The sequence below is a fragment of the Colwellia sp. BRX10-1 genome, assembly GCF_014077545.1.
Taxonomy (GTDB): Bacteria; Pseudomonadota; Gammaproteobacteria; order Enterobacterales; family Alteromonadaceae; genus Colwellia_A.
The window spans coordinates 288,357-337,920 of record NZ_JACGWC010000002.1 but is presented as its reverse complement, the minus strand read 5'-3'; the positions used below and the strand labels follow the sequence as shown (position 1 = coordinate 337,920).

Genomic DNA, 49,564 nt, shown 5'->3' with positions numbered 1-49,564 from the left:
CAGAGCCAGAGCCAGCAGCTAAGGCTGGTTTCTTTGCTCGATTAAAGCAAGGACTGACTAAAACACGCCAAAATATTGGTGGTGGAATATTTACTTTATTCAGTGGCAAAAAAATTGATGACGAGTTATTTGAAGAACTTGAAACACATTTACTGTTAGCTGATGTGGGTATTGAAACGACCACAAAAATTATTAAATCACTTACAGAGAGTGCATCACGTAAACAGCTTAAAAATGCTGAAGCTTTGTATGATTTACTCAAAGAAGAGTTAAAGAAAATTATTGAGCCAGCAAGTGTGCCCTTAGAGATTAACAATGATTCAGGTCCTTTTGTTATCTTAATGGTCGGTGTTAATGGGGTTGGAAAAACCACCACTATTGGTAAATTAGCGAAAAAATTTCAAGCTGAAGGTAAATCGGTCATGCTAGCGGCCGGTGATACGTTTAGAGCAGCGGCGGTTGAGCAATTACAAGTGTGGGGCGAGCGCAACGATATTCCTGTTATTGCCCAGCATACTGGCGCAGACAGTGCATCTGTTATTTTTGATGCGATTAGTGCCGCAAAAGCCCGTGGTGTTGATGTACTCATTGCTGATACTGCTGGCCGGCTGCAGAACAAAAGTCACTTAATGGATGAATTGAAAAAAGTTGTCCGTGTTATGAAAAAGATTGATGATAAAGCACCTCATGAGGTGATGTTAACTTTAGATGCAGGTACTGGACAGAATGCGTTAAGCCAAACAAAATTATTTAATGAAGCGGTTGGTTTGACGGGACTAACATTAACCAAGCTTGATGGTACGGCTAAAGGTGGTGTTGTGTTTGCTATTGCTGATAAAAATGCGATTCCTATCCGCTATTTAGGCGTCGGTGAAGGCATTGATGATTTACGTCCGTTTAACGGTGATGATTTTATTGATGCATTATTCACCCAAGATAGCTAAGATTTACGGTATAGTTTTGATGCCCGACTACACTATGTGAAGAATAATAAAAATAAGAGTATGGCCATTTTATGATCCACTTTAACAATGTCAGTAAAACCTATCCCGGTGGCTTTCTAGCACTTAAAAATGTTAGTTTTGAATTGGCTGCGGGGGAAATGGCATTTTTAACCGGACATTCAGGAGCGGGGAAAAGTACACTCTTAAAGCTAATGAGCTTAATGGAAAAGCCGACCAGTGGTAAAATCCAAATTAACGGTAATGAAATATCAAATATAAAGTATAAAGATATTCCTTATGCTCGCCGAAAAATAGGAATGATTTTTCAAAACCATAATCTATTAATGGACAGAACTATTTTCGATAATGTTGCATTACCTTTAGTCATTGAAGGGTATAGCCACAAGGAAACCCGAAAACGCGTGGAAGCAGCGCTAGATAAAGTCCATTTGAGCGATAAGTTACGTTGTTTTCCTAATATGTTGTCAGGTGGAGAGCAGCAGCGAGTTGGCATTGCTAGAGCATTAGTGAATAAACCATTAATCTTGCTTGCTGATGAGCCAACCGGAAACTTAGATCCTAAGCTTTCCTTAGATATTATTCGCTTGTTTGAAGAATTTAATGATTTTGGCGTTACCGTACTCATAGCTACGCATGATCTGGGGCTAATTGCTAGAATGAAATATAGAACGCTGACGCTTAAGCAAGGTTCAATGATCACCGATGGTATCGTTGAAGGTTTACAAGTTAGGCATGAAAACAATGAATAAACCTACCCGTTTTGGCCAACCTTCGCAGAAATTAAATTTTGCAGCAAAAATAACAGATAGATTAATTCGACATGTTCAACAAGCCGTAGGTAGTTTAGGCGATTTATGGCGTACTCCTTTCACCTCAATAATGACGGTTTTGGTTTTAGGTATCAGTTTAACCTTACCGGCTACGTTACATCTATTTGTTAAAAATGCTAAAGCCATCAGTGAACAGTGGGATACCGCCTCAGAAATCAGTTTGTTTTTGAAATTGTCAGTGACTGACAAAGCGGCACAAAACTTAGTTCATCGAATTGAACTTTATCCTGAGGTTGCCAAAGTTACTTACATCTCGGCAGAGCAGGCTTTACAAGAGTTTAAAACCTTATCTGGTTTTGGACAGGCGTTAGAATATTTAGATAAAAATCCCTTGCCAGCAACACTGTTAGTGACCCCAACAACGCGTGCTAGTCAAACACAGGCGGCTGGAGAGTTACTATTGAAGCTAGAAAAAGAACGAGAGGTTCAGCAAGGGAAATTAGACCTCGAATGGCTTTCTCGATTAGAAGCTATTGCTAAACTTATTGAAGATATCGTGGTAGGTATCGGTGCATTACTGTGTTTGTCTGTGGTGCTCATTATTGGCAACACTATACGCTTGGCTATTTTAAATCAAAAAGATGCGATTGCTGTGATGAAACTTGTCGGCGCGACGGATAGCTTTATTCAGCGTCCTTTTTTATATGCGGGCCTTTGGTATGGTATTTTGGGGGGTGTGGTCTCTTGGTTATGTGTGGCTCTGCTCGCTAAATATTTATCGGGAGCTCTCTCTGAATTAACCCATTTATATCAGAGTAACTTTATTATTAGTGGTTTAAGCTTTTCAGAAGCGATGACACTGATATTATTTGCCGTTATACTCGGTTTATCAGGAAGTTATATTTCAGTGCGTAAGCATATTCGTGCCATAGAGCCTACCGCTGATTAATAAAGCCTACTAAATGTCGATTTAAGTTCCACAGGCGATCATTTCGTCTGCCCATGACAGTGAGTCTTTATAAGCTTGAAAACAAAGTTCACTCTCTAAGGTAATTCTCTTAGCAATTTCTTCACCCTCTGCCCATAAGCCTTGTTCAATGTTTTTTACTAATGACAAGTAATCTCCAAGGTCACACTGCTCGCTTCTTAATGCCGATTTTATGCCTTGATGAATAGGTAATACACCTAATACATATTCTAATTCATGGTCTAAAATACCATCGATTAACGATAATATACCGGTGAGAAAAGCTTTAGGCGGATTTTCACTTTCAAAGCGGCAAAGGGCTATTTTTTCACAAAACTTAGCTCGTGCTAAAGAAAGACGCATAATTTCTGGATTTTTATCTGAGCTTAAATCTGACAGCGCAAGCAACGCGATAAATTTTTTCAGTTCAACTTGCCCTATATAAGCAAGAGCATGTTTTAACGAGGTTATTTCCTGGCTACTACCATAGGTAGGACTATTGATAAAACGCAGTAATTTATAGGTTAAGCCGGGGTCAACGGCAAAAATTTCACTGATTTTGTTAATGTTTAACTCTACTTGGCTTGCTTGGCTGATTAGTTTGAGGATGTTTTGTTTTGCCGTGGTAATTTTTCGCTGTTTTAGCATTTCTGGTTTTGCAAAAAAATAACCTTGAAAAAGTGTAAATCCCAGCATTTTTAATCGTTCAAATTGTTGTGAAGTTTCTACTTTTTCAGCTAATAGTGTTACGTTTAGTCCGGCAAGTTTTCTGACCAGCTTGCTAATTTCTAGAATAGAAAATTGTAGGACATCAATTTTGATAATGTCTATGATGGGGTAAAATGGAGCCCACTTTTCATCAAAGTCAAAATCGTCTAAGGCTAATTTATAACCCTTCTCATGAAGTGACTGGCAAGCAGCTAATAGCTCAGGGGTTACCGGAACGTCTTCTAAAATTTCTAATACCACGTTTTTGGGATCAAGGAAGCTTGGGAAGTGAAAAATCAAGGTATCAGCATGAAAGTTAATATATGCGGGTAGATCACCAGTGACTTGCTCTATGCCTAAGCTTAAATGGTTATTAGTTAGTATGTTAGATGTTGCTTGGTTAGGATCAATATCAGGAAAACTGTTACTTTTACCATCGCGAAAAAGCAATTCATAGGCAACAACATTTTGTTTAATATCTAAGATGGGTTGACGAGCAACATATGAGTACAAATTATGACCCTCTAAAATTCATTTATAAGTTACTTAAATACAATTTATAAGTTACTTAAATACATAAAGTAATAGCCACATCCTTGTTAAATTACATCTTGACACAAAAGCTAAGTTATTGTTTTGTAGGCTTTAAGTGTTTTCTGATGCTTTTATGTTAACAAATGTACACAAAAAAAGCAGATAAATTTACTAGACTGAGTTGTTTCGTCTTGTGTTGTAAGGTAATGTGTGATGCGTTGCTCGCCTACACGGTCGATGTATGCTATTATAGCGAGCTAGAAAGTTAAAAATTATTTAAGAGTTATTAAAGAGCAATAAAGAGGGGTTTTTAAAATGAGTAAACCGATACAATCAATGGCGCTAACAGTTCCACGTAGCGGTAGTATTGAATCTTACATGCAGTCTGCTTATGGCATTCCTATGCTTACTGCACAGCGTGAGAATGAACTCGCCACTCGTTTATATTCAGAAAATGATTTACAAGCGGCACAAGAGCTTATTATGTCGCATTTACGTTTTGTTATTCATGTAGCAAAAGGTTATGCAGGTTATGGTTTACCTCAAGCCGATTTAATTCAAGAAGGTAACGTTGGTTTAATGAAAGCTGTTAAGCGTTTTAACCCGGAAGTGGGTGTACGTTTAGTGTCGTTTGCTGTTCATTGGATAAAAGCTGAAATTCATGAGTTTGTGTTACGTAATTGGCGTATTGTTAAAGTGGCAACGACCAAGGCACAACGTAAATTGTTTTTTAACCTTCGTAAAAACAAAAAACGTTTAGGTTGGTTCAGTAACGACGAAATTAATAATGTTGCAGAGACTCTAGGTGTTACACCTAAAGATGTTTTAGAGATGGAATCTAGAATGAGTAATCAAGATCAGGCTTTTGAGCTGTCATCTGACGATGTTGATAATTCTGCTGGTGGAGGTTACTCTCCAGCCTTATATCTTGAAGATCATCAGTCAGATCTCGCTGTTCAGGTTGAAGATGAAGATCACTCTTCTCATGCTAATAAGCGTTTATCTAATGCCTTAGTCATTCTTGATGAACGCAGCCAAGATATTATAAGAACCCGTTGGTTAACTGAAGATAAAACGACGTTACAAGATTTAGCTAACAAGTATCATATTTCTGCCGAGCGTGTCAGACAGTTAGAAAAAAATGCCCTTAATAAACTTAAAGGCTCAATGGCTGCTTAGTTATTGGCTCATGTCTGTACCAACAAAAAAACCGATTTACGTCGGTTTTTTTATGTCTGCTTTTTGTAGACTTTCTCTTGTGAGCACTGATACTAGCTTGCTTATGTTAATCATTAACGGTCTTTTGTCCCTTTTCGGTAAACGTTGCGCAACTCGTCAATTATAGTGTACAAAAAATAGACATATACTGTATTGATCTTATCAATTCAAATAAGGTACTAGCCAAGTGATATTAATTTGGTAGACTAACCGCTTAAAAATAATACTAATAACTAACTATGGAATCGCCTTGACGGAATTAAAGGCAAAGGAAGACATTCTGGCATTACGTCAGCTTCCCAAATTAAAGTCTCTACTTAAAAAGTATCGGCAGGTTAAAACCATGCAGTCGGGTTTGTTGCAGTTGTCTGAATTGGCAAGCACAGTTACCGATATGGCAGCCTTTTATGCTGAGCTTAAATCGGTGATTAAAACATTATTAATTACCGATAGTTTTCACATCACCCTGATCAATTCAAAAGATAATCTTGAGCTTGCTCATTGTCACAACCCTGAAGAAATTCGTTTACATGATCATTTAAAAGTTGCTGATTGGCGAAAATGCTTAACAGGTATGGTTTTTGAAAATGAAAAACCGATGCATTGCTCTGCTAAAGAGCGTTTAGCATTAGCAAAATCAGGCGATATTTTTCTTTATGGTTCATCCTGTGTTGATTGGCTTGGTGTTCCGCTTAGACGTGGCAATCAGGTTATTGGTGTTCTGGCATTACAAAGTTACGATGATAAACTTTACTTTGATGAATATGATTGTCAGTTGCTTGAATTTATTGCCTTGCATTTAGTGACCGCTATTGATCGTGTACGTAGTCGTGAATTATTAGAAGAAAGTATTTTACTGCGTACTGAAACGCTAACCGAAATGAATAAGCAGTTACAAGTTGAAATTGCTGAGCGTAAGAAAGCGGTAAAAATGCATAAAGCCTTATTATCAATTTCAGAAATTACGGCTAATTCACAAGATATTGATTGCTTCTATCGAGCAATCCATCAAGAAATTAATACTCTATTACCCGCAAAGAACTTATATATTGCTCTGTTAGATACGGGTGATAACAAAGATAACTCTATCGTGACTTTCCCCTATTATGACGATGAAAAAGTGCATACACCTCTGCCTCGAATGTTAGGTTTTGGGCTGACAGAATTAGCGATAAATGCTGTTGCACCGACATTGATCACCGAAGGTGAAGTCTTTTATTTATCTGAGCAAGGTGAAATAACGAGTGAACCGCTGACGATAGATTATCCTAAAAATAAAATGCCACAAGCATGGCTTGCTGCACCATTGATGGAAGATGGCAAGATATTCGGCATTTTAGCTATTCAGCATTACCAAGATTCGCAAGCCTATCAACAGAGTGACCTAACCTTAATACGCTTTATTAGCCAGCACGTTGATACCGCTATTTTACGTAAGCGTTCGCAAGCAGAAATAAAAAAACACCATGAAAAATTAGAAAATACGGTTAATCAACGTACCCAAGAGCTACAAGCGAGTAATTTAAATTTGCGTATGCAAATTGATGAGAGACGAAAAGCAGAAGCGCAACTTTACTATGAAGCACACCATGACGGCCTAACAAAACTGCCCAATAGAGCGATGTTTTCAGACCGATTGAGCTACTCATTACGACATTTAAAGCGTCATCCCGATCAACGCTTTGCCGTGTTATTTATCGATTTAGATCGCTTTAAAATGATTAACGATACATTGGGACACCATGCTGGAGATGAGTTTCTTATTGAGATAGCACTCAGATTACAAGACTGTGTCAGAGATAATGATATTTTAGCGCGTTTAGGGGGTGATGAATTTGTTATTTTGCTTGATTCACTACAATGTCAAGATGATATTGAAGAAGTGGCCTCACGCATTATTACCGCTGTTGCCAAACCCTTCAGTTTAGGTGGTCATACACTTTACTCGAATGCCAGTATAGGTATTGCGCAATGTAGCAGTCATTATAAGGATTCTCATGAAATTTTACGTGATGCTGATGCCGCTATGTACCAAGCGAAAAACTTAGGTCGTGGTCGTTATGTCTTTTTTGATGAAAGCATGCGAGAACAACTTATGGCAAGTATGACTTTAGAGCAAGAATTACGCGTTGCCATTACCAAGAGTCAATTTGAACTGCATTATCAGCAAATATCCAACTTAACGTTAACGAATACCATTGGTTTTGAAGCTTTATTACGTTGGCAGCATCCAACTAAAGGCTTACTAACGCCAAGTGAATTTTTATATATGGCCGAAGAAACCGGCATGATATTAGACATCGAAGCTTGGGTTATTAAAGAAGTTAGTCAACAATTAAAAAGCTGGCAACAAAATACCGAGTATTTTAATGCTTTTATTGGTATTAATTTATCGGGACGTCACTTAGTTCAAGCGAATCAGCTCAATAAGTTGATCAAGCAAATTAAAGACGCAGGTATAGAGCCTCATCGTTTAATTCTTGAATTTAATGAATCTGCATTTGCTCAACAAAGTGAATTAGCCCTGAAGAACTTACGTCGATTAAAAGAATTTGGGGTTAAACTCGCTCTAGATGATTACGGCGCGGGTTCATCGTCATTAAATTTCTTACACAACTACCCGTTTGAATTTATCAAATTAGACAGAAGTTTTGTTCGTACGCTAAATACTAATAATAAAAATTTATCGTTAGTTAAGGCTTTGCATGATTTGGGCAGTAACTTTGGCTACCATTTAGTCGCTGAAGGAATCGAGTCAGAGGAAATGTTGAAAAAGTTACAGAACGCCGGTTGTGAATTTGGTCAGGGCTTTCATATTAGTCGACCGATAAAAATGCCACGAATAATAACCAAAAGTGAGGTTGTAGTTAAAGTTAGCGCCTAATTTTTCGTTAACAATCAATTATATTTTACTAAAAAAACCTTCTATGCGTAGCGCAATTCCAGGTGTGGTGGTGTAGTTATCCTCTTTTGACCACTCTAAAAATGGTTCTACTTCAAAAAACAACCATTTTTCTAGTGCATTGAATCGATAACGATAACTCAGCGTATATTTGTCGGTAAAAAAACCATATTGACCATTACGCTCACCTTCAACTTGCAAACCAACAACGGAGGCCGTTGTTGAATCTAATTGATTTAATTGATAAAAGCCGTGTTTCCATCGAATGCCACTAAATGATTCAGAGCCGCGAATAGTATAATTGATCCTATATTGTGATTTTTCATTATATTGATAATTATATTCAAGAAATAACTTGGCTCCAAGACCGTCGCCTAAAAAGTAATAGGTTGAAGGTTCAACTTTAAAACCATGCTTTTCATTGAAGGTATACAACTTGCGCTTACGTATTTTTACAAAAATATCACCGCCTGAAATTCCTAATCGAGTATCGACTAAGCTATCGCTCTTCTTTTTAACCACATAACGTAAGGCAGCGGCAAAGCTTTCTTCATTTATTTCTGGGCGAGTACCAATACCATCGAGGGGTAACTGGCCGTCTTCAACGTCATCTTCATCGGAAAGAATCAAGCTCATCTTATCTTTAAAGTGCGGTAACTTTACTTTTAATCGAAAACGAGAGTCAAGCTCCGCCAAATGACGTGCTTTGGGTATCCAGCCAAAACGTATTTTGGCTGTTGCTTTGGGTTCAATTTGTTGGCTATCAATATCAGTAAAAAAACTATCGAACCAAGTCGCCGATTGATAAACGGAATTAGCGATGGTGTCGTGTACGTCTTGACCCCAGTCATCGGGCACAAGTGTGGGTACAACATGCCTTTGTGGATGTTTGATAGGTTTTGCTATTTGCTTTTCAGTGTCACTGTCCATGTTTTGATCTTGTCTAGCATTACTCTGAAAAGTAGTGAAGGTAATGCTGATCATCAACAAGCAACTCAGATAAATAAGGTGCTTTTTCTGCAAAGTTTGTCCTATCGCATTATTTTGTCTATCAAAGGATGATTTTTCATTTTAAAACTTTATAATGAATCCATTCTAAATAATAGGGGTTTATCATGGGAAATATGGGTATTTGGCAATTATTAATTGTTGCGGTTATTATAGTGTTGTTATTTGGCACAAAAAAATTACGTAATCTAGGTGGCGATTTAGGCTCTGCGGTTAAAGGTTTTAAAAATGCTATGACAGATAGTAACGCTAAAAAGGAAGAAGAAAGTGCAGAAAATATTGCTGATAAGTCTGTTACTACCGACACCGAAGATAAAGTAAAAACAAAAGAAAAAGATCAGGCGTAAGCGATGTTTGATATTGGCTTTTGGGAGCTGTCGCTGATTGCGATAATAGGTATGATCGTTTTAGGTCCAGAACGTTTACCTGTTGCTATTAGAACGGTGCGCGGTTGGATAAGTGGTGTTCGTAAATTTAGTGATAGTGTAAAAACCGAGCTTACCGAAGAATTACGCATACAAGAATTACATGCTAATTTGAAAAAAGCTGAACAAGCGGATATGAAAAATCTATCACCTGAGATTGCTGAATCATTAAAAACATTACAGGAAGCTGCTGAGATGGTCAATCGTCCTTATCAACTCGATAAAGAGCCTGAAAAAGTTGACTCACAAAGTATTGTCTCAGAAAATATTGAAAAAAATGATAAGGTGACTGAAGAAGCAGCAGTCACTGCTAACCTTTCATCTTCACAAGAAAATAAAAAGTAACACCATGAATCCATCTCCAGCAAGTAGTTATACTTTATTTGATCATTTACTCGAATTACGCAGCCGATTGTTGAACGTTGTGGTGGGCGTTTTGGTTGTCTTTTTAGGCTTATTCTATTTCGCTAATGAAATTTATGAATATGTTTCCAAACCCTTAATGGAAACCTTACCTGAAGGGGGACAAATGATCGCAACCGATGTTGCCTCTTCTTTCTTTGCTCCTTTTAAATTAACCATGGTACTTTCTATTTTTATTGCCATGCCCTTTATTCTTTATCAAATTTGGGCCTTTGTTGCGCCTGGCTTATACAAGAATGAAAAACGCTTAGTTATTCCACTGATGTTCGGCAGCACCTTGCTATTTTATGGTGGTATTGCTTTTGTCTATTATGTGGTTTTCCCAATAATTTTTGCTTTTTTTACTTCTGTAGCTCCTGAAGGGGTAAATATTGCCACCGACATTACCAGTTATTTAGATTTTGTTCTAAAATTATTCTTTGCCTTTGGGATTGTTTTTGAAATACCCATTGTTATTATTTTACTGTGTTGGACCGGTTTTACCGATCCCGACAGTTTGCGTGCAAAAAGACCCTATGTTGTTGTTGGTGCGTTTGTGGTTGGCATGTTGTTAACACCGCCTGATATTATTTCACAAACATTATTGGCCGTACCCATGCTGTTATTATTTGAATTAGGCGTTTTTATCGCGTCTATTTACCAGAAAAAAAACGAATCTGAAGAAGCTTAGTTTGATGAAACTGGATAGCTAATGATCGATATTGGCGTTAATTTAACAAATACTCGTTTTGATAAAGACCGTGATGAATTAATCGCGCGGGCTAAATCTGCTGGTATTAGGGCTATGTTGGTTACCGGAACTAATATCTCTGAAAGTCATAAAGCTTTACAATTATCTGCACAATATCCTGATTATCTTTATACCACAGCGGGTATACATCCCCATGATGCCGATAATGTCAGTGATAACTATTTAGATGACATTCGATTATTAGCTAAAAATAAAGCGGTAAAAGCGATTGGTGAATGTGGTTTAGATTTTAACCGTAATTTTTCTACGCCAAAGCAACAAGAAAAAGTGTTTGCTGAACAAATATCATTAGCTGCAGAACTTCAATTACCACTTTTTTTACATCAACGGGATGCTTTCCCTGTCTGGTTTCAATTACTATCTCCTTACTTAACCGCTGTGCCCGCTATGGTTTCTCATTGCTTTACCGGTAATGAAAATGAGTTAAATCAATGCTTATCAGCTGGTATGTATATTGGTATTACCGGATGGGTGTGTGACGAACGTCGTGGAGAACCATTACAAGCGCTTATTCCATCAATCCCATTAGATAGGTTAATGATTGAAACAGATGCGCCATATTTAACACCTAGAAGCATTAAGCCTAAACCCAAAAGCAGTCGCAATGAACCAAGCTATTTACCTTACGTCATAGAGAAGCTCGCCCAATTGTACCAATGCCATAGCGACGACATTATTAATGCTACCAGTGAAAATGCGCGAAAAGTTTTCAACTTAGGTGAGCGTTAATGATCTCACTCTTTAATCGGTCAACTTCTTACCTTTTTATTGTTGCAATATTAGTGGTTATTTTATCGATAATTCAGTTAGTTGTGCAATTTTCATCGCTGACCTTATTGTTATTAATTATGGCTCTCTTTATGGCGTTGTTAGTCTTTTCACAAGAAAAAAACACTAAAAACGCTCTTGCTAGCAATGCAACAGATCAGCACGTTGAAAATGAAGTTCAAGATAACGATGAGCTTGAAAGTAAAGTACAAGAGCGTACTTTAGAGCTCAATATTGCTTTGCAAGAACTCGAAGAAGTTAATAAAGAGTTAGAAGAAAAGAATACGTTAGACGACCTTACCGGTTTGTATAACCGGAGATTTTATGATCAAAAAATACTCGCTGAATATCGACGTAGTCGCCGTAACTTAACGCCCTTGAGCTTAGTGATTCTTGACATCGATCATTTTAAAAAAGTGAATGATACTTATGGTCACTTAGCCGGTGATGAATGTTTAATCGTAGTGGCTGCTTGCATTAAAAGTTGCTTGCGAAGAAGTGCAGACATCAGTTGTCGTTATGGCGGTGAAGAATTTTGTTTAATTTTGCCTGAAACCGATAGCCAAGGGGCATTAGCATTGGCTGAAGAATTAAGGGAAAGTATTGCTAGCTGTCAGGTTAGCTACAATAACACTATCATAAGTCTAACCATTAGCTGTGGTGTTAGCACTTATTTACAACAAAAAGATGTTCAAGCCGAGCATCTCTTTGCCGCAGCAGATCAAGCCTTATATCAAGCAAAACATAATGGCCGCAATCAAGTGAGACAACAAGACTTTGTCAAAGTTAGCGATAGTTAACCGCTAACTTATCAACTTTATTTATATAGGAAAATTTTATGAGTAACGCTTTTGGGCAATTTCCTGCCCGCAGAATGCGCCGCATGCGCCGTGATGATTTTTCGCGTCGTTTAATGTCAGAAAATCAATTAACCGTTAATGATTTAATTTACCCTGTCTTTGTTCTTGATGGTGAAAATCAGCGCGAAGCTATAGCGTCTATGCCTGGCGTCGAACGTAAAAGTATTGATTTATTATTAGAAGAAGCGCAAGAACTGGTTGATTTAGGTATTCCTGCCATTGCTATATTTCCTGTCACTCCAGCAAATAAAAAGTCATTAATGGCTGAAGAAGCCTTTAATCCTGAAGGGTTAGCTCAACGTACTGTTCGTGCACTAAAAGCAAAGTTTCCTGAATTAGGGGTAATAACCGATGTTGCTCTTGACCCTTTTACGACCCATGGACAAGATGGTATTCTTGGCATAAAGGGTAAAGATGAGGGTTACGTATTAAATGACATCACCAAAGAAATTTTAGTTAAGCAGGCGTTGTCTCATGCTCAAGCGGGTGCTGATGTGGTTGCCCCTTCAGATATGATGGATGGTCGTGTTGGAGCAATTCGTCAAGAATTAGAAAAACATGGTTTTGTAAACACGCGAATTTTAGCTTATTCAGCAAAATATGCTTCTAATTATTATGGTCCTTTTCGTGATGCTGTTGGTTCTGCAAGTAACATTAAAGGAGGTAATAAATTCTCATATCAAATGGACCCAGCAAACAGTGATGAAGCATTACATGAAGTTGCTCAAGACATTGCTGAAGGTGCAGATATGGTCATGGTAAAGCCGGGTATGCCTTATTTAGATATTGTGCGCCGAGTTAAAGATACCTTTCAAGTGCCAACATATGCTTATCAGGTGAGTGGCGAATATGCAATGCACATGGCAGCCATTCAAAATGGCTGGTTAGCTGAAAAACCCTGTGTTATGGAAGGTTTACTCGCTTTTAAACGTGCGGGCGCCGATGGTATTTTAACTTACTTTGCTAAAAAAGTGGCTTACTGGTTAAAAGAACAATAATGTGATCGCCCGATCTTAAGGGGCTTATTGTAAAAATCTTAATTTGCAATGCTATAAGTAGATAGTAAAAATATATAGGCAAACGACTTATTCTATTAGCTGAGCTATTTTAGCTGGTAGAATGGCTTGTTTAATTTTACTAATCGAGCATGAATGCCCAGTCACAAACAGTCATTATTTTCACTGCATAGTGCGGTGTTACTTTTCGCTATATCGGGTCTTTTTGCTAAGTGGCTAAATATGCCAGCCAGCCATATTGTTTTTGGTCGTGCTGCTTTTGCCGCGGCAACTATTGCGCTTTTTGTTTTACTGATAAGAAAGCAGTCTCTAAAAGTTGAAAAGTCACTACTATTGCCACTTGCTTTTACTGGTTTGGTTTTAGCTTTTCATTGGGGCAGTTTCTTTTATGCTATTCAGGTATCAAGTGTCGCAATTGGCTTGATCACTTTTGCAACTTTCCCTGTTTTTGTTAGTTTCCTCGAACCGATGTTGTTTAAAGAAAAATTCCATTATAAGGCGTTATTGCAGGCTTTACTGACGGTTGTTGGTATCTTATTTATTCTACCACTTGACCATTTAAGTGCGGGGGATATCGATGGTGTTATATGGGGAATGACATCGGCGATGAGTTTTGCTTTGTTAACACTGTTAAATCGAAAGTTTGTTGCCAAAACATCGGCTAAAAAAGTGGCCTTCTATCAAAACGCTTGTGCCACGGTATGTTTATTACCCTTAATGTTTTTATATCCGATCACCATATCTTACCAACAGTTGTCGGTATTAATTATTTTAGGTGTTCTTTTCACGGCAGTTGCTCATACATTATTTAATCATTCTCTAAAGGTGGTTAAAGCGCAAACAGCAAGTATCGCAGTAAGTTTAGAGCCTATCTACGGTTCTATAGCCGCGTATTTTCTTTTAGGTGAACAAATAACGTTCATGATGGTGATTGGTGGCAGTATTGTTATTTTTACCAATCTTTGGGCATCTAAAACCAATAGTTAATGATCACTAAATATTGATATTTAAGTGTGTTATTGAGTTTTCCAGAGCCGATATCAAACGATAAATGAATGGTTATTTAAGGGCTTCTTGAGTCTCACAAAAGATGTTAAGTGATAAATGAAGCGTTGTTAAATGGGCACTTTCTTGGAGCAGTTCGTCAGCGATGAGTGGGTGTGCAGCAAGCCAAGTCGTTGGTAAACATAAATTGATAATATCATCACCCGTACTTTTAATAATAGCGGTTTGATAATCGGGCAAAGCATCATCTTTGCGGCGTCGACATAAAATGATGGCTAAACGTAAAATAACTAACAGGTAGCTTGCTTGCTGAAAATTTACTGCCGTTTGATTTTCTAGTAAATCGACATCAATATTACCTTTGTGTAACCGGACTAAGGTGACGAGTAATTGTCGTTCAATTTGATTAAATCCTGGTAAATCAGCGTGTTGTAATATGTAGGCACCATGATGCTGATGCTGCTTAAACTCTAATAACAAACCAATTTCATGTAATTCACAGGCAGCAATCAATAATGCTAAGCTGTTTTCTTCATCTAATGACCAAGTTTCCTTATAGGTGTGAAATAAACTTGTCGCTTGTCTTTGAATTCGTGCAGAATGTTGATTATCAATATGAAATTTTTCAGTGAGAGAATTAATCGTACTCTGACGGATACTCATATCTACCCTTTTAGGCAGCATGCTGTAAAGTAAACCTTCACGTAAAGCACCACTTGATAACTGAATGCTCTCAATGTTGAAGCTTTCAATGACGGCAATTAAAATAGCGACGCCACTGGCTATAACGGGCGATCTTTCCTGGCTAAGCCCAGCAATCTTAATTTCACTGATGGTTTTACATTGTATTAACTGTTGTTGAATAGTCTGTAAGAAAAGCAGATTAACACCAGTACTCTTATGGTTAAATTGTTGCATTTCGGTCAGGGCTTGCATGGTGCCAGAGCCACTTAACACTAACTTCCAACCCGTTTCTTTAAAACGCTCAACCAAAGGAAATATTACTTTTTTTGCTGCAGCTATAGCAAGAGCAAAATTTTCAGCCGTTAATTTATTATCCGAGAAATAACGGCTATTAAAAGTGACACAGCCAATATCTAAGCTTTCGACTTGCTTAGTTACAAAACCATCACCTAAAATAAGCTCAGTACTTGCGCCGCCAATATCAATAACAAAGCGTTGTTTAGCACCACAACTGGTATGTGCCACCCCTAAATAAATATTTTTGGCTTCTTGTTTGCCACTGAGTAGCTTTATTTTTTGTCCCAAAATTTTATTAGCTTGTGTTAAAAACTCTTCACGATTTTTAGCAAGACGCAGGGTTGCTGTCGCGACAATACGGACGTTTTTCTGAGGAATATCTTGCAGCCGTTCAGCGAAAAAGCTTAAACATTCAAGCCCTCGAGCAATCGCGGCTTGGCTTAGTTGGTTGTCTGAGTTTAAACCGGAGGCTAAACGAACTTTACGTTTAACTTTATCAACCACCTGAACGCTATTAGCTAGCTGTCGGGTGATCAACATATGAAAGCTGTTTGAACCTAAATCGATCACCGCATAAAGAGGTGTGGAAATCTCAGTATGGGTGATCGTCATAGTCGTCTAGTGGCGACGCTGGTTGTTGCCACCCGTTCTGCCACGATTTTGTCCACCATTTTGAGGCTTATGGCGACGAGGACGAGGCTTAGGAGTAGGAAAATCAGTTAATAATGCATCTTGATTATATTTACTTACCGGTAAGGCATGTTCAATATAGGTTTCGATAGGAGGTAAGTTAAAAACATAGCCTTCACATGCGAAACTAATTGCATGACCTGTTGCACCAGCACGGCCAGTACGGCCTATACGATGTACATAATCTTCACAATCATCTGGTAAATCATAATTAAAGACATGACTTACGCTAGGAATATGCAAACCGCGTGCGGCTACATCAGTGGCAACTAAGATATCTAGTTCACCGGCACTAAATTGCTCAAGAATCTTTAAACGTTTCTTCTGAGGTACATCGCCAGTTAATAAACCAACGCGGATGTTATCAATTTCTAAATGTGAATAAACTTTTTCACAAACATGTTTGGTATTGGCAAAGATGATCGCTTTTTCAGGCCATTCTTCTTCAATTAATGTTTGTAACAAAGCCATTTTATCTTCGTTAGAAGGATAAAATAATTCTTCAGAAATTCGAGTGTTTGTTTTTTGTTCTGGCGCGATTTCAACACTTTCTGGCTCATTCATGTGTTCAAATGCAAGTTCTTTTACACGAAAAGATAAGGTTGCTGAAAATAACATGCTTAAACGTGCTGTGGCGGCAGGCATACGATTAAACATATATCTGATATCTTTAATGAAGCCTAGATCAAACATACGATCGGCTTCATCAAGCACAACAACTTCGATATTGTTTAGGTTATAAATACCTTGTTTCATATAATCGAGCAAACGACCACAGGTACCAATAAGAATATCTACACCAGCTTCAAGCTCTAAGCGTTGGCTTTCATAGCCTTCACCACCATAAACTACGCCTAAGCGTAAGCCAGTGCTTTTTGCCATTTCTTTAGCATCACGGTGAATTTGTACGGCTAATTCACGTGTTGGTGCCATGATTAAGGCACGAGGTTGATTATGCTTTGGATCTGGTTTTTGTAATAAGTGATGAAAGGTTGCAGCTAAAAAGGCGATTGTTTTACCTTCGCCTGTTTGTGCTTGGCCTGCAATATCAGTACCTTTCAATAAAATGGGTAAAGATTGCTCTTGAATTGAAGTGCAATACTCAAAGCCCATAGCGTCAAGACCTGCGACAACTTTAGTGTCGAGGTTAAGTTCTGAGAACTTAGTTTCAGTTAAGTGTGTTTTATTCATGCGCACAGCTTAACAGGTTATATAGTTAATAAAAAACGGTATCGAGTAAATGTATTCATAAATACTCAATTAATGTTAGAAATAGCCAACAGTTATAAGATCAAAGTTGGTAATTCATAATGATGGCGTTATAATCCCCACCAATTGGCAAAATGCCACCATTTAACGGAGATAGAAATGAGCGATAGAATTGTTCAGTTAACAGACGACAGTTTTGATACTGACGTAATTACCGCCTCAGGCCTTATATTAGTCGATTTTTGGGCTGAATGGTGTGGTCCTTGTAAAATGATCGCACCTTTATTAAATGACATTGCAGAAGAATATGCAGGTCAAGTAACTGTTGGTAAATTAAATATCGATCAAAACTCAATTACTCCACCTAAATACGGTATTCGTGGTATTCCTACGTTATTGTTATTTAAAGATGGCGCAGTCGCTGATACTAAGGTTGGCGCTTTATCTAAAACTCAATTAAAAGAGTTTATTGATAATAATTTATAAGTTTTCAAAAAAAGGTTCGTATTTACGAGCCTTTTTTGTATATATTAGCTTATTAATTAAAGAAGAAAGCCATAGATCAAATTTTGATCCTTTACCTGATTAAATTTTAGTGCTAAATTTAGCTTTCTAATGAACCACATTTCAAACCAAACTCCAATTTCAATGATGCCAACAGGCAAACTCACTTCAATATAAATAGTTAAAGAACCCCACTATGAACCTGATCGAACTTAAAGAAAAACCAATAAGCGAACTTGTCGAGCTTGCCGCATCTATGAAGCTTGATAATTTAGGCCGCAATCGTAAACAAGACATAATTTTTGCTATATTAAATGCCCATGCCGAAAACGATAATGATATTTTTGGTGGCGGTGTTCTAGAAATTTTACAAGACGGCTTTGGTTTTTTGCGTTCTTCAGATTCCTCATATTTAGCAGGACCTGATGATATTTATGTTTCACCGAGTCAAATTCGCCGTTTCAGTATGCGAACGGGTGATACTATTCACGGAAAAATTCGTCCACCTAAAAAAGGTGAACGTTATTTCGCGTTATTAAAAGTAGCAGAAGTTAATTTCGACAAGCCAGAAAATGTTCGCAACAAAATACTCTTTGAAAATTTAACTCCAATCCATCCTGATGAACGTTTAATCATGGAACGTGGTAATGGTTCAACTGAAGATATTACCGCACGTGTTTTAGATTTGGCTTCTCCAATTGGTAAAGGGCAACGTGGTTTAATTGTTGCTCCACCAAAAGCGGGTAAAACATTATTACTACAAAACATTGCGCAAAGTATTGCTCATAACCATCCTGATGCCGAGTTAATGGTATTGCTTATCGATGAACGTCCGGAAGAAGTGACAGAGATGCAGCGCTTGGTAAAAGGCGAAGTCATTGCATCAACGTTCGATGAACCAGCAAACCGCCATGTACAAGTAGCTGAAATGGTTATTGAAAAGGCTAAGCGTTTAGTTGAACATAAAAAAGATGTTGTTATTCTACTTGATTCAATTACACGTTTAGCTCGAGCTTATAATACGGTTATTCCATCATCAGGTAAAATTCTTACCGGTGGTGTTGACGCCAATGCTTTACACCGTCCAAAACGCTTTTTTGGTGCCGCGCGTAATATTGAGCACGGTGGTAGTTTAACGATTATCGCGACAGCTCTAGTAGAAACCGGCTCTAAAATGGACGAAGTTATTTACGAAGAGTTTAAAGGTACCGGTAACATGGAATTACACCTTTCTCGTAAAGTGTCTGAAAAGCGTGTTTTCCCAGCGATTAATATTAATCGTAGTGGTACTCGTCGTGAAGAATTGATCACTAAACCTGCAGAATTACAGAAAATGTGGATTTTACGTAAAATTGTTCATGAAATGGACGAAGTTGGTGCAATTGAATTCCTCATCGACAAACTAGCAATGACTAAAACGAATAACGAATTTTTTGATTCTATGAAACGTAAATAGTTTATTGGTCGCTTATTCACATCCGTGTGATTGCGACATACCGTACATCCTGTACATAAACGCCAGTGTTAGCAATAACAGCTGGCGTTTTTGCTTAAAACACTGTCAAACTATTAAGCGGATGAGTGATTTAAATTTATGAAATATAGTGACTTAAGAGACTTTATAAAACAGTTGGAAAAAATAGGCCAGCTCAAGCGTATTTCCCAGCCTATTTCTACAGATTTAACGATGACCGAAATCAGTGACCGTACGCTACGTGCTGAGGGGCCAGCGTTATTATTTGAAAACCCCGTCGACAAAAATGGTGTACCACATGGCATGCCAGTACTAACTAATTTGTTTGGTACGCCTGATCGTGTTGCCTTGGCTATGGGACAACCTGATGTGCGTGCTTTACGTGATGTTGGTAAATTACTTGCCATGTTAAAAGAGCCTGAACCTCCTAAAGGTTTTCGTGACGCGATAAGTAAAATCCCGGTTTATAAGCAAGTCTTAAATATGCCGGTAAAAATGATTAAAAAGCCGTTGTGTCAGCAAGTTATTATTGAGGGTGCCGATGTAGATTTAAATAAACTACCTATTCAAAAATGTTGGCCAGGTGATGTTGCTCCTTTAATTACTTGGGGGTTAACGGTTACACGAGGTCCTCATAAAGAACGTCAAAATTTAGGTATTTATCGACAGCAATTAATCAGTAAAAATAAAATTATTATGCGTTGGTTATCACATCGTGGTGGTGCATTAGATTTTCAAGAATTTAAGCAAACCAATCCAGGTGAAAAATACCCTATTTCTGTTGCTTTAGGAGCAGATCCTGCCACTATTTTAGGCGCGGTAACGCCTGTTCCTGATACTTTATCAGAGTACGCTTTTGCTGGCTTACTACGTGGTGCTAAAACAGAAGTGGCAAAATGTATTAGTAACGATTTAGAAGTACCGGCGACGGCTGAGATTATTTTAGAAGGTTATCTAGACCCAGCTGAAGTAGCTCCAGAAGGGCCATACGGCGATCACACCGGTTACTATAATGAAGTTGATAACTTCCCTGTGATGACGGTAACCCATATTACTCATCGTAAAGACCCCATTTATCACAGTACTTATACTGGCCGTCCACCGGATGAACCCGCCATTTTAGGTGTGGCATTAAATGAAGTGTTTGTGCCTATTTTACAGAAACAATTTCCTGAAATTCAGGATTTCTATTTACCACCCGAAGGTTGTTCATATCGTTTGGCGATTGTTACTATTAAAAAGCAATATGCTGGACATGCAAAACGCGTAATGATGGGGGTTTGGTCTTTCCTACGTCAATTTATGTATACTAAGTTTGTTATTGTTTGTGATGATGATATTAATGCTCGTGATTGGAAAGATGTAATTTGGGCAATGACCACGCGGATGGATCCAAGTCGAGATACAGTATTAATTGAAAACACACCGATTGATTATTTAGACTTTGCATCTCCTGTGTCTGGTTTAGGTTCAAAAATGGGTATGGATGCAACCAATAAATGGCCAGGTGAAACAAATCGCGAATGGGGTGAACCTATTGTGATGACCGAAGAAGTTAAAACAGATGTTGATAATATTTGGGATGAACTTAATATATTTCCAACAACTGATAAAAAGAATTAGTAACTGTTATCCTGAACATGTTTTAGGATCTGAATAATGAAAGGTTTAAATAAATGAATAAAATTAAGTGTCAGGTAGAATCATTAACATCTCTGACAGAGTTTGTTTATAAAGTGCTATTAAAGCCAAGTGAGCAAATCGATTTTCAAGCCGGCCAATACTTAAATTTTGTGATGAGTGAGGATGATAAACGTCCTTTCTCTATTGCCAGTGCACCCAATGCTGAATTAATTGAACTACAAATTGGTGCTTCAGGTGCTGACAGTTACCCAATGCAAGTTATTGAACATATTAAAGCCAATAATACCGTTACTGTTGAAATGCCACTAGGCAATGCGCAGCTGCGCAGTGAAAGCGAACGTCCGCTTTTACTTTTGGCGGGTGGTACAGGGTTTTCTTATATAAAATCTATGTATGAATTGTTAGCGTCACAAAGGTCATCGCGAAAGATTACTGTTTATTGGGGTTTGCGTGATCAAAGTGCTTGTTATGAACTAGAAAAAACAGCTAAAATTATTGCAGGTCTAGAAAATGGTACTTTTCACCCGGTGGTAGAGAACCCTGATGACAATTGGCAAGGTCAAGTTGGCATGGTTCACCACGTTGTGATGAAAGATATTAAAAATTTAGCCGATTATGATATTTATTTGGCCGGACGTTTTGATATGGTAGGCGCAGTTCGCACCGACTTTTTAGCGCAAGGAGCCTTAGTTGAACATATGTTTGCTGATGCTTTTGCCTATATTTAATATTAGATAAAGTTTTTAAATGAATAACCGATAAAGCCATCATACCGATGGCTTTTATTATTGAAGAGTAAAATTAATGAGTAAAAATAAACAGGGTCAAGTATTGCAAAATACTTTAGCAACAGACTTAGGACGAGGGAAAATCAAAGATAATTTTTTCGCGGCTCTTGTCACATCGAAAGTTTATAAACTGCAAGTTGTGCAGGCTAAAAAAGGTAAAGGTTCATTCAAACGTAGCAACAAACATCAAGGTAGAGAACCTTATTTAATGAATGCTTAGTACGTTAGTATTTATTAAATAGGGCTTTGTGAAGATAGTCATCATGGCGTAGGTGACGATGACTATTTTATTTTTTATAATGAATGGCTGACTAGATTAAGTGGCTATTTATTTGCGATTCGATTGATACTTAAACCATCAATTAAAAAGCCATGACTCGCTAACCAAGTTGATGCATCTTCAGCATTGGTAAACACTTGCCGTTCATAATACGCATCAGTATGGGGTATTAGCCTTTCTAATTGCATTTCTTTGGCTGCGCTCTTTGTGTAAATATGACAATCTTTGCTGCAACCATTGTCTTTGAACCACTGGCAATGTTCTTCAACATGTTTATCAATTGCAGGAACACCGAACTCCCAATCATCAAAAGAAGAAACAATAGCCCAAGGACTACCTTTAAGCGGGCTTGCTTTAGCACGAAACTCTTTAACATAAGCAATAATAGCCTCTTCGTTCCAAGTGCCAGAAAACCATTGCACAACAACATTGCCACAAACTTCAATTTTCCATTCTCCGTGAATGCTAAACATAGTGGGCCTCTTTTATTTGCTTTTGATATAAGGTGTTTAAGCTCTAAAAATTTTAGGTTGAGTCTTTTAATATACTTTGTGGGCTAGCAACAAATATTTGATAGGGTAAAGGCTCAGCCAGTAAACTTTCGTCAACAGTAAACTCAACGAAGCCACTTTTAGTAAAAAAGTGAGTGAGATCATCTATCGCCACTTTTTCAGTTTGCAAATCAGCCGCTTGATAATAAGCTTTAATACCTTCATCCTCACATTCATCGGCATCAACAAAGAGATGCATAGGCATGCTTAAGACCGTAATAGATTGAGCCTTTTGATGATGTTTAACAATTTCTTTAAGCAGGTATTGCCCAATCGCTTGTTTACGATATTGTGGCAGAACACTGATCGCTTCAAGTAAAATATGTGTTTTAGCTTTTTTGGTCTCAGCCGTAATGCTTAATTGTTCACATAAGCCTTGTTCAAGGTTTTGGCCTTTAAAATAAAGGTTAAGTGGAATTTCCCAGTCAGTATCTTCGTTGGCTAATAAAGTATAAGAGCCAACAGCATCACGGTGTTTATTGAGGGTGATTAGCTCAATTTCAGCTTTAGCAATAATATCGCCTTGCTCGTTTTTTACATTGATTTCTTGGCATAATTGCCAATCAAAAGCACCGGCAATTTCAGGTTTTCTAAAGTCGACTGTTAAATTCATTTTTGTTCGTTTCCGTTATTTATAACTAAGGTATTATTCTTAAAGCTGCCAATTTGACCTAAAGCTTTATTTAATACTTGATTGGCTTTTTTATATTCGCCTTGCTGCTCTAATACTTGAGAAAAATTCAGCAGATCAATAACATCATATTGTGTACCTGCTAAATTAATTAGGCTATTAAAGGCTTTTTCTGCCATCGGCAGTTGTTGAGATTTTGCGGCTAAATTAGCTAAACAACTTAACCATTTTCCGCTGTGAGGATCATTATGTAACTGTTTTTGAACGGCACTGATTAATTCATCAGTCGCCGAAATAGGTAGCTGGCGAATATTCTTTAAAAAAGTATCGTCTGCGCCTTTTTTAATCACGGGTAATAATATTTTATTGAGTGGCTCAGTGATTTTTTGCTCGGCTAATACTTGACAATAAGCCCAGAGAATAACTTCATTATGTTTTAATTTGCGAGTAAGTTTGTGCCACCGCTGTGCCAATGAATCGTTATTTTCTTTGCGTATTGTTTCATTAAAAGCACCGTAGAAAGCGCTTGCTTCCCATAGTGCTATTTTTTCATTCGTAATGGCTTTTTGTTTACGGGCTGAAACAAGTTGCTCTATCACATAATCAAAACGTTTTTCTTGCAAGCTTAAGATGATCTCTAAGCTTAATAACCTTGCATCATGACCAATTTGTTTGTGATGTTTATCAATAATACTCCGTGCCTGTGCAAAGTCTTCCTGAGAGATTAATAATTTAATCGTCACGAGTACTGATTCTAAACCAGAGCCTTTAACGCCATTGTCTTCTTGTGCTAATAAAGCTAAGTAGTGATTAGTGTTTGAGCGCAGCGATTGTTTCGACGATGCAGCAGCAGCCAATAGATAAGACGTATGAGTAAATCTTGAGGGTTCAGCCGCTTTAGCAAACAAATGCTCTGCTTGTTGGTTGTCTTCAAGAATAAAAGCAGCAATGCCGCGATTAAAGTCCCTTAAACCTCGACGGCGATTAGCAAAAGCAATTTTGTTCCAGCCGCCAAAACCCAAACGTAGACTGCCTCGCACAAGTGTCATCGATAACCCTAAGGCGATAAATAATAGCGTTAACATAATACATGCCATTACTACGGTTGATTCTATGGTTAAATCGCCCATCGCAATTAAGATATAACCTTTTTCATTTATTAGTAGTGGGCTAATAGCAACCGCAGCAAAAAATATTAATATCCACAGTATTAATTTTTTCATTATAAGGCCTCATTCGTGCTGTTAGGCTGCACTTTTGACTCTTGTGGTGCAACTTCTTCAGGTAGTGTTTGAGATGAGCCATTAAGTGCTTTTTCTTTGCCCTCGGGTAATTTATCAGGCATTACTTGAGGCGTTAATTGTTCAAGTGTTGGTTTTAAAGGCGTTTCTGCTAGCACTTTACTCATCGCTTTTAGCGATAAAAGCGTACTGGGGTAATCATAAGTGATTATCTTACCTTTTAGTTTTTGAATAGCTTGATAAAAGCTTTGATTTTCAACTTTTTGCATATCAAAATATTCTGTTAACCATAGTTGAATGTCATTTAAGGTTTGATTATAAATTTTCTGTTTTTTCTCTGTCACTGCCCACTGAGCTAATTGTAACTTTAAGCTAAGGTTCTCAATAAGGTTTTGTTGATGTTGTGGCGACATTAATGGTTTTACATTACCACTACTTCTGCGGACAGTAATAAAATCTGCAAGAATTTTTTGCCATGTTTTAGCGAGGTTTTCTCGCCAATCATTGGTGCTTTCAGATAATGTGAAATCACTGCTCTTGTTGTCATTATCTGGAATTTTAACCATAGCCAAGGGTAAGTTTGCCAGTTGATGACTCATCGCCATTAAGGTCATAACGGTTTCTTCGTTGTCTACAACAGGTATTAATGTTAACTGTGCGATGTCTTGACGAATTAATTGACGAATAGGTAAAAACTGCGGATCTTTAAGTTCTTTGAGACGCATATCCGCATCTTGTAACAAGCCAATTGCTGCTTTTGTATCTTGCTCTAGCCACATCGTGCGAGTGGCAATACGAATAAGGTACTCTGCTTCGTGCAATAACCAATCACTGGGTTGATTTTGTGATAATCGTTCAACAGTCTTTTCAAGTTGAGCGATTTTAACTTGGCTGTCTGTTGTTATTGTTGCAATCTCACGGTTTAAGCGCTGTGAAAACATGGTTTGTTGCTGAGCAAATAACTGCTTAACTTTTTGCTCACTACTGGCCAAACTTTGTTGGGTTTTTTGCTCACTAGTGGCTAAAATTTGCTGAGTTTGTTGTAAAAACTCTGCTTTGCTCTGGGCTTGTTGTTGTATATCCCAGTAATATAAACCGCCGACACCAACACTTGCTGCTAAAGCTATGATTAAGGAAACTACGGCAGTCTTAGATAATTTTTGTTTATTCATTTTTGTATCATTCGCCACCGGTGATTTAGCTTTTTTTTCCGAGGTTTTAATGGCTGGTTTTTTCTCATTAACCACAGCGGAGGCTTTATTTTTTTCGGGGGACTTCTGTTCTTCACTCGAGGATGCTGTTGTCGCTGACGCTAGTGAAATAGAAGTTGAAAAACCTTGCTCTGACTTTTCGTCAGTCGCTTTTGTTTCTGAAGTATTTGACTCGTTTAGCTTTTTATCAGTCATTATTTTTTCCATATGAAGTGATTGCACTAAGCATGGCTTGATCATTAGCACCGTTAGCATTAATGATATTGAGTAATCCTAGTTGTTTCGCTTGTTCGGCAATGCGCTCACTAGCGACAATCCATAAACAAGTAGTTTGCCAATAACTCTCTGAATGCTTTATTAAGTGTACTATGCTTTCTAGCAAAGCGTTACTGGTTATGACAATACAATTTATTCGCTGATTTCGCCATTGTTGAACCTGTTTTTGCGTGACGGGAAGCCAGACTTTTTTATAGCTTTCTAAATAGTGAACTTTGGCGCCTCGCAAGGTGAGTTGCTGGGCAATATGCTCTCGACCACCGTCACCACGAACAATAATAATGGTTTCGCCACTGATTGTTTTTTCATCAAGTATATTAAGTGTTAATAAACCTTCGCTGGTATGAAGTTCAGGGGAAACAGCACTAAGCCCTTTTGCTTTTAAAGCGTTTAGTGTTGCGCTACCGATAGCAATAATGCGTTTTTGTTGCCATTGAGAAAAATCAACAGCACAATGAGCAAACTCAACCGCAGCGACACTAACAAAAATAACAATGGCTTGCGGATATTGTTTGATGAGCTTTTTAGTGGTGATTTTACAAGCAAGTGATTGATAGTCAAAGAACGGTTGGCAGTGACTGTCAATGCCGATACTTTTTAACTGTTGCGCTAAAGCACGTCCTACTTTTTCAGGACGTGTGATTAAAACGTGTGTGTTACTGTTGTGCATAAACCTGACGCAATATTCTATCAGCGCCTTTTTCAAGGAGTTGCTCAGCCAGTGTATTACCTAGTTGTTCAGTATTTTTACTATCACCAGTTATTTCACTGGTCAGTATTTCACTACCGTCAGTTGCGCCCACTAAACCACGTAAAAAAACTTGGCCATTGTTTTGAATAACAGCGTAGCTCCCAATAGGGACCTGGCAACCACCTTCTAAAGCGCGGTTCATCGCTCGTTCTGCTAACACCCGAATACGGGTAGTTTCACAACCTAATGGCGCAAGTAAAGCTTTAAGGGTTTCATCGTTCGTTCTACATTCAATTCCGACAGCACCTTGTCCGTTTGCTGGCAACATGACCTCGGGTTCAATAAACTCTTGAATTCGCTCAGGCATCGCCAAACGTATTAATCCGGCTGCGGCAAGTATAATGGCATCATATTCGCCATTATCTAATTTTTTTAAACGGGTATTTACGTTACCGCGCAAATCACGAATGTCTAAATCTGGGCGCATGGCTTTAATTTGGCATTGACGACGTAAACTTGAGGTACCAACAACAGCACCCTGTGGCAGTTCGGCTAAACTGTTAATGGTGTTGGAGACGAAGGCATCACGAGGGTCTTCACGAGGACAAATTACTTCTAAGCCTAGCCCTTCAGGAAATTCTACGGGAACATCTTTCATTGAATGAACCGCGATGTCAGCACGATCTTCTAACATGGCAACTTCGAGTTCTTTAACAAATAAACCTTTACCACCGACTTTAGCTAAAGGTGTATCTAAAATAATATCGCCTTTGGTGGTCATGGGAACAAGTTCAACAATAATGCCAGCGTGAAAATGCTCTAATTGTGCTTTTACATATTCGGCTTGCCATAAAGCGAGTGCACTTTTACGTGTGGCAATGCGTACGGTTGTTGTGCTCATTAAATTATCCTGCGCTAATAGTTATTTCGGTGTCGGCCTGAATACTGATCGCTTTTGATAAGAATTGCCAAAGTTCGCCACCACCACGTTTGTCTGTCCATTGGCCATCTTCACACTGAAAATGATGACCATTAAATTTAGTTGCTACCCATATTTCCTGCAAGGGTGCTTGTTTATTAATGATGACTTTGCTGCCACTTTTAAAGGTCAGTGTTAACATGCCACCCACACCCTCATAATCAATGTCGGTACCACAATCTTCAATGGCTTCTTCTATTTGAAGAATAATTTCATCGGCAAGTAAATTGTATTGGCTGTCGTTCATTAATGCTTCCTTTTCTAGCGCAATGAAATTTATTCATCTTTGCTAGCTATTTGTTGGTCATGAGATTATAAAACGTCTATCATGAGAAAAAAATCGAATAAATCAAGTATGCGTAAACAAAATTCAATTATTTTAGCGTTTTTTATTATATCAGTGCTTTTAAGTGGATGTGGAATTAAAGGTCCACTAACGCAAAAATCTGTGCAAGTAAAAGTACAGCAGCAAACTGAACACGCTAATACACAGCCAAAACAAAACTCACCAGCACCAAAATCGCAGGAAAATTAATCGTGGATTTTTTCAATTACAAAAACACTTCTCTGTATGCTGAAGATTGTGCCGTTACTCAACTTGTTAAGCAACATGGTACGCCGTTATATATATATTCACGAGCGACTATTGAGCGCCACTGGCATGCGTTTGACCAAGCGGCCGGTGATAAACCACATTTAGTGTGTTATGCGGTGAAAGCCAACAGTAACATTGCCGTACTCAATGTGATGGCACGTTTAGGTAGTGGTTTTGATATCGTTTCAAAAGGCGAACTTGCTCGTGTATTACAAGCTGGCGGTGATGCCCGCAAAGTGGTGTTTTCGGGCGTTGGCAAAAAGTCAGATGAAATTGCTTTTGCCTTAGAAAAGGGTATTTACTGCTTCAATGTTGAATCAGCAGCAGAGCTAACGCGTATTCAGCAGGTAGCCGAGCGCATGAAAATGACTGCACCGGTCTCTTTAAGAGTAAACCCTGATGTAGATGCTGGTACGCATCCTTATATATCGACAGGCTTAAAAGAAAATAAATTTGGTATTAGCATTGATGATGCCTTTGAGCTTTACCAACACGCCAATAGTTTATCGAATATTGCGGTAAAGGGCATTGATTGCCATATTGGTTCGCAGTTAACTGAAGTACAACCCTTTTTAGACGCACTTGACCGAGTACTCGCACTCGTTGACCGCCTCGCAGAGGTAAATATTGCCTTATCGCATATCGATGTTGGCGGTGGTTTAGGCGTATGTTATAACGACGAAACGCCACCTCATCCTAATGAATACGCGAAAGCGATTGCGGATAAGTTAGCTGATCGTGATATTACGCTGATTTATGAGCCCGGTCGTGCCATTATGGCTAATGCCGGAATTTTAGTGACCGAAGTTGAATTACTAAAAACGAATCAAGATAGACATTTTGCGATTGTTGATGCCGCGATGAATGATTTAATTCGTCCGTCGCTTTATCAAGCATGGCAAGCGATTATCGAAGTTGAAAAAAATGAACTCACCAGTAAAAAAACTTACGACATTGTTGGTCCTATTTGTGAAACGGGTGATTTTCTGGGTAAAGCTCGAGAACTAAGTATCGTGGCCGGTGATCTCTTAGCGATCCGCTCTTCGGGTGCCTATGGTTTTTCGATGAGTTCAAATTATAATAGTCGCCCAAAAGCGGCTGAAATTATGGTCGATGGTGAAGAAAATCATTTGATCCGTGCTCGGGAAACACTTGAGCAATTATGGCAAGGCGAGTCTTTGTTACCAAAATAAGTATCAAATTGAATATGGGAAGTAAATGTTAGTTAATTTTTCAAAAATGCACGGTTTAGGTAATGACTTCCTAGTACTAGACAATGTTACCCAGAATGTTTATTTGTCTAATGAGCAAATAAAGCAGTTATCCGATCGTAATTTCGGTGTCGGTTTTGATCAAGTGTTAGTGGTTGAGCCACCGTACGATCCCGATTTAGATTTTCATTATCGCATCTTTAATGCCGACGGTAGTGAAGTTGGGCAGTGTGGCAATGGTGCTCGTTGTTTTGCTAAATTTGTGCGTTTAAAAGGCTTAACGAATAAAAATAAAATTAAGGTGTCGACACAGTCAGGCAAGATGACCTTATTTGTTGAGCGCGATGGTAACGTTTCAGTGAATATGCCAACACCTAAGTTTGAACCAAGCCAAATTCCATTTACTGCCCAAAAAGTAGAAGGTACTTACATTCTTCGCAGTGATGAAGATACCGTATTGTGTGGCGTGGTTTCTTTAGGTAATCCGCATTGTGTGCTGACAGTTGACTCGGTTGATGAGGCTCCTGTTGAGACGTTAGGTAAAGCCTTGTCACATCACGAACGCTTTCCCCAGCAAGTGAATGTTGGCTTTATGGAAATTGTTGCCCCTGACTATATTAAACTTCGTGTTTATGAACGTGGTTCAGCTGAAACGTTAGCCTGTGGTAGTGGTGCTTGTGCAGCTGTAGTTATTGGCCAAATACAAAATAAATTAGGTCGAGATGTTACGGTGGAATTACCGGGCGGTAACTTAAAGGTTTATTGGAAAGGACCGGGTAATTCAGTCAAAATGACTGGCCCAGCCGTACATGTATTTGACGGGCAATTAAATTTATAATCAGCATAAAGTTAGCTTATTTAACTATTCAAGATATAGAGAATTAATTTGAACGACTCAACCCCAATGCAATTAGATGAAGTAAGTTTAACGGATGATCTCATTGTTGATTACTTACATGATAACCCAGAATTTTTTAATCGTAATCCTGAGCTGATCACTAGTCTACGTTTATCCGATGTTAATCGTGGCACCGTCTCGTTAGTGCAAAGACAACAAAGCCAGCAACGTCAAAAAATTCATGGTCTAGAAGAAGAAATCACTCAACTTATGGCGATAGCTAACCATAATGAACAGCTTTTTGCTTTGTATAGCGACTTGTATTTACGCTTGTTAGATTGCAGCTCCGCACCTGAGTTGCTTGACTGTTTGTATCAAGCAACCACAGAATTATTGTCATTATCGGGTTTGAAAGTCTGGTTAAAAGAGCATACTGAGGTTGACCATGCTAGCATCGTTAAAAACGATTGTGCAGGGGTGATGAATAATCGTTTATCCAAAGATGATTATTATTTTGGGCGCTTACAAAAAAGCGAGCAAGAACTTATTTTTTCGCAACATCAAGAAGGCTCTGTGGTCTTAATTAAGCTAAATCATATTAATGATGACATTGGTTTTATGGCAATAAGCAGTGCCGACGCCGACCACTTTGATCCACGCATGGATACTTTATTGCTTAGTCAATTTAGAAAGCTGGTGGCAAAATTACTTTTTCAACAACTGTATAAATAACACAGACAATGAAATTTTATCGTCGCTTAGCCCCCTTTCAAGCCATTAGTTTTGACCTTGATGATACCCTGTATAGTAATTATCCGGTAATGATGGCAACAGATGCCAAAATGGTTGCTTATTTTTCGGCACTTTTCTCATTACAGATCATCGCCACTCATGCGACAAAAAATACTCTTTTTGATTACCGGTTTTGGTCACCTTTTCGCGAGCAAGCCATAGCCGCGAATCCACAATTAATACACCATGTGGGTGATATACGTTTAGCCACTTACACCCTAGGCATGAAAGCATTGGGTTTAGCTGATGACATTGCGAGTGACCAAGCACAAAAAGCGTTAGATTATTTTGTTCAACAACGCAGTGATTTTGTGGTGCCAGAAGCTGTGCATCAATTATTGCAAAGCTTACAAAAAAAATATCCCTTGGTGGCCATCAGTAACGGCAATGTTGATACTGATAAAATAGGTATTTCAGCTTACTTTAGCTATCGATTTCATGCCGGGGATTTATCAACAACAGCTTTAAATAAAAATCAACGACTACGGCAAAAGCCCGCAGCAGATATGTTTGTTGAAGCTTGCGAAAAATTAATAATAAAACCGTCACAACTATTACATGTTGGTGATTGTGGTCGCTCTGATATTTTAGGTGCTATCGATGCTGGCTGCCAAACCGCATGGATTTCCTGCTATGATGTTGGTAAACCACTAACTGTTTTACCTAATATTGAGCTAGCAGATATTAGCGAATTGTGTCACTTGTTATAATTTTATCTATACTTACTTTCTACTTTTCTAAGGTTATTTTTCCGTTATGGACGTTTCTGAACTACTTGAGTCACTCAATGAAAAACAACGAGATGTTGTCGCCGCTCCACTACAAAATATGTTGGTATTAGCTGGCGCAGGAAGTGGTAAAACTCGGGTGTTAGTGCAGCGTATTGCCTGGTTAATGCAAGTTGAAAACGCCTCTTCTCATAGTATTTTAGCCGTTACTTTTACCAATAAAGCAGCAGCAGAAATGCGAGTGCGTGTTGAAAAAACAGTTGAAGGTAATGTTCATGGTATGTGGGTCGGTACTTTCCATGGTTTAGCTCATCGCTTACTTCGTATGCATTTTCAAGAAGCTAAATTACCACAAAATTTTCAAGTACTTGATTCAGACGATCAACTGCGCTTAGTGAAGCGTATCGTACGTTCGTTAGGTATTGACGAAAAACGTTGGCCACCCAAGCAGATGCAGTGGTATATCAATGGAAAAAAAGATGAAGGCATTCGTCCACAGCACATAGAGGTTTACGATGATCCCACTGAGCAAACATTTGTTAAAGTTTATCAAGGATATCAAGAAGCTTGTGATCGAGCCGGTTTAGTCGATTTTGCCGAGTTATTATTGCGTGCTCATGAACTTTGGTTGAATAACCCCGTTTTGCTTGCCCATTATCAGCAACGCTTTAAACATATTTTAGTCGATGAATTTCAAGACACCAATGCCATTCAATACGCCTGGTTAAATATTCTGGGTAATGCATCGAGTAAGGTGATGATTGTTGGTGATGACGACCAATCAATTTATGGCTGGCGTGGCGCAAAAATTGAAAATATTCAGCGTTTTCTCAATGAATTTGACGACACAAAAACTATCCGTTTAGAGCAGAATTATCGCTCCACAGCCAATATTCTTAATGCGGCTAATAAACTTATCGCCAATAATAATAACCGCTTAGGTAAAAAGTTATGGACCGAAGATGAAGCGGGCGAAAAAATATCTATTTATACGGCATTCAACGAAATAGATGAAGCTCGCTTTATTGCGGGTCGAATTACGGATTGGCGTAAAGAAGGCAGCTTAGATGATGTCGCTATTTTATATCGCAGTAATGCGCAATCTCGTTTACTCGAAGAAGCGCTCTTGCAGAGTCGCTTACCTTATCGTATTTATGGTGGTCAACGCTTCTTTGAACGTTTAGAAATTAAGGATGCACTTGCTTACTTACGCTTATTAAATAATCGCGATGATGATGCGGCTTTTGAACGTATTATTAATACCCCAACACGTGGCGTTGGTAATACTAGCCTATCGTTAATACGTGACGCTGCGCGCAGTTTAGAAATGACATTATGGCAAGCGTGTCAATTCATGCTAAAAAATGATGAATTGAAAGGACGAAGTGCGAAAGTCATTCAAAATTTTATTAATATTATCGACACCCTCGAAGATGACTCTAGCCACCTTGACCTCGACCAACAGGCCAACTATGTTATTCAACACAGTGGTTTAAAAGCCATGTATCAAGCTGAAAAAGGTGAACGTGCCGAGGCAAGAATAGAAAACTTAAATGAGCTTGTTACCGCTTGTCAGACCTTCGAAGCGGACCCAGAGTTAATAGAAGAACAAACAAAACTCACCTCATTTTTAACCCATGCCGCCCTTGAAGCAGGCGAGTCACAAGCCGATGATTATGAACCCGCTGTGCAGTTAATGACTATGCACTCTGCGAAAGGTTTAGAGTTTCCATTAGTGTTTATTGCCGGCTTAGAGGAGGGAATGTTTCCCTCACAAAAATCAGTAGAAGAAATAGGACGTTTAGAAGAGGAAAGACGTTTATGTTACGTCGGCATGACACGTGCTATGAATAAGCTATACTTGTGTCATGCAGAAAGCCGTCGACTTTATGGACAAGAAAAATTCCATAAAGCCAGTCGCTTTTTACGTGAATTACCTCCTGAGTGTACCGAAGAAATAAGATTACAAAACCAAGTGACTCGTCCATCAACTAAAGGTAAGTTTTCTTCGACTTTTACACTGGAAACGTTTGAGAACAGCGGTTTTAGTTTAGGACAGTCAGTCGTTCATGCTAAATTTGGCGAAGGCGTTGTCTTAAATTATGAAGGTTCTGGAGCTCAAAGCCGTATTCAAGTTAATTTTGCTGGTGTAGGTAGTAAATGGCTGGTGGTCGCCTATGCTAATTTACAAGCCAACGTTTAATATCACATAAAAATCATTGGTTCTTTCATGTGATGCCATTATAAAAATAAGGTATGAAATTATATGTCAATGCAGTTACTCGTAGTAGAAGACAGTAAGCCTATTGCTCGTGTTATTAAGCAAATTGGCGAGGCATTAAATTATCAGGTAACTATTGCTACCACACTTGCTGAAGTAGAAGAAATTTTACAGGGCAAAAATGACTTTTTTGCTGCCACTATAGATTATGCCTTACCAGATGCTCCCAATGGCGAAGCAATAGCTTGTGTGCTCTCTCATGGTATTCCAAGTGTCGTTATGACAGGCAAAATGGATGAAACGACTCGACAGCAAATACTTGCTCAGCCCGTTGTTGACTATATCCCTAAAGAGAATAGCCAAGCTTTCCTTTATTTAAAACGTATTTTACATTGGCAAATAACCAACAGCAGTACAGGTATTCTTGTTGTTGATGATTCTTTAGCGGCACGAAATTATGTTTCTCAGCTATTAAAACGCCGCAACTTTAATGTTTATTTAGCCAATGACGGTGTGCAAGCGCTAGAACGCTTAAAGCAGCACAAAGACATTAAATTGGTGATCACCGATCTGGAAATGCCCATCATGGACGGTATCGAATTAACTAATGAAATCCGTAAAATCTATAGTCGTGATCAACTCGCTATTATTGGTATATCTGGAGCAGACAACGGTATGCATTCGGCACGCTTTATTAAAAATGGTGCTGATGACTTTTTACGTAAACCTTTTTGCCCAGAAGAGTTTTATTGTCGAATTACCCAAAATATTGAGAATTTAAACAATATTGAACAAATCCAAAAAGCAGCAAACGTAGACTATTTAACCGACTTACCTAACAGACGGGCTTTTTTCTCTAAAGCAGAACAACTGGTACCGCAATATATTAAAAGAGACATGCCTTATTGTGTTGCTATGCTCGACATTGATTTTTTCAAAAAAATCAATGATAACTACGGAAATGATGCCGGCGATCATGTCTTAAAAGTACTGGCATTATATATGCGTAAACATCTAGGATCAGGTTTGTTGGCCCGCTTAGGTGGTGAAGAGTTTGCCGTCTTAATGTACGGTACTGATGAGGATCAACTTTACACTAAATTAGACGATCTTCGTCGAGATATTTCTGTTTCTCAGCTAACTTTTGAAGAGCACCATATTGCCTTTAACATCAGTATAGGCTTGGTTTGTAATAGTACAGAGACGTTTGCTAAACAACTGAATCAAGCGGAAAGTGCGCTTTATAATGCTAAAGAAAATGGCCGCAATCAATTGAGTCTTTTTGGCGTCGATGATTAACGCTTTAGTTAAAATGTAGATGTTAAAGTTATGCCGAGCTTGAATTAACTTAAAGGTGCTTTTTTTTATAAAAAAAAGTAAAGTGGTTAAACTATTTTAACAACAGGGTGCACTAAATGAAGAAAAAAATAATGCTCATGAGCAAACATTTGCTGATGTTGTTTTGTTTTTTTATTAGCACCTCAAACTCAATTTTTGCACAGCAAATTGATAGTGAGCAAGTTAAAGCCGCTTATATTTACAATTTTATTAAACATGTTAGCTGGCAAAATGAAAATAACAAACAGCAATTTGTTGTTGGTGTTTATGGTGATGATATCTTTGCTGCCTTGCTTAATAAAACCTTGGCTAAGCGTGTCATTAGAAACAAGCCAATCAAAGTTATTGTCATAAAAAATATCGAAGCGGGTAAACAAACTGACTTGTTTTTTACTGCTGCCAATAGCAATACTGAAATAGCCGATATTGCTGCCATTCTCCGCAGTAGCAGCACACTTTTGATTACTGATAACAGTATTGATAAGCATAATGTGATGATCAACCTAGTTAACGATGTTGAAAATTCTGCGATAGATTTTGAAGTGAATAAATCAAATATTGTCTTTGAGGGTTTGGTGATGTCTGCTGAAATATTATTGTCAGGTGGGACTGAACTTCAGGTGGCTACCTTGTATAGAGAAACAGAGTTGGCATTACAAGTCATTAGGGCGCGTGAAGCAAGGTTGAACCAAAAGTTAACCGATCAAGAAAATCAAATATCCTCAGCAAAAGAAAAGCTTAATACCTTAAATAAGAATTTAACACAGCAAGAAAAAATGGCGGGTAAGCGTCAGCAAGAGCTAAATATCCTAAAAATAGATACTGAACAACAGCAACGCTCGATAAAAACCAAAGAGCTGCAATTACAGCAAGTAACAACCCAGTTAAAAGTAGCAAAAACAAACTTAGAGAACCAGCAAAGCTCGGTTGTCAATAAAGAACAAGAAAATAGGGCTATGGCTGAAAAAATATTGACTAATAAAGATATTTTGCAACGGCAACAGCAACAAATAAGTTTTCAAGGCATGCAATTAAATAAAAAAAATCAAGAGTTAGATAATCGCGAAGAACGCATTGATAAACAGCGACTTTATTTGATTGTAATGGCGTCCTTTCTTACCCTGTTAGTAGTGATTTCAGGATTGGTGGTCGTACTTTTTGTTAAAAATAGGCAGACAACACGAACATTAACTCGTACGCTCGAAAATTTACAAAAGATGCAAAAGCAATTAATTCAATCTGAAAAAATGGCGTCGTTAGGCACCTTAACTGCAGGAGTTGCCCATGAAATTAATACCCCACTTGGTATTGCGGTAACATCAACAAGTTCAGCGTTAGAAAGTACCCTAAAGATTCGTAAAAACTTTGAAACAGGCAACTTAACCCGCACGGCAATGCAACATTACTTTAATGGTATGGAGAAGGCTTCTAACTTGAATACTAACGCTTTGGAGCGTGTTATTGAGTTGTTGAATAACTTCAAGCAAGTCGCAGCCGATCAAATGGTGGGTGAAGAGCGAGAAATTGATTTAGTCAGTTATATTGAAGAGGTCATGTCAACGTTATCGGCAGAAATGAAGCGCTTTAGGGTGAGTTATCAATATAGCGGTGAAAGTGAATTGAAAATAACCACCATTCCTGGAGCGTTAGCGCAGGTACTAACAAATTTAGTCACGAATGCGTTAAAGCACGCTTTTGAAAATAAAGCACAAGGCAATATTGCGATCGACTTAACGAAAACCCAAGATGGTCATGTTGTTATCGTCTTTAAAGATGATGGCCATGGCATGACTCAACATGTGCTAGATAATATTTTTGAACCTTTCTTCACCACCAAAAGAAATTCTGGCGGTACTGGCTTAGGAATGAATATTGTTTATAATATTATATGTCAAAAACTACAAGGCAATATCAAAATTAAAAGTAAACTAGCCCTAGGGTCTAGTTTGCAGATCACCCTGCCAATAAAGCTTAAAGCTAATACTTAACTTAACTAAATGACTTCGTCTTTTTAAATAGTCTCTACAGCATTACTAACAGTTAAAAACTACAAAGTAAGATCAAAATTAAAAGTAAGTTAACACTAGGGTCTAGTTTTCATATTACCCTGCCAATAAAGCTTAAAGCCAATACTTAACTTAACTAAATGACATAGTCTTTTTAAATAGTCTCTACAGCATTACTAACAGTTAAAAGCTACAAAGTAAGATCAAAATTAAAAGTAAACTAGCACTAGGGTCTAGTTTTCATATTACCCTGCCAATAAAGCTTAAAGCCAATACTTAACTTAACTAAATGACATAGTCTTTTTAAATAGTCTCTACAGCATTACTAACAGTTAAAAGCTACAAGATAAGATCAAGATTGAAAGTAAACTAGCACAAGTTTCTAGTGTTCAGCTTACTCTGGCAAAAAAGCTTAAGGCCAGTACTTAACCAACCTTAGATATAATCCCGGTAATACAATTAACGGCTTAATCCTTCATTCAATGCTAATTTACGTTTTTCATTTCTGGCTTTTAGTGAGTCAAGGCTATAAATAACTAAAGCTAACCAAATCGCAGCAAAGGTGACTAATTTAGCAGGTTGCAATGTTTCTTGATAATAGAAGGTTGCTAAAAAAAACATAATACTGGGTCCAATGTATTGAAAAAAACCTAGCGTTGATAATGTTAATCTCTTTGCCGCAGCAGTAAAACATAGCAGTGGCGCTGTAGTAACTACGCCTGCAGCGATCAATAGTAGGTTTAAATTTGAGCTATTTTCAAACATGTTAGCGGTATTAGTATTAACAAATAACAACCAATAAACAATCGCGAGCGGTAGCATCATGCTTGATTCAATTAATAAACCAACAAAAGAATCAAGGTGCATTTTTTTACGTAACAAGCCATAAATACCGAACGTTCCAGCAAGTGCTAATGAAATTACCGGTAATGAACCTAATGCAACCAGTTGAATTAACACGCCACATAATGCCAGTGCAACGGCAAACTTCTGCATTTTTCGCAAACGCTCACCTAAAAAAATAACACCGAGTGCGACACTAAATAAAGGATTGATAAAATAACCTAAACTCGCATCTAGTAGATGATCATTATTTATCGCCCAGATGAATAAAAACCAATTTACTAATAGAAAAGTAGCGGATAAGGCAAGTTTAGCCAATAACCTAGGTTGTTTGAGTGTGTCGATTAATACCCGAGATCTTTTACTGATGATAACGATTAAAAATAACAGTAGGCTCGACCAAATAATACGATGAACCATAATTTCATCAGGGCTGATAGAAGAAATTAATTTGAAATAGATGGGCGCTAAACCCCAAAGCAGATAAGCACTAATCGCGTTAATTACGCCATTACGGTCTTTGTTATCAGTTACAGTCATGATTTTCAGTAAACTTTAGCAGCAAAAATAAAGAGCCGAATTATAACACAATGATTTTAATTTCAGCGCTTTACTTGTTCGATAACCGCAAACTGTCGGCTGTATATTGATAATACTTTTGCTAACGTTATTCACTTTAATTAGCTAATAACTACTCATTTACAATGAATACCTGTTGTACGTTTTTAAATAGACCTAAATCTAGCTATCGTATGAACACAAAGCCAGCACTTTAAAAACTAACGGGTGAATACTAACCAACTAGATAAGTACCGGTGCCAAAAGCAATGTGGTCACCTTTTTCGTTATGTAATTCCATGCGAGCAACAGCGACTTTATTGCCACTACGAATAATATGAGCTGTAGCGATAAACTCCTCACCACGACCTGGTCGTAAATAATCGGTACGCAGATCTATCGTTCCTAAGCAGCTCAAACTTTGTTGAATTGTTGTTGGTGTTTTGTGCTCAAGTTGTTCAATCATATTCGCTGCCACGACAACACCACCAGCAAAATCAAGGGCTGATGCAGTGACACCACCATGTAGCGTTTTCTGTAATGGGTTGCCCATTAACTTATCTTGCCATAAAAAACGTACTTCAGAGGTATTACAATCAAATTTACTAACGGTTAGGCCCAGTAATTTATTAAAGGGAAGGTTGTGTGACCAAAAATGAGTAAGTTGCTCAATCATTTGTTTTTCATCTAAATTATTTGTCATAATCCTTCCAATTTAACCAGCAGATTCTTCTAACTGGTCTAATGTCTTCATTGTAGCTTAGCACTTATCTTTCTAAGCATTCAATAAATACTAAAATAGTGCTCTCGACTTTTTTTGTGGCTGGGGTAAAATAACAATAATTGTCGTTTAATAAAGTTTACTCTGTTGCTAAAAGCTCCCCCCACAGTCTCACAAGCTCAGCTTGAAGATGCGTTAAAGCATCATTTTGGTTATCAAACTTTTCGAAGCGGACAATTAGAAATTATTCAGCAATTATTTCAAGGTCGAGACAGTTTAGTACTTATGCCAACGGGTGGTGGTAAATCGATGTGTTATCAACTGCCTGCCGTATTATTACCAGGAATAACCATCGTTGTTTCACCCTTAATAGCTTTAATGAAAGATCAAGTTGATGGTTTGACTCGACAAGGTATTTCAGCGGCTTTTGTTAATTCGAGTTTAGATCAAGAAACAATCAATGATATTTTTGAGCGTTTATCTCGTAGTGAGCTTAAGTTGTTATACATAGCTCCAGAGCGTTTAAAAAATTATTATTTTATGCAACGCTTGGCAAGCATACAGATAAGTTTATTTGCTATTGACGAAGCACATTGTATTTCACAATGGGGACATGATTTTCGGCCGGCATACACACAACTTCATACAATTAAACAACGATTTCCATCGGTACCGGTTATGGCGTTAACAGCAACTGCCGATGTTACAACCCGAAGAGATATTCTTCTTCAACTCGCATTGACTGATCCTTATATTCATCTTGATAGCTTTGACCGGCCTAATATTCGTTTTACCTTAGCGGATAAATATAAGGGCGATCACCAGGTGTTACGCTACATTAAAAAGCGTGGTGATGATTGCGGCATTGTTTACTGTAGTAGCCGCTGGCAAGTTGAGAAATTATCTAAAATGTTAGCAAGTGCGGGTATAAATTGTTCTGCCTATCATGCTGGCATGGAAACAGAGATGCGCAATATTGTCCAAGACGGTTTTGCCAAAGATAATATTCAAGTGGTTATTGCCACCGTAGCTTTTGGATTGGGCATCAATAAATCAAATATCCGCTTTGTGATTCATTTTGAACCTCCAAGAACACTCGAGTCATATTATCAAGAGATTGGCCGTGCTGGCCGAGACGGTTTAGCGGCAGAAGCGTTATTTTTGTATGATGAAAAAGATGTAGAACGCATTACCAAGTATATAGCTGATGGTGATAATGAAGAAAGGGTGAACGTTGAACAACAGCGTTTTCAAGCGTTAAAAGGCTTTATTGAAGCTCAAACCTGCCGTCGACAAGTTGTACTTAATTATTTTGCAGAATTTACCACTAAAAAATGTGGTAACTGTGATATTTGTTTAGATCCACCCACTCAATTTGACGCTACTGAAGCGGCACAAAAAGTCTTATCTTGTGTGTTTCGTATCCAGCAACAAGGTGATATTGAACATGTTGTGCAAGTGCTCAGAGGGGAGTTAACCGAAAAAGTTAGGCAACTGCAGCATGAAAAAGTGTCAACTTTCGCTATCGGTAAAAGTAAAACTCCGGGATATTGGTTTGCTATTATTAGACAATTGATTCATTTGGGATTTTTACAGCAAGATATTTCTCAACAATCTGCGTTATTTTTAACACAAGCATCGCGCTCGGTGTTGAAAGGGGATGAACCCTTAATGTTAGCTTCACCAAGGTTGCAAAAAGCGAGTTATTGGCAACAAGATAAAACCGATAAACGTTATGACCGTGTCTTATTTGTTAAATTAAGAAGTTTGCGTAAAACGATTGCAGATGCAGAGGATATTGCGCCATTCATTGTTTTCAATGATGCAACGTTGTCAGAGCTTGCGCGTATAAAGCCAAAAACATCACAGCAAATGCTAAATATTAATGGTATTGGTGATACAAAGCTTGCCCGTTATGGACATGACTTTTTGCAAGTTATTCAACAGCATAATGCTTAAAACAAAAAACGCTCAATTGAGCGTTTTTTAATATTATTTATTGTTGAACCTGGTTCAACAATAATTACTGAGTTTATTTTAAACTAGCGTAATAAGCCGAAATATTTGCGATATCTTCATCACTTAAACCCATAGCCATAGGTCCCATAACAGGATCTTTACGTTTACCCGCTTTAAAGTCTTTCAACTGTTTAGCAAGATAAGCTTCTTTTTGACCAGCAAGGTTTGGGTACATAGGTACCGCAGAGATACCAGCAGCACCATGACAAGCAGCACACATACCAGTTTTTGCTTTACCAGCAGCAGCATCACCAGCAAAAACAGGAGACGCCATCATTAAAGTAGCAGCAACAGCTAAAGTAATTTTTTTCATAAATTATTTCTCTCTTAGTCGTTAGGAATTTTACACTGCATTCAGTATATGAGAAAACAAGGAGGCTGTCGTCGACTATTTTTAGCTAAGCACTAGCAATGTAATCTTCTTTGATTTACCAACGAGTATATTAAGATTATTACCGATTATATTGAGTAAAGTTGGGCATACTATCACTGATATTATTTGTTGAAGTGAAAATATCAGCGAGAGAAAAATGTCATCAAGCAAAAAGTATCTTGTTGAGTGATTAAGAACTTAATGTATTATTTTTTTTGTATAAATCGGGTAGTAACAGGCGTGATTTTTTTAAGATACTGCTGGCATTTTCAGCAATATTAAAGGTGTCTACACCAGTAGATAATGTCATTTGAGGTAATCTAATACCAGACTTACTACTAACAAAGCGCAGCTTTTCAACGCCATGTGTTATTTTATCGGCAATCTCTCGAGCACTTTCTTTGTCAATATCAGGTAACAGAATTAAAAATTCATCGCCACCAGAACGTATTGGTAGACCGCTGCCATCAACATAACTAATTACTTTACTGGCTATTTTTGATAAGAGAACATCACTAATTAACTGACCGAATTGCAGATTAACTTCTGAAATTTGATCAACACAGACGACAATTGCGGCAACTTGCCGACTTGGATCTTCTGTTAGCCATAAATCTAAATGCTTAGACATAGCTTTACGATTATAAAGACCGGTAAGTGGATCCATGTAAATTTCTTCACGTACTTCTTTTAATTCAACTTTCAACGCCTGTGTCTTTTTACGGGTAAAAGAAATATGTTCAGCAAATTTTTGTTGGTGTAGTTTAAAGGCTTTAGATGCCTGGCGAATACTATTTACCGCAACGACTATTTTTTCTTTATCGGCAGATTGTAGATCAGAAATATTGCTGTCTAGCGTGGTAATAAGTTTATTAATACTCTGCGATGATTTTTGGCTGTTTTTTTCAACATGGGTGACAACGTCATCAAGGTCGTCAATGAGTTCATCTCTGAATTTACTTTGGCCTAAAATGAATTGACGATAGTTTTCTTCAATGAAAAAATCATCAAGCTTTTTACCCGTGGCAAGTTTATTTTCAATGGCAGTATTAAGAAGAATGTTTTTTTTATTAATATATTCGTAGCTAACTGAATAATTAATTGGGCTGACAGGTAAAAACCATCGCTGTAATTGTTTTACGGCCATGTTCATTTTTAGTTCAGCTTGTTTTATGGAATCATGATACTTCATTGTTCCATCTCAATTTGTACACCCAATTAACAATATCAATAGACTATTTTCTAGTATAAACAAGTAAAGTACCACATATATTTTTTGTCTATAAAAAACATATATTTAGTTATATAGTATTTTAAATGAAGGTAATATATGACAGAAAATAATTAAAAAGAAGGGAAGGACCGCAAAGTATACCGAAAGCAAACTGTTCAAAATAAAGACAAGCCCCCACTATATCTATACTTGGCAGTTCCGCTATCCTAGGTTTCCCCTTAGACCGGTAACTTTGCGTCTCTAGCTTTCACTAGATTTGCCCTTTTCGAGTTTTAGAAACTCTAAATTCATTATAAGCGTTGAACTATGCTTGTAAACCTTTATTATGAATAATTTGTTGAACCGTAACGAAAGCCTATAAGTAATAGATAAATTTATAGGTTATGGCTGATCACTCTACTGATCATTAGATAAAGGATTTTAGTTAATAATGCCCTGTAAACTGTTGTTGATCCTTTGTTTTTTTATAGCCCCTTTATTTTGTTTTGCCAATGATGCTTTAAACGTTGAGCAAAACATTAAAGATGTTGAACGCTATTTTTTACAAGACGCTGAAAACCTTCCCTACGAAGAGATCATTACACTTTCAAAAAAAATTTTGGGGTCTCAAGAAAATTATACCGTCCAAATTCGTGGGAAAACCTTCATCCTTCTTGCTGATGTTGCCAATAATAAAGGTGAAAATAGCGAAGCATTTCATTTTGCGCAAGATGGAATTTCTCTGCAAGGACTCGAACCAGCCATAAAGTTTAATTTATTACTGAAAGTTGCAGATGGCTATTTTTTACAGGAGAAGTATGAGCAAACTCAAAATATAGCAACCAATGTCATTTTAATGGCAGATTCTCCACAAGTGCTAAAATATCGTTTAATTGCTTTGAGTTATCGAGCTGTTACCTATGCGTTGCAAAATAAAAACGATTTATCGATGAATGATCTTAATCAAGTTAAGGTGCTGATTTCGGTAAATCCTCAGTATGAGGATCACCTTTGTCTTTTAGAAATTTTAGCAACGGCATATTATTATTTAGGCGATTATCAAACATCGCTAACCATGCAAAATAAGCTATTAACGTTAAAATTTGATTTAGACAAACTGGCTAATATTGACCAAACTTATTTACACTTAGGCCGTGCTTATTTTCAGTTAAATTTATTTGATGATGCTTACAATGCTTTTTGGGAAGCACAAAAACACGGCAAAAATAAAAATGCTCCAATTAGTGCTGCCTATGCTGAATTAGGATTGGCAGAGGTGTTATTAAAGCAGGGAGAATTTAGTGACTCACATAATTGGCTATTATCAGCCAGTGCTACATTTAATGAAAAGAGGTTAAATAAGCCTTATTTAACCTCGTTAATTCTATTAGCAGAGACCTCAAGTCTATTAAACAATAAAGCTGTATATCAACATTACCTTCAATTAGCTGAATTAACGGCTAAACACATAAAGCTATCAAAAAAGCAGGCTAAATTATTACTTTTATTAAGTCATATGTATCAGCAAAACGGTGATTATAAAAATGCGTTAATGGCCCATAAAAATTATCTTGAATTACTTCAACAGTTTCAGAAAAAGGCTGAGCCCTCATTAATTATTGACTCCAGTCAAATGTTAAGTGCAAATGATAAAAGTCGAAATTTAATCCTGAATCTCGCTGAACAGAGTAAGTTACAAACTCAATTCAGTGCAAAATTTATCGCGCAAAAAGAGGTTATATATTTATTGATTGTGATCGTTATTTTATTAGTCATTACGTTGGTTTTTTTTGGATTAAGACAAAGAACGTTGCGCTTAAATCAAGTATACGATGAAGTGGAACAGCCATTATCTTATTTGGTAACGCCCTCCCAAACGAAAAGAAATTATCAAGTGAATTATAAAATGGCGAGGAAATACGACTATCCCTTAGCGATTGGCTACTTATCAGTTGTTAACTGGCAAGAGCTTACCTTTCACTTTAATGATAAAATTATGCTCGAAGTTTCAAAAACATTAGCGATCTTACTTAATGAGTCAAAAGGTGAATTTGATGAAGCGGGTACGATTAACGATGGTGAATATTTACTGATAGGTCCTCACCAAACTCAAGCTGAAATAGCGATTAAGTTAAATAGTTTAGCTAACGCAATTAAACTTAGATTCTTCGCTAATTTAGGTGATTATTCACTTAAAATTGGCTACGCCTATGGATCACCCACAGCACAAGATATAGACCCTTACATATTTTTATCGCGTTTAAGTGAAACCACTAAAGCGTAGTCAATATTACTTTTTATTTTAATAGGTTTAATATGATTTTTGTATTGTCCATTGCTGCTATTTTTGTAGCTTTGAGTATTTATTTTTATTTTCGAGCGGAAGGTCTGCAACGCGAATTATTTAGTGTGAAAAAAGAGCTCAGTAGTAGTCAGAAAGAAAATAAGTTTTATATAGACTCTATGGCAATAATTGCCAAGCGACACGAAGATTTTGTTAAAAATCGATTACAAATAATTAAAAATTGCCAAGCATTAGAACCTGAGACGATTGAAATTATTTCACCACTGGTTAATAACTATGCCGCGATTTTTATTGAGTGTTTAAAAGGAAAAGGCAAACTGCAGTCAATCACTAAAAAGTGTTATGGAAATTTTGACGATGACGCTTTTAAAAGGTTCGTGGCGCATGTTGCTAAGCAAGATGCCAGCGTAAGACGTATGTGGTCAAGTAATAATTTAGCGGGGTATATTTCTTTAATTGAAGCTTTATTACTGACTAAAACTAAAAAAGATGCCTAATAGGGGCATCTTTTCATGTATCTCTGAAAGTAGGCTAGGTATTTGCCTTTAATCAAGGATGAATAACTAAGGACGAATAATTATACTTGGTGTTGAGTCTACTTCACCTTCACCGTTAATGGTTGCTGTTTTACCATTGCATTGTAATATGGCTAAGCTGCCGTTATTGCTATTTCTAATAAAAGATAAGTCGTAACCAAACTGAGTCATGCTACTGGCGGCAAATTTTTGTGCAAGAGAAAGCCTGTCCCATAGCGACTGTTCCTCATTACTACCTTGCCTTCTTTCTAACAATACTTCTCTTTCTAATAGCGCTTCCATTGAGATCTCTTCGTATATTTAGTCAATAATTTTCTTATTCCCTAGATACTACCTTGCAGCGTATGAATTTTCAACAATTTTAAAATGTCGCTAAAGATATAAATTATAAATATGCTATAGTCAAAATTTTATATCAGTGAGTGCTAAATATTATGAGTCAAGTGTTGGATGATTTATCTTCATTATTAGAATTAGAGGTAATCGAACAAGGAATTTATCGTGGTCAAAGCCAAGATTTAGGCTTTCGTGCGCTGTTTGGTGGTCAAGTAATGGGACAAGCTGTTTCTGCCGCTCAAGAAACAGTTGATTCAGCACGTAATGTTCACTCGCTTCATTCTTATTTTCTACGTCCAGGCGATGCCAGTAAGCCAGTTGTTTATGAAGTCGAAAATATCCGTGATGGTAAAAGTTTTAGCACCCGGCGTGTTAAAGCAATTCAAAACGGTAAAGATATATTCTATATGACGGCCTCTTTTCAACAATATGAAAAAGGCATTGAGCATCAAGATCTTATGCCCGATGTACCCGCACCTGAAGATTTAGCGTCTTACACAGATTTTATTTTCGACAACCAAGATAAAATACCTGAAGAAATCAGAGGTAAATTTTTAGCTGAAAAGCCCATCGAAATGCGTCCTGTTAAACCTTATAATTGGCTGCAACCCGAAAAGACAGCACCTAAGTCTCAGATGTGGATAAAAGCAAACGGCACCTTATCTGATGATTTACGTATTCATACCTATATGCTGGCTTATACTTCTGACTTCTTGTTTTTACCAACGGCTTTATTTCCACACGGCTTGAGTCATTGGCAACCCAATTTACAGATTGCCACTATTGACCATGCCATGTGGTTTCATCGCCCATTTCGTTTTGATGATTGGCTGCTTTACGTTATGGATAGTCCGTCAGCAAGTGGCGGTCGAGGCTTAGTTAAAGGGCAAATTTTTAATCGTCAAGGACAGCTTGTTGCCTCAACGATGCAAGAAGGCGTAGTTCGTCAACGTTAAAGTTGTCGACTCGAGCGACTTTTTTGCCAGTCATAGCCGGTAGGATGTTGAAAAACACGTAAACTGAATACCGGCGCCATAGCGAATAAATGGTCAAAAATATCGGCTTGAATACCCTCATAATTCTTCCAGTTTTGGTCATTACTGAAACAATATATCTCCAGCGGTAAGCCTGAGTCGGTTGCCGCTAATTGCCTGACCATACAAGTCATCTCATCATGTATTTTTTCATGTTTAGCTAAGTAAGCGGTAATATAAGCGCGAAAAGTTCCGACATTGGTTAACTGCCGGCTATTAACATTATCGTTAGATAAATTAGCCGTTTTTAAACTCGTGGTGATTTCATCAGATTTTTGCTGTAAATAATCTTTTAATAAACTAATTTCTTTGAGTTTTTCAATCTCAGCACTTTGATAAAATGAAATACTGTTGATATCAATAATAATGCTACGCTTAATGCGTCGACCACCTGAATTGAGCATGCCTCGCCAATTCTTAAATGAGCCGTTTATTAAGGCGTACGTAGGAACAGTTGTCACTGTATTATCAAAGTTTTTTACTTTAACCGTATTTAAACCAATCTCAATAACATCGCCATCAGCACCATAATTAGGAATTTCAATCCAGTCACCAGGCGCGACCATTTTGTTTGCTGATATTTGAATACTAGCGACTAAACCTTTAATCGTGTCCTGAAATACTAATAATAAAACAGCAGTTAATGCACCTAAACCACTGAGTAAATAAATAGGTGACTTATCTAAAATAAATGAAATAGATAGAATCGTAGCAACCAAATAAATAACCAGTTTTATCACTTGTATCGTTGAGCTTAAGGGTAAGTAGCGGTCACGCGCAGTATTTTGATAAAGACTTCTAATGACGTTTAAAATAGCACTAATAGAACGTGCAATTTGAAAGCTGAGAGCTATTTTTACAAAAACCACTAAAACGGCGCCAAGTAATGCTTGTTCGGGCAGTAAAATAGGCGTTAAAAACAGTAGTACGAATAACGGAATTAAAAAAGCGAAGCGAGAAAAAACATTATGCTCTAATAAAACATCATCCCAAGTATTTTTTGTTCTGCTGACCATTTTGTTAACAAAAGCTAATACCTGATATTTTGCGAGGTAGTAACCCAATGCTGAAATGACAAAAATGAGCATGCAACCAACAAAAATGGTGGTCATCGCTAAATACGCTTCGGCGATACCTTGGTTAGTTAACCATGTGCTAATGAGTTCACTCATTTAAGTTTCCTTTTTCAATTTCAATGTTATTTAGCGGTATTATCATTATTAAACTCGATAAGTTTTTGGTCTTTATCAAGCCATAATTGATTAACCCATTTTTGAAATTTTATTTTAAAATGTCGATCGCGCACATAGTCGCCAACAAGATCATCGCCAATGTTTGAAACCTCTACATCGACATTTACCTGTTTAATTTTTCCCGCTAAAAAATCACTAAAAGTAGGGATCCCTTCTGGGTAATGAATGGTAACATTGACTATTTTATGCAAGTTGCCACCCATGGCTTCTAGCACAAAACCTATGCCACCAGCTTTAGGTTTAAGTAGATGTTTAAACGTGGAATTTTGCTTATCGTGCTTTTCGTTAGTGAAGCGTGTTCCTTCTATAAAGTTCATTATACTGACGGGTTTATGCTTGAATTTAGCACAAGCTTTACGTGTGGTTTCAACGTCTTTGCCTTTTAAATGAGGGTTCTTTTTAATGAAAGATTGGCTATAACGCTTCATAAATGGAAAGTCGAGGGCCCACCAAGCCAAGCCTAAAAAAGGCACAAAAATAAGTTCTTTTTTTAAGAAGAATTTCAAAAAAGGAATTTTGCGATGCATGACTCGCTGCAAGATAACAATATCAACCCAGCTTTGGTGATTACAGACTACCAAATACCATTCTTTCATGGTTAGTTGATCTAAGCCGGTTACCTTAATTTCTGTTTTATTAAAAAGCTTTTGAATAAAGGTGTTAACACCCACCCAATTGCTTGCCATTTGATCTAATAAATAGCTGAATATTTTTTTAGCAAAGGTTAATGGAATAATAGCCTTACAAAATGAAAATATAATAATAGGTATTAACCAGAAAAGCGTATTAACGGTATAAATTGTTAGCGAAATAATATGAATAAGTAGCGGAGGTAAAAAATTCAACATGGAATACTTGCTCAATATAACAAAAATAAATAGATGTCCGATCATAATCTGATTTGAAGTAATTTTCAGCAAAAACAGTGAAATAAATTAATCACGATTAACAACCGTTTGAAAACAATTATTCATCAAGTTGTTGAAATGAGTGAAAGTTAACGAGGCTTAATGTTAATAATTAGCAGAGAAAGGCGTTTTAGGCGTCTATTATTGATATTTTAGAATGAGGTAAAAAACACCATCTTGTTATTTCAAGTTAAGTAACTCGCCATTTCTTAAGTTTTAATGGATATAAATACCGAATTAATTCGATATAACAAGTCAACAGCCTA

General features: G+C 37.5%; 47 protein-coding genes and 1 riboswitch. Of the genes, 29 read left to right on the top strand and 18 right to left on the bottom strand.

Annotation, left to right across the window (positions count from 1 at the left end):
• From ftsY to ftsX, 3 genes are all read left to right on the top strand, one after another.
• On the top strand, positions 1–944 hold a 944-nt coding region (gene ftsY, locus H4J75_RS03960), incomplete at its 5' end, for a signal recognition particle-docking protein FtsY (RefSeq protein WP_182221392.1).
• A gap of 71 nt (positions 945–1,015) precedes the next feature.
• Positions 1,016–1,714 (top strand): cell division ATP-binding protein FtsE, encoded by a 699-nt coding sequence (gene ftsE, locus H4J75_RS03955; protein WP_182217164.1) that lies wholly within the window; start codon positions 1,016–1,018, stop codon positions 1,712–1,714.
• Positions 1,698–2,684, top strand: coding sequence for a permease-like cell division protein FtsX (gene ftsX / locus H4J75_RS03950; RefSeq protein ID WP_404842489.1), 987 nt, complete (start codon positions 1,698–1,700; stop codon positions 2,682–2,684). Before ftsE ends, ftsX begins: the two co-directional genes overlap by 17 nt.
• 21 nt (positions 2,685–2,705) lie before the next feature.
• Here the strand turns inward: ftsX and H4J75_RS03945 are convergent, their stop codons facing one another.
• Entirely contained in the window at positions 2,706–3,923 is a 1,218-nt protein-coding gene (locus tag H4J75_RS03945; RefSeq protein ID WP_259366368.1) for an EAL and HDOD domain-containing protein, read from the bottom strand.
• Positions 3,924–4,259: 336 nt separating this feature from the next.
• On the opposite strand from H4J75_RS03945, the gene rpoH reads away from it, so the two are divergent.
• Complete coding sequence (gene rpoH / locus H4J75_RS03940; protein WP_182175927.1) at positions 4,260–5,123, top strand: RNA polymerase sigma factor RpoH; 864 nt, start codon at positions 4,260–4,262, stop codon at positions 5,121–5,123.
• Between the two features lie 289 nt (positions 5,124–5,412).
• Positions 5,413–8,046, top strand: a complete 2,634-nt coding sequence (locus H4J75_RS03935) for an EAL domain-containing protein (protein ID WP_182221390.1) — start codon at positions 5,413–5,415, stop codon at positions 8,044–8,046.
• An 18-nt stretch (positions 8,047–8,064) separates the two neighbouring features.
• Here the strand turns inward: H4J75_RS03935 and H4J75_RS03930 are convergent, their stop codons facing one another.
• Positions 8,065–9,087 carry a hypothetical protein gene (locus H4J75_RS03930; protein ID WP_182217159.1) on the bottom strand — a complete coding sequence of 341 codons (1,023 nt, stop codon included), beginning with the start codon at positions 9,085–9,087 and terminating at the stop codon, positions 8,065–8,067.
• A gap of 92 nt (positions 9,088–9,179) precedes the next feature.
• Between H4J75_RS03930 and tatA the strand changes: the two genes are divergently transcribed.
• From tatA to H4J75_RS03895, 7 genes are all read left to right on the top strand, one after another.
• A complete protein-coding gene (gene tatA, locus H4J75_RS03925; protein WP_070375334.1) occupies positions 9,180–9,419 on the top strand; it encodes a Sec-independent protein translocase subunit TatA in 240 nt (79 codons plus the stop codon).
• Positions 9,420–9,422: 3 nt separating this feature from the next.
• On the top strand, positions 9,423–9,842 hold the full coding sequence (tatB, locus tag H4J75_RS03920) for a Sec-independent protein translocase protein TatB (protein ID WP_182217157.1): 420 nt from the start codon (positions 9,423–9,425) through the stop codon (positions 9,840–9,842).
• Positions 9,843–9,846: 4 nt separating this feature from the next.
• Positions 9,847–10,590 (top strand): twin-arginine translocase subunit TatC, encoded by a 744-nt coding sequence (tatC, locus tag H4J75_RS03915; protein WP_182217156.1) that lies wholly within the window; start codon positions 9,847–9,849, stop codon positions 10,588–10,590.
• 21 nt (positions 10,591–10,611) lie between these two features.
• Entirely contained in the window at positions 10,612–11,400 is a 789-nt protein-coding gene (locus H4J75_RS03910; protein WP_182221389.1) for a TatD family hydrolase, read from the top strand.
• Positions 11,400–12,239, top strand: coding sequence for a GGDEF domain-containing protein (locus H4J75_RS03905; protein ID WP_182221388.1), 840 nt, complete (start codon positions 11,400–11,402; stop codon positions 12,237–12,239). The genes H4J75_RS03910 and H4J75_RS03905 overlap by 1 nt, the downstream gene beginning before the upstream one ends.
• Before the next feature lie 38 nt (positions 12,240–12,277).
• Positions 12,278–13,297: a porphobilinogen synthase gene (gene hemB, locus H4J75_RS03900; protein WP_182221387.1), complete on the top strand. Its 1,020-nt coding sequence runs from the start codon at positions 12,278–12,280 to the stop codon at positions 13,295–13,297.
• 153 nt (positions 13,298–13,450) lie between these two features.
• The gene (locus H4J75_RS03895) at positions 13,451–14,302 is read left to right on the top strand and encodes a DMT family transporter (protein ID WP_182221386.1); all 852 of its coding nucleotides are present in this window, start codon (positions 13,451–13,453) and stop codon (positions 14,300–14,302) included.
• A 72-nt stretch (positions 14,303–14,374) separates the two neighbouring features.
• Here H4J75_RS03895 and H4J75_RS03890 read toward each other — a convergent pair whose 3' ends face one another.
• Positions 14,375–15,913, bottom strand: coding sequence for a guanosine-5'-triphosphate,3'-diphosphate pyrophosphatase (locus tag H4J75_RS03890; protein WP_182221385.1), 1,539 nt, complete (start codon positions 15,911–15,913; stop codon positions 14,375–14,377).
• 6 nt (positions 15,914–15,919) lie between these two features.
• Positions 15,920–17,182, bottom strand: coding sequence for an ATP-dependent RNA helicase RhlB (rhlB, locus tag H4J75_RS03885; protein WP_070375343.1), 1,263 nt, complete (start codon positions 17,180–17,182; stop codon positions 15,920–15,922).
• A 177-nt stretch (positions 17,183–17,359) separates the two neighbouring features.
• Between rhlB and trxA the strand changes: the two genes are divergently transcribed.
• The 5 genes from trxA to arfA all read left to right on the top strand — a co-directional run bounded on the left by trxA (position 17,360) and on the right by arfA (position 21,830).
• A complete protein-coding gene (trxA, locus tag H4J75_RS03880) occupies positions 17,360–17,686 on the top strand; it encodes a thioredoxin TrxA (RefSeq protein WP_070375344.1) in 327 nt (108 codons plus the stop codon).
• 214 nt (positions 17,687–17,900) lie between these two features.
• Positions 17,901–19,160, top strand: a complete 1,260-nt coding sequence (gene rho, locus H4J75_RS03875) for a transcription termination factor Rho (protein ID WP_070375345.1) — start codon at positions 17,901–17,903, stop codon at positions 19,158–19,160.
• 138 nt (positions 19,161–19,298) lie between these two features.
• A complete protein-coding gene (gene ubiD / locus H4J75_RS03870; protein WP_070375346.1) occupies positions 19,299–20,801 on the top strand; it encodes a 4-hydroxy-3-polyprenylbenzoate decarboxylase in 1,503 nt (500 codons plus the stop codon).
• 53 nt (positions 20,802–20,854) lie between these two features.
• Positions 20,855–21,550, top strand: coding sequence for an NAD(P)H-flavin reductase (gene fre / locus H4J75_RS03865; RefSeq protein ID WP_070375347.1), 696 nt, complete (start codon positions 20,855–20,857; stop codon positions 21,548–21,550).
• A gap of 76 nt (positions 21,551–21,626) precedes the next feature.
• The gene (gene arfA, locus H4J75_RS03860) at positions 21,627–21,830 is read left to right on the top strand and encodes an alternative ribosome rescue factor ArfA (protein WP_070375348.1); all 204 of its coding nucleotides are present in this window, start codon (positions 21,627–21,629) and stop codon (positions 21,828–21,830) included.
• Between the two features lie 104 nt (positions 21,831–21,934).
• Here arfA and H4J75_RS03855 read toward each other — a convergent pair whose 3' ends face one another.
• The 7 genes from H4J75_RS03855 to cyaY are packed head-to-tail and all read right to left on the bottom strand — an operon-like array spanning position 21,935 to position 27,717.
• Positions 21,935–22,363, bottom strand: a complete 429-nt coding sequence (locus H4J75_RS03855) for a hypothetical protein (RefSeq protein ID WP_182221384.1) — start codon at positions 22,361–22,363, stop codon at positions 21,935–21,937.
• Between the two features lie 52 nt (positions 22,364–22,415).
• Positions 22,416–23,054 (bottom strand): hypothetical protein, encoded by a 639-nt coding sequence (locus H4J75_RS03850; RefSeq protein WP_182221383.1) that lies wholly within the window; start codon positions 23,052–23,054, stop codon positions 22,416–22,418.
• Positions 23,051–24,295 (bottom strand): heme biosynthesis HemY N-terminal domain-containing protein, encoded by a 1,245-nt coding sequence (locus H4J75_RS03845; protein ID WP_182221382.1) that lies wholly within the window; start codon positions 24,293–24,295, stop codon positions 23,051–23,053. The genes H4J75_RS03850 and H4J75_RS03845 overlap by 4 nt, the downstream gene beginning before the upstream one ends.
• Positions 24,295–25,719 (bottom strand): uroporphyrinogen-III C-methyltransferase, encoded by a 1,425-nt coding sequence (locus tag H4J75_RS03840; protein ID WP_182221381.1) that lies wholly within the window; start codon positions 25,717–25,719, stop codon positions 24,295–24,297. The genes H4J75_RS03845 and H4J75_RS03840 overlap by 1 nt, the downstream gene beginning before the upstream one ends.
• The gene (locus tag H4J75_RS03835) at positions 25,712–26,470 is read right to left on the bottom strand and encodes a uroporphyrinogen-III synthase (RefSeq protein ID WP_182221380.1); all 759 of its coding nucleotides are present in this window, start codon (positions 26,468–26,470) and stop codon (positions 25,712–25,714) included. Before H4J75_RS03835 ends, H4J75_RS03840 begins: the two co-directional genes overlap by 8 nt.
• Complete coding sequence (gene hemC, locus H4J75_RS03830) at positions 26,457–27,392, bottom strand: hydroxymethylbilane synthase (protein WP_182221379.1); 936 nt, start codon at positions 27,390–27,392, stop codon at positions 26,457–26,459. The genes H4J75_RS03835 and hemC overlap by 14 nt, the downstream gene beginning before the upstream one ends.
• A 4-nt stretch (positions 27,393–27,396) precedes the next feature.
• Positions 27,397–27,717, bottom strand: coding sequence for an iron donor protein CyaY (cyaY, locus tag H4J75_RS03825; RefSeq protein WP_070375355.1), 321 nt, complete (start codon positions 27,715–27,717; stop codon positions 27,397–27,399).
• Between the two features lie 81 nt (positions 27,718–27,798).
• On the opposite strand from cyaY, the gene lptM reads away from it, so the two are divergent.
• The 8 genes from lptM (at position 27,799) to H4J75_RS03785 (ending at position 37,181) form a co-directional block, all read left to right on the top strand.
• Complete coding sequence (gene lptM, locus H4J75_RS03820) at positions 27,799–28,005, top strand: LPS translocon maturation chaperone LptM (RefSeq protein WP_070375356.1); 207 nt, start codon at positions 27,799–27,801, stop codon at positions 28,003–28,005.
• Between the two features lie 2 nt (positions 28,006–28,007).
• Positions 28,008–29,258: a diaminopimelate decarboxylase gene (gene lysA / locus H4J75_RS03815; protein WP_182221378.1), complete on the top strand. Its 1,251-nt coding sequence runs from the start codon at positions 28,008–28,010 to the stop codon at positions 29,256–29,258.
• Positions 29,259–29,283: 25 nt separating this feature from the next.
• On the top strand, positions 29,284–30,114 hold the full coding sequence (gene dapF / locus H4J75_RS03810; RefSeq protein ID WP_182221377.1) for a diaminopimelate epimerase: 831 nt from the start codon (positions 29,284–29,286) through the stop codon (positions 30,112–30,114).
• Positions 30,115–30,162: 48 nt separating this feature from the next.
• Positions 30,163–30,846 carry a DUF484 family protein gene (locus tag H4J75_RS03805; RefSeq protein ID WP_259364684.1) on the top strand — a complete coding sequence of 228 codons (684 nt, stop codon included), beginning with the start codon at positions 30,163–30,165 and terminating at the stop codon, positions 30,844–30,846.
• Between the two features lie 8 nt (positions 30,847–30,854).
• Complete coding sequence (locus H4J75_RS03800; RefSeq protein ID WP_182221376.1) at positions 30,855–31,616, top strand: HAD-IA family hydrolase; 762 nt, start codon at positions 30,855–30,857, stop codon at positions 31,614–31,616.
• Positions 31,617–31,662: 46 nt separating this feature from the next.
• Positions 31,663–33,837, top strand: coding sequence for a DNA helicase II (gene uvrD / locus H4J75_RS03795; RefSeq protein ID WP_182221375.1), 2,175 nt, complete (start codon positions 31,663–31,665; stop codon positions 33,835–33,837).
• A 63-nt stretch (positions 33,838–33,900) separates the two neighbouring features.
• Complete coding sequence (locus H4J75_RS03790; protein ID WP_182221374.1) at positions 33,901–35,154, top strand: diguanylate cyclase; 1,254 nt, start codon at positions 33,901–33,903, stop codon at positions 35,152–35,154.
• Between the two features lie 116 nt (positions 35,155–35,270).
• Positions 35,271–37,181 (top strand): YfiR/HmsC family protein, encoded by a 1,911-nt coding sequence (locus tag H4J75_RS03785; RefSeq protein WP_182221373.1) that lies wholly within the window; start codon positions 35,271–35,273, stop codon positions 37,179–37,181.
• A gap of 477 nt (positions 37,182–37,658) precedes the next feature.
• On the opposite strand, the gene rarD is transcribed toward H4J75_RS03785, so the two are convergent.
• A complete protein-coding gene (gene rarD, locus H4J75_RS03780) occupies positions 37,659–38,582 on the bottom strand; it encodes an EamA family transporter RarD (RefSeq protein ID WP_182221372.1) in 924 nt (307 codons plus the stop codon).
• Positions 38,583–38,835: 253 nt separating this feature from the next.
• Positions 38,836–39,303, bottom strand: coding sequence for a thioesterase family protein (locus H4J75_RS03775; RefSeq protein ID WP_070375365.1), 468 nt, complete (start codon positions 39,301–39,303; stop codon positions 38,836–38,838).
• A 165-nt stretch (positions 39,304–39,468) separates the two neighbouring features.
• Here H4J75_RS03775 and recQ point away from each other — a divergent pair, with 165 nt between their 5' ends.
• Positions 39,469–41,280 (top strand): DNA helicase RecQ, encoded by a 1,812-nt coding sequence (recQ, locus tag H4J75_RS03770; protein ID WP_182217126.1) that lies wholly within the window; start codon positions 39,469–39,471, stop codon positions 41,278–41,280.
• A 73-nt stretch (positions 41,281–41,353) separates the two neighbouring features.
• Here recQ and H4J75_RS03765 read toward each other — a convergent pair whose 3' ends face one another.
• Entirely contained in the window at positions 41,354–41,653 is a 300-nt protein-coding gene (locus H4J75_RS03765) for a cytochrome c (protein ID WP_182217124.1), read from the bottom strand.
• A gap of 250 nt (positions 41,654–41,903) precedes the next feature.
• Positions 41,904–42,905, bottom strand: coding sequence for a GGDEF domain-containing protein (locus H4J75_RS03760; protein WP_182221371.1), 1,002 nt, complete (start codon positions 42,903–42,905; stop codon positions 41,904–41,906).
• Between the two features lie 230 nt (positions 42,906–43,135).
• Positions 43,136–43,218, bottom strand: a riboswitch (cyclic di-GMP riboswitch).
• Between the two features lie 159 nt (positions 43,219–43,377).
• Between H4J75_RS03760 and H4J75_RS03755 the strand changes: the two genes are divergently transcribed.
• Together H4J75_RS03755 and H4J75_RS03750 are read left to right on the top strand one after the other, a co-directional pair.
• On the top strand, positions 43,378–45,210 hold the full coding sequence (locus tag H4J75_RS03755; protein WP_182221370.1) for a hypothetical protein: 1,833 nt from the start codon (positions 43,378–43,380) through the stop codon (positions 45,208–45,210).
• Positions 45,211–45,242: 32 nt separating this feature from the next.
• Entirely contained in the window at positions 45,243–45,728 is a 486-nt protein-coding gene (locus tag H4J75_RS03750) for a hypothetical protein (protein ID WP_182221369.1), read from the top strand.
• A 66-nt stretch (positions 45,729–45,794) separates the two neighbouring features.
• Here the strand turns inward: H4J75_RS03750 and H4J75_RS03745 are convergent, their stop codons facing one another.
• Positions 45,795–46,049: a hypothetical protein gene (locus tag H4J75_RS03745; RefSeq protein ID WP_070375371.1), complete on the bottom strand. Its 255-nt coding sequence runs from the start codon at positions 46,047–46,049 to the stop codon at positions 45,795–45,797.
• Positions 46,050–46,201: 152 nt separating this feature from the next.
• Here H4J75_RS03745 and tesB point away from each other — a divergent pair, with 152 nt between their 5' ends.
• The gene (gene tesB, locus H4J75_RS03740) at positions 46,202–47,059 is read left to right on the top strand and encodes an acyl-CoA thioesterase II (protein WP_182217117.1); all 858 of its coding nucleotides are present in this window, start codon (positions 46,202–46,204) and stop codon (positions 47,057–47,059) included.
• Here tesB and H4J75_RS03735 read toward each other — a convergent pair.
• A complete protein-coding gene (locus H4J75_RS03735; protein ID WP_182221368.1) occupies positions 47,056–48,309 on the bottom strand; it encodes a mechanosensitive ion channel family protein in 1,254 nt (417 codons plus the stop codon). The two genes, tesB and H4J75_RS03735, sit on opposite strands and share 4 nt — an antisense overlap.
• Positions 48,310–48,335: 26 nt before the next feature.
• Positions 48,336–49,238 carry an acyltransferase gene (locus tag H4J75_RS03730; RefSeq protein ID WP_182214597.1) on the bottom strand — a complete coding sequence of 301 codons (903 nt, stop codon included), beginning with the start codon at positions 49,236–49,238 and terminating at the stop codon, positions 48,336–48,338.
• Positions 49,239–49,564: the final 326 nt, after the last annotated feature.

Bases quoted from the DNA above. Each gene is read 5' to 3' on its own strand.
- ftsE (WP_182217164.1), top strand. From the start codon at position 1,016: ATGATCCACTTTAACAATGTCAGTAAAACCTATCCCGGTGGCTTTCTA.
- ftsX (WP_404842489.1), top strand. From the start codon at position 1,698: ATGAAAACAATGAATAAACCTACCCGTTTTGGCCAACCTTCGCAGAAA.
- rpoH (WP_182175927.1), top strand. From the start codon at position 4,260: ATGAGTAAACCGATACAATCAATGGCGCTAACAGTTCCACGTAGCGGT.
- tatA (WP_070375334.1), top strand. From the start codon at position 9,180: ATGGGAAATATGGGTATTTGGCAATTATTAATTGTTGCGGTTATTATA.
- tatB (WP_182217157.1), top strand. From the start codon at position 9,423: ATGTTTGATATTGGCTTTTGGGAGCTGTCGCTGATTGCGATAATAGGT.
- tatC (WP_182217156.1), top strand. From the start codon at position 9,847: ATGAATCCATCTCCAGCAAGTAGTTATACTTTATTTGATCATTTACTC.
- H4J75_RS03910 (WP_182221389.1), top strand. From the start codon at position 10,612: ATGATCGATATTGGCGTTAATTTAACAAATACTCGTTTTGATAAAGAC.
- H4J75_RS03905 (WP_182221388.1), top strand. From the start codon at position 11,400: ATGATCTCACTCTTTAATCGGTCAACTTCTTACCTTTTTATTGTTGCA.
- hemB (WP_182221387.1), top strand. From the start codon at position 12,278: ATGAGTAACGCTTTTGGGCAATTTCCTGCCCGCAGAATGCGCCGCATG.
- H4J75_RS03895 (WP_182221386.1), top strand. From the start codon at position 13,451: ATGCCCAGTCACAAACAGTCATTATTTTCACTGCATAGTGCGGTGTTA.
- H4J75_RS03890 (WP_182221385.1), bottom strand. From the start codon at position 15,913: ATGACGATCACCCATACTGAGATTTCCACACCTCTTTATGCGGTGATC.
- rhlB (WP_070375343.1), bottom strand. From the start codon at position 17,182: ATGAATAAAACACACTTAACTGAAACTAAGTTCTCAGAACTTAACCTC.
- trxA (WP_070375344.1), top strand. From the start codon at position 17,360: ATGAGCGATAGAATTGTTCAGTTAACAGACGACAGTTTTGATACTGAC.
- rho (WP_070375345.1), top strand. From the start codon at position 17,901: ATGAACCTGATCGAACTTAAAGAAAAACCAATAAGCGAACTTGTCGAG.
- ubiD (WP_070375346.1), top strand. From the start codon at position 19,299: ATGAAATATAGTGACTTAAGAGACTTTATAAAACAGTTGGAAAAAATA.
- fre (WP_070375347.1), top strand. From the start codon at position 20,855: ATGAATAAAATTAAGTGTCAGGTAGAATCATTAACATCTCTGACAGAG.
- arfA (WP_070375348.1), top strand. From the start codon at position 21,627: ATGAGTAAAAATAAACAGGGTCAAGTATTGCAAAATACTTTAGCAACA.
- H4J75_RS03855 (WP_182221384.1), bottom strand. From the start codon at position 22,363: ATGTTTAGCATTCACGGAGAATGGAAAATTGAAGTTTGTGGCAATGTT.
- H4J75_RS03850 (WP_182221383.1), bottom strand. From the start codon at position 23,054: ATGAATTTAACAGTCGACTTTAGAAAACCTGAAATTGCCGGTGCTTTT.
- H4J75_RS03845 (WP_182221382.1), bottom strand. From the start codon at position 24,295: ATGAAAAAATTAATACTGTGGATATTAATATTTTTTGCTGCGGTTGCT.
- H4J75_RS03840 (WP_182221381.1), bottom strand. From the start codon at position 25,719: ATGACTGATAAAAAGCTAAACGAGTCAAATACTTCAGAAACAAAAGCG.
- H4J75_RS03835 (WP_182221380.1), bottom strand. From the start codon at position 26,470: ATGCACAACAGTAACACACACGTTTTAATCACACGTCCTGAAAAAGTA.
- hemC (WP_182221379.1), bottom strand. From the start codon at position 27,392: ATGAGCACAACAACCGTACGCATTGCCACACGTAAAAGTGCACTCGCT.
- cyaY (WP_070375355.1), bottom strand. From the start codon at position 27,717: ATGAACGACAGCCAATACAATTTACTTGCCGATGAAATTATTCTTCAA.
- lptM (WP_070375356.1), top strand. From the start codon at position 27,799: ATGAGAAAAAAATCGAATAAATCAAGTATGCGTAAACAAAATTCAATT.
- dapF (WP_182221377.1), top strand. From the start codon at position 29,284: ATGTTAGTTAATTTTTCAAAAATGCACGGTTTAGGTAATGACTTCCTA.
- H4J75_RS03800 (WP_182221376.1), top strand. From the start codon at position 30,855: ATGAAATTTTATCGTCGCTTAGCCCCCTTTCAAGCCATTAGTTTTGAC.
- uvrD (WP_182221375.1), top strand. From the start codon at position 31,663: ATGGACGTTTCTGAACTACTTGAGTCACTCAATGAAAAACAACGAGAT.
- H4J75_RS03790 (WP_182221374.1), top strand. From the start codon at position 33,901: ATGTCAATGCAGTTACTCGTAGTAGAAGACAGTAAGCCTATTGCTCGT.
- H4J75_RS03785 (WP_182221373.1), top strand. From the start codon at position 35,271: ATGAAGAAAAAAATAATGCTCATGAGCAAACATTTGCTGATGTTGTTT.
- rarD (WP_182221372.1), bottom strand. From the start codon at position 38,582: ATGACTGTAACTGATAACAAAGACCGTAATGGCGTAATTAACGCGATT.
- H4J75_RS03775 (WP_070375365.1), bottom strand. From the start codon at position 39,303: ATGACAAATAATTTAGATGAAAAACAAATGATTGAGCAACTTACTCAT.
- H4J75_RS03765 (WP_182217124.1), bottom strand. From the start codon at position 41,653: ATGAAAAAAATTACTTTAGCTGTTGCTGCTACTTTAATGATGGCGTCT.
- H4J75_RS03760 (WP_182221371.1), bottom strand. From the start codon at position 42,905: ATGAAGTATCATGATTCCATAAAACAAGCTGAACTAAAAATGAACATG.
- H4J75_RS03755 (WP_182221370.1), top strand. From the start codon at position 43,378: ATGCCCTGTAAACTGTTGTTGATCCTTTGTTTTTTTATAGCCCCTTTA.
- H4J75_RS03750 (WP_182221369.1), top strand. From the start codon at position 45,243: ATGATTTTTGTATTGTCCATTGCTGCTATTTTTGTAGCTTTGAGTATT.
- H4J75_RS03745 (WP_070375371.1), bottom strand. From the start codon at position 46,049: ATGGAAGCGCTATTAGAAAGAGAAGTATTGTTAGAAAGAAGGCAAGGT.
- tesB (WP_182217117.1), top strand. From the start codon at position 46,202: ATGAGTCAAGTGTTGGATGATTTATCTTCATTATTAGAATTAGAGGTA.
- H4J75_RS03735 (WP_182221368.1), bottom strand. From the start codon at position 48,309: ATGAGTGAACTCATTAGCACATGGTTAACTAACCAAGGTATCGCCGAA.
- H4J75_RS03730 (WP_182214597.1), bottom strand. From the start codon at position 49,238: ATGTTGAATTTTTTACCTCCGCTACTTATTCATATTATTTCGCTAACA.